The sequence below is a fragment of the Burkholderia anthina genome (assembly GCF_001547525.1).
In the GTDB taxonomy this organism is placed as follows: Bacteria; Pseudomonadota; Gammaproteobacteria; order Burkholderiales; family Burkholderiaceae; genus Burkholderia; species Burkholderia semiarida.
Genome location: NZ_LNJP01000003.1, coordinates 344,372 through 399,576 on the forward strand (window position 1 = coordinate 344,372; position 55,205 = coordinate 399,576).

Annotated in this window: 54 protein-coding genes and 4 pseudogenes (2 of these 58 running past the window's edge); 23 read left to right on the top strand and 35 right to left on the bottom strand. The window is 67.6% G+C overall.

Annotated elements, in window-relative coordinates; genetic code table 11:
• From WS64_RS21870 to WS64_RS21880, 3 genes are all read right to left on the bottom strand, one after another.
• Nucleotides 1-641, bottom strand: the 5' portion of a protein-coding gene (locus WS64_RS21870) for an iron-containing alcohol dehydrogenase (RefSeq protein ID WP_060967693.1). 517 nt of this gene lie to the left of the window's left edge; only the first 641 of its 1,158 coding nucleotides appear in the window; the start codon lies at nt 639-641; the stop codon falls past the left edge of the window.
• A complete protein-coding gene (locus WS64_RS21875) occupies nt 638-973 on the bottom strand; it encodes a putative quinol monooxygenase (protein ID WP_059582584.1) in 336 nt (111 codons plus the stop codon). Before WS64_RS21875 ends, WS64_RS21870 begins: the two co-directional genes overlap by 4 nt.
• Nucleotides 974-1,213: 240 nt before the next feature.
• Complete coding sequence (locus WS64_RS21880) at nt 1,214-1,933, bottom strand: SDR family oxidoreductase (protein WP_060967694.1); 720 nt, start codon at nt 1,931-1,933, stop codon at nt 1,214-1,216.
• A 132-nt stretch (nt 1,934-2,065) separates the two neighbouring features.
• Between WS64_RS21880 and WS64_RS21885 the strand changes: the two genes are divergently transcribed.
• The 3 genes from WS64_RS21885 to WS64_RS21895 all read left to right on the top strand — a co-directional run bounded on the left by WS64_RS21885 (nt 2,066) and on the right by WS64_RS21895 (nt 5,182).
• Nucleotides 2,066-3,043: a LysR family transcriptional regulator gene (locus WS64_RS21885; RefSeq protein ID WP_060967695.1), complete on the top strand. Its 978-nt coding sequence runs from the start codon at nt 2,066-2,068 to the stop codon at nt 3,041-3,043.
• Between the two features lie 155 nt (nt 3,044-3,198).
• Entirely contained in the window at nt 3,199-4,587 is a 1,389-nt protein-coding gene (locus WS64_RS21890) for a nucleobase:cation symporter-2 family protein (protein WP_059639225.1), read from the top strand.
• Between the two features lie 169 nt (nt 4,588-4,756).
• On the top strand, nt 4,757-5,182 hold the full coding sequence (locus tag WS64_RS21895; RefSeq protein ID WP_060967696.1) for an NUDIX hydrolase: 426 nt from the start codon (nt 4,757-4,759) through the stop codon (nt 5,180-5,182).
• A gap of 75 nt (nt 5,183-5,257) precedes the next feature.
• Here WS64_RS21895 and WS64_RS21900 read toward each other — a convergent pair whose 3' ends face one another.
• The 3 genes and pseudogenes from WS64_RS21900 to WS64_RS21905 form a co-directional block, all read right to left on the bottom strand.
• Nucleotides 5,258-5,470: a hypothetical protein gene (locus WS64_RS21900; protein ID WP_059583102.1), complete on the bottom strand. Its 213-nt coding sequence runs from the start codon at nt 5,468-5,470 to the stop codon at nt 5,258-5,260.
• A 361-nt stretch (nt 5,471-5,831) separates the two neighbouring features.
• Nucleotides 5,832-6,137, bottom strand: a pseudogene (locus tag WS64_RS33260) (LysR substrate-binding domain-containing protein); the annotation flags it as partial.
• 195 nt (nt 6,138-6,332) lie between these two features.
• A pseudogene (locus WS64_RS21905) lies at nt 6,333-7,058 on the bottom strand (LysR family transcriptional regulator); the annotation flags it as partial.
• A gap of 83 nt (nt 7,059-7,141) precedes the next feature.
• On the opposite strand from WS64_RS21905, the gene WS64_RS21910 reads away from it, so the two are divergent.
• Nucleotides 7,142-7,540, top strand: coding sequence for a nuclear transport factor 2 family protein (locus tag WS64_RS21910; RefSeq protein ID WP_059639222.1), 399 nt, complete (start codon nt 7,142-7,144; stop codon nt 7,538-7,540).
• Nucleotides 7,541-7,643: 103 nt separating this feature from the next.
• Here the strand turns inward: WS64_RS21910 and WS64_RS21915 are convergent, their stop codons facing one another.
• From WS64_RS21915 to WS64_RS21955, 9 genes are all read right to left on the bottom strand, one after another.
• On the bottom strand, nt 7,644-8,045 hold the full coding sequence (locus WS64_RS21915; protein ID WP_244166626.1) for an HrpB1 family type III secretion system apparatus protein: 402 nt from the start codon (nt 8,043-8,045) through the stop codon (nt 7,644-7,646).
• Nucleotides 8,046-8,108: 63 nt separating this feature from the next.
• On the bottom strand, nt 8,109-8,915 hold the full coding sequence (gene sctT, locus WS64_RS21920; RefSeq protein WP_059582601.1) for a type III secretion system export apparatus subunit SctT: 807 nt from the start codon (nt 8,913-8,915) through the stop codon (nt 8,109-8,111).
• A 51-nt stretch (nt 8,916-8,966) separates the two neighbouring features.
• On the bottom strand, nt 8,967-9,452 hold the full coding sequence (locus WS64_RS21925) for a type III secretion system protein (protein ID WP_059639221.1): 486 nt from the start codon (nt 9,450-9,452) through the stop codon (nt 8,967-8,969).
• A gap of 15 nt (nt 9,453-9,467) precedes the next feature.
• Nucleotides 9,468-10,859: a type III secretion system ATPase SctN gene (gene sctN, locus WS64_RS21930; RefSeq protein ID WP_060967697.1), complete on the bottom strand. Its 1,392-nt coding sequence runs from the start codon at nt 10,857-10,859 to the stop codon at nt 9,468-9,470.
• A 51-nt stretch (nt 10,860-10,910) separates the two neighbouring features.
• Complete coding sequence (gene sctL / locus WS64_RS21935) at nt 10,911-11,924, bottom strand: type III secretion system stator protein SctL (protein WP_060967698.1); 1,014 nt, start codon at nt 11,922-11,924, stop codon at nt 10,911-10,913.
• Nucleotides 11,918-12,592 (bottom strand): type III secretion protein HrpB4, encoded by a 675-nt coding sequence (locus WS64_RS21940; RefSeq protein ID WP_244166627.1) that lies wholly within the window; start codon nt 12,590-12,592, stop codon nt 11,918-11,920. The genes sctL and WS64_RS21940 overlap by 7 nt, the downstream gene beginning before the upstream one ends.
• A gap of 133 nt (nt 12,593-12,725) precedes the next feature.
• The gene (gene sctJ, locus WS64_RS21945) at nt 12,726-13,520 is read right to left on the bottom strand and encodes a type III secretion system inner membrane ring lipoprotein SctJ (protein WP_060967700.1); all 795 of its coding nucleotides are present in this window, start codon (nt 13,518-13,520) and stop codon (nt 12,726-12,728) included.
• A 1-nt stretch (nt 13,521) separates the two neighbouring features.
• Entirely contained in the window at nt 13,522-13,920 is a 399-nt protein-coding gene (locus tag WS64_RS21950) for a serine kinase (RefSeq protein ID WP_059582617.1), read from the bottom strand.
• A 28-nt stretch (nt 13,921-13,948) separates the two neighbouring features.
• On the bottom strand, nt 13,949-14,518 hold the full coding sequence (locus WS64_RS21955; protein WP_059582619.1) for an HrpB1 family type III secretion system apparatus protein: 570 nt from the start codon (nt 14,516-14,518) through the stop codon (nt 13,949-13,951).
• Between the two features lie 376 nt (nt 14,519-14,894).
• Between WS64_RS21955 and sctU the strand changes: the two genes are divergently transcribed.
• From sctU to sctS, 6 genes are read left to right on the top strand one after another with little or no spacing between them, the layout of a single operon-like run.
• A complete protein-coding gene (gene sctU, locus WS64_RS21965; protein WP_060967702.1) occupies nt 14,895-15,953 on the top strand; it encodes a type III secretion system export apparatus subunit SctU in 1,059 nt (352 codons plus the stop codon).
• Between the two features lie 5 nt (nt 15,954-15,958).
• Nucleotides 15,959-17,935 carry an FHIPEP family type III secretion protein gene (locus WS64_RS21970; protein ID WP_060968545.1) on the top strand — a complete coding sequence of 659 codons (1,977 nt, stop codon included), beginning with the start codon at nt 15,959-15,961 and terminating at the stop codon, nt 17,933-17,935.
• 16 nt (nt 17,936-17,951) lie between these two features.
• A complete protein-coding gene (sctP, locus tag WS64_RS21975) occupies nt 17,952-18,881 on the top strand; it encodes a type III secretion system protein SctP (RefSeq protein ID WP_060967703.1) in 930 nt (309 codons plus the stop codon).
• A gap of 7 nt (nt 18,882-18,888) precedes the next feature.
• Nucleotides 18,889-20,013 carry a type III secretion system cytoplasmic ring protein SctQ gene (gene sctQ, locus WS64_RS21980; protein WP_060967704.1) on the top strand — a complete coding sequence of 375 codons (1,125 nt, stop codon included), beginning with the start codon at nt 18,889-18,891 and terminating at the stop codon, nt 20,011-20,013.
• Nucleotides 20,000-20,656, top strand: a complete 657-nt coding sequence (gene sctR, locus WS64_RS21985) for a type III secretion system export apparatus subunit SctR (protein ID WP_059582633.1) — start codon at nt 20,000-20,002, stop codon at nt 20,654-20,656. Before sctQ ends, sctR begins: the two co-directional genes overlap by 14 nt.
• A gap of 10 nt (nt 20,657-20,666) precedes the next feature.
• Nucleotides 20,667-20,930, top strand: coding sequence for a type III secretion system export apparatus subunit SctS (gene sctS, locus WS64_RS21990; protein ID WP_027782683.1), 264 nt, complete (start codon nt 20,667-20,669; stop codon nt 20,928-20,930).
• Here the strand turns inward: sctS and WS64_RS35320 are convergent.
• On the bottom strand, nt 20,900-21,622 hold the full coding sequence (locus WS64_RS35320) for a hypothetical protein (RefSeq protein WP_230943781.1): 723 nt from the start codon (nt 21,620-21,622) through the stop codon (nt 20,900-20,902). The two genes, sctS and WS64_RS35320, sit on opposite strands and share 31 nt — an antisense overlap.
• An 18-nt stretch (nt 21,623-21,640) precedes the next feature.
• Between WS64_RS35320 and WS64_RS35325 the strand changes: the two genes are divergently transcribed.
• The 5 genes from WS64_RS35325 to WS64_RS22015 all read left to right on the top strand — a co-directional run bounded on the left by WS64_RS35325 (nt 21,641) and on the right by WS64_RS22015 (nt 24,536).
• Nucleotides 21,641-22,129 carry a hypothetical protein gene (locus tag WS64_RS35325; RefSeq protein WP_244166628.1) on the top strand — a complete coding sequence of 163 codons (489 nt, stop codon included), beginning with the start codon at nt 21,641-21,643 and terminating at the stop codon, nt 22,127-22,129.
• Between the two features lie 87 nt (nt 22,130-22,216).
• The gene (gene hrpD5 / locus WS64_RS22000) at nt 22,217-23,290 is read left to right on the top strand and encodes an HrpD5 family protein (RefSeq protein ID WP_081059124.1); all 1,074 of its coding nucleotides are present in this window, start codon (nt 22,217-22,219) and stop codon (nt 23,288-23,290) included.
• On the top strand, nt 23,287-23,574 hold the full coding sequence (locus WS64_RS22005) for a type III secretion system protein (RefSeq protein WP_226224821.1): 288 nt from the start codon (nt 23,287-23,289) through the stop codon (nt 23,572-23,574). The genes hrpD5 and WS64_RS22005 overlap by 4 nt, the downstream gene beginning before the upstream one ends.
• Nucleotides 23,575-23,747: 173 nt before the next feature.
• Nucleotides 23,748-23,957, top strand: coding sequence for a hypothetical protein (locus WS64_RS22010; RefSeq protein ID WP_006765597.1), 210 nt, complete (start codon nt 23,748-23,750; stop codon nt 23,955-23,957).
• 123 nt (nt 23,958-24,080) lie between these two features.
• Nucleotides 24,081-24,536 carry a type III secretion system chaperone family protein gene (locus tag WS64_RS22015; RefSeq protein ID WP_059582641.1) on the top strand — a complete coding sequence of 152 codons (456 nt, stop codon included), beginning with the start codon at nt 24,081-24,083 and terminating at the stop codon, nt 24,534-24,536.
• Nucleotides 24,537-24,676: 140 nt separating this feature from the next.
• Here the strand turns inward: WS64_RS22015 and WS64_RS22020 are convergent, their stop codons facing one another.
• The 4 genes from WS64_RS22020 to sctC all read right to left on the bottom strand — a co-directional run bounded on the left by WS64_RS22020 (nt 24,677) and on the right by sctC (nt 29,977).
• Nucleotides 24,677-25,978, bottom strand: coding sequence for a secretin N-terminal domain-containing protein (locus WS64_RS22020; protein WP_244166629.1), 1,302 nt, complete (start codon nt 25,976-25,978; stop codon nt 24,677-24,679).
• Nucleotides 25,979-26,100: 122 nt separating this feature from the next.
• Nucleotides 26,101-26,871: a response regulator transcription factor gene (locus WS64_RS22025; RefSeq protein WP_060967707.1), complete on the bottom strand. Its 771-nt coding sequence runs from the start codon at nt 26,869-26,871 to the stop codon at nt 26,101-26,103.
• Between the two features lie 87 nt (nt 26,872-26,958).
• Nucleotides 26,959-28,167, bottom strand: coding sequence for a sensor histidine kinase (locus WS64_RS22030; RefSeq protein ID WP_060967708.1), 1,209 nt, complete (start codon nt 28,165-28,167; stop codon nt 26,959-26,961).
• A gap of 40 nt (nt 28,168-28,207) precedes the next feature.
• On the bottom strand, nt 28,208-29,977 hold the full coding sequence (gene sctC / locus WS64_RS22035; protein ID WP_059583120.1) for a type III secretion system outer membrane ring subunit SctC: 1,770 nt from the start codon (nt 29,975-29,977) through the stop codon (nt 28,208-28,210).
• Nucleotides 29,978-30,080: 103 nt separating this feature from the next.
• Here sctC and WS64_RS22040 point away from each other — a divergent pair, with 103 nt between their 5' ends.
• Entirely contained in the window at nt 30,081-31,187 is a 1,107-nt protein-coding gene (locus WS64_RS22040; protein ID WP_373453020.1) for a type IV pilus twitching motility protein PilT, read from the top strand.
• 97 nt (nt 31,188-31,284) lie between these two features.
• On the opposite strand, the gene pilV is transcribed toward WS64_RS22040, so the two are convergent.
• From pilV to WS64_RS33265, 10 genes and pseudogenes are all read right to left on the bottom strand, one after another.
• Nucleotides 31,285-32,982, bottom strand: a complete 1,698-nt coding sequence (pilV, locus tag WS64_RS22045; RefSeq protein ID WP_060967710.1) for a shufflon system plasmid conjugative transfer pilus tip adhesin PilV — start codon at nt 32,980-32,982, stop codon at nt 31,285-31,287.
• Complete coding sequence (pilM, locus tag WS64_RS22050; protein WP_060967711.1) at nt 32,975-33,454, bottom strand: type IV pilus biogenesis protein PilM; 480 nt, start codon at nt 33,452-33,454, stop codon at nt 32,975-32,977. The genes pilV and pilM overlap by 8 nt, the downstream gene beginning before the upstream one ends.
• 52 nt (nt 33,455-33,506) lie before the next feature.
• The gene (locus WS64_RS22055) at nt 33,507-34,061 is read right to left on the bottom strand and encodes a type 4 pilus major pilin (RefSeq protein WP_060967712.1); all 555 of its coding nucleotides are present in this window, start codon (nt 34,059-34,061) and stop codon (nt 33,507-33,509) included.
• Nucleotides 34,062-34,163: 102 nt separating this feature from the next.
• Nucleotides 34,164-35,240, bottom strand: coding sequence for a type II secretion system F family protein (locus WS64_RS22060; RefSeq protein WP_060967713.1), 1,077 nt, complete (start codon nt 35,238-35,240; stop codon nt 34,164-34,166).
• Entirely contained in the window at nt 35,230-37,014 is a 1,785-nt protein-coding gene (locus WS64_RS22065; RefSeq protein ID WP_060967714.1) for a GspE/PulE family protein, read from the bottom strand. The genes WS64_RS22060 and WS64_RS22065 overlap by 11 nt, the downstream gene beginning before the upstream one ends.
• Nucleotides 37,015-37,018: 4 nt before the next feature.
• Nucleotides 37,019-37,549: a type IV pilus biogenesis protein PilP gene (gene pilP / locus WS64_RS22070; RefSeq protein ID WP_244166631.1), complete on the bottom strand. Its 531-nt coding sequence runs from the start codon at nt 37,547-37,549 to the stop codon at nt 37,019-37,021.
• A gap of 46 nt (nt 37,550-37,595) precedes the next feature.
• Nucleotides 37,596-38,912, bottom strand: coding sequence for a type 4b pilus protein PilO2 (gene pilO2, locus WS64_RS22075; protein WP_060967716.1), 1,317 nt, complete (start codon nt 38,910-38,912; stop codon nt 37,596-37,598).
• Nucleotides 38,913-38,937: 25 nt separating this feature from the next.
• Nucleotides 38,938-40,671, bottom strand: a complete 1,734-nt coding sequence (locus WS64_RS22080; RefSeq protein ID WP_059639198.1) for a PilN family type IVB pilus formation outer membrane protein — start codon at nt 40,669-40,671, stop codon at nt 38,938-38,940.
• Nucleotides 40,671-41,813 carry a toxin co-regulated pilus biosynthesis Q family protein gene (locus WS64_RS22085; protein ID WP_244166632.1) on the bottom strand — a complete coding sequence of 381 codons (1,143 nt, stop codon included), beginning with the start codon at nt 41,811-41,813 and terminating at the stop codon, nt 40,671-40,673. Before WS64_RS22085 ends, WS64_RS22080 begins: the two co-directional genes overlap by 1 nt.
• 477 nt (nt 41,814-42,290) lie before the next feature.
• Nucleotides 42,291-42,485: pseudogene (locus WS64_RS33265) on the bottom strand (IS256 family transposase); the annotation flags it as partial.
• Between the two features lie 323 nt (nt 42,486-42,808).
• Here WS64_RS33265 and WS64_RS22090 point away from each other — a divergent pair.
• Together WS64_RS22090 and WS64_RS22095 are read left to right on the top strand one after the other, a co-directional pair.
• Nucleotides 42,809-44,242, top strand: a complete 1,434-nt coding sequence (locus tag WS64_RS22090) for a helix-turn-helix transcriptional regulator (RefSeq protein ID WP_060967718.1) — start codon at nt 42,809-42,811, stop codon at nt 44,240-44,242.
• A 175-nt stretch (nt 44,243-44,417) separates the two neighbouring features.
• Nucleotides 44,418-44,885 (top strand): lytic transglycosylase domain-containing protein, encoded by a 468-nt coding sequence (locus tag WS64_RS22095; protein WP_060311204.1) that lies wholly within the window; start codon nt 44,418-44,420, stop codon nt 44,883-44,885.
• A gap of 207 nt (nt 44,886-45,092) precedes the next feature.
• On the opposite strand, the gene WS64_RS22100 is transcribed toward WS64_RS22095, so the two are convergent.
• Nucleotides 45,093-45,644: a hypothetical protein gene (locus WS64_RS22100; RefSeq protein WP_244166633.1), complete on the bottom strand. Its 552-nt coding sequence runs from the start codon at nt 45,642-45,644 to the stop codon at nt 45,093-45,095.
• A gap of 99 nt (nt 45,645-45,743) precedes the next feature.
• On the opposite strand from WS64_RS22100, the gene WS64_RS22105 reads away from it, so the two are divergent.
• The 3 genes and pseudogenes from WS64_RS22105 to WS64_RS34465 all read left to right on the top strand — a co-directional run.
• Entirely contained in the window at nt 45,744-48,314 is a 2,571-nt protein-coding gene (locus tag WS64_RS22105) for a hypothetical protein (RefSeq protein WP_244166634.1), read from the top strand.
• Nucleotides 48,315-48,566: 252 nt separating this feature from the next.
• Entirely contained in the window at nt 48,567-49,382 is an 816-nt protein-coding gene (locus WS64_RS34460) for a phage tail tip lysozyme (protein ID WP_059639195.1), read from the top strand.
• 125 nt (nt 49,383-49,507) lie between these two features.
• Nucleotides 49,508-49,773, top strand: a pseudogene (locus tag WS64_RS34465) (IS3 family transposase); the annotation flags it as partial.
• Between the two features lie 11 nt (nt 49,774-49,784).
• On the opposite strand, the gene WS64_RS22115 reads toward WS64_RS34465, so the two are convergent.
• Together WS64_RS22115 and WS64_RS22120 are read right to left on the bottom strand one after the other, a co-directional pair.
• Nucleotides 49,785-50,144: an HrpB1 family type III secretion system apparatus protein gene (locus WS64_RS22115; protein WP_059582684.1), complete on the bottom strand. Its 360-nt coding sequence runs from the start codon at nt 50,142-50,144 to the stop codon at nt 49,785-49,787.
• Nucleotides 50,145-50,163: 19 nt separating this feature from the next.
• Nucleotides 50,164-50,469 (bottom strand): hypothetical protein, encoded by a 306-nt coding sequence (locus tag WS64_RS22120; RefSeq protein WP_059582687.1) that lies wholly within the window; start codon nt 50,467-50,469, stop codon nt 50,164-50,166.
• Nucleotides 50,470-50,702: 233 nt separating this feature from the next.
• Between WS64_RS22120 and WS64_RS22125 the strand changes: the two genes are divergently transcribed.
• Together WS64_RS22125 and WS64_RS22130 are read left to right on the top strand one after the other, a co-directional pair.
• Nucleotides 50,703-52,454: a hypothetical protein gene (locus WS64_RS22125; RefSeq protein ID WP_060967719.1), complete on the top strand. Its 1,752-nt coding sequence runs from the start codon at nt 50,703-50,705 to the stop codon at nt 52,452-52,454.
• 204 nt (nt 52,455-52,658) lie between these two features.
• Nucleotides 52,659-53,513, top strand: a complete 855-nt coding sequence (locus WS64_RS22130) for a methionyl-tRNA formyltransferase (protein ID WP_060967720.1) — start codon at nt 52,659-52,661, stop codon at nt 53,511-53,513.
• A 167-nt stretch (nt 53,514-53,680) separates the two neighbouring features.
• Here WS64_RS22130 and WS64_RS35520 read toward each other — a convergent pair whose 3' ends face one another.
• Nucleotides 53,681-54,799: a hypothetical protein gene (locus tag WS64_RS35520; protein ID WP_060967721.1), complete on the bottom strand. Its 1,119-nt coding sequence runs from the start codon at nt 54,797-54,799 to the stop codon at nt 53,681-53,683.
• Between the two features lie 153 nt (nt 54,800-54,952).
• Nucleotides 54,953-55,205, bottom strand: the 3' portion of a protein-coding gene (locus WS64_RS22140; RefSeq protein ID WP_059582696.1) for an HrpB1 family type III secretion system apparatus protein. The gene runs 236 nt beyond the window's last position; only the last 253 of its 489 coding nucleotides appear in the window; its start codon lies off the right edge, out of view; the stop codon is at nt 54,953-54,955.

The window sequence follows — 55,205 nt, forward strand, 5'->3', positions numbered from 1 at the left end:
GACACCGGATTCTTCAGCCGCGCGGACGTGTACGCCTCGATCGCATGCACCATCGCGTCGATGCCGGTGGCGGCCGTCGCCGCGCGCGGCAGGCCGAGCGTGAGCTCCGCGTCGAGGATCGCGACGTCCGCGAACAGGTGCGGCGACACGACGCCCATCTTGCGCGCCTCGCCGACCGTGACGATCGACACGGCCGTGACCTCGGAGCCCGTGCCGGCCGTGGTCGGCATCTGCACGAGCGGCAGCCGCGCGCTCGCGACCTTGTCGACGCCGTACATGTCGGCCAGCGCCTGCTGCCCCGGCACGAGCACCGCGATCAGCTTCGCGACGTCCATCGACGAGCCGCCGCCGAGGCCGAGCACGATCTCGGCATCGGCCGCGACGGCCCGCGCGGTCGCGTCGAGCACCACGTGCTCGGGCGGATCGGCGATCACGTCGTCGATCACGGTGACCTGCCAGCCGTGCGCGGCGAGGCTCGCCAGCGCGGGCGCGAGCACGCCGCTGCGATGCAGGAACGCATCGGTGACGACGCACAGCCGCGCGAGCGCCGGAAAGCGTTCGCGCAACAGCGCGCCGAGCCGGCGCGCGGCGCCGAATTCGACGATCTGCGTCGGAACGGTACGGAATTGAAACGGGTTCATCGGGCGCCTCCCGGGGCCGTCGCCGTGCCGGTGTCCGGCTGCACCATGTAGCGGATCACCTCGCGACGATCGAGCAACGGCATGATCGCGCCGACACCGATCCGCTGGAAATGCGGCGTTTCCCGATGCACGTCGAGGCCGTCGGCCTCGCTGTAACGCTCGAGGATCACGATGTGGTCGGGGTTCTCCGGCGACCGGAAGTACGCGTAGTCGAGGTTTTTCGGCTCGGTACGCGTGGCCGGGGCGAGTTCGGCCAGCAATTCGACCACGCGGTCGCCGTTGCCGGGTTTCGCGAAGAAATGCGCGATGACCTGCAGATAGGGTTCGTTCATGCTGCGCTCCATGTTCGACACAAGCCCGTCGCGACGGGAGCGCCCCCGATCCGCCATGAGCCGGATGGATTCAAACGCGATGAGGCGGCACCGTATCACTGACGCGTCGTCGCATTGTATTGAATCGGCGCGGCCTTCGCAGAGCCGCGACAGGCCGCGAACCACAGGCCGAATCCCGCGGCACGCTCACGACGAGCCGGAACCTGGCCGGCCGCCGCGCGCTTGCGCCGCCTCCGTCGTTCACCACGGCACCGTCCGCCCCAGATAGTCGAGATATTCGAGCCCGGGCCGCGCCCGCTTCGCCAGCAGCACGTCGACGAGGCTCGGCACGCTCTCGTCGATAGTCAGGCGCGCGTCGGGCCCGCCGAGTTCGGTACGGACCCAGCCGGGCGCCATCAGCGCCAGCGCGCGGCGCGTATCGGCCTGACGCGCCGCGAAGCTGCGCATGAACTGGTTCAGCGCGGCCTTGCTGCCGCGATACACCTCGCGCATCCCGCTGACGTTGTTCGCGACGCTGCCCTGCCCCGACGACATCGCGCCGATCAGCCCGTCGTCGGTCACGAGATCCTGCAGCGTCTCGATCGCACGCATCGGCGCCAGCGCATTCGTGATCATCACGCGCACGAATTCGTCGGTCGTCACTTCGCCGATCGTTTCGTTCGGATCGTTGGTCGTGCCCGCGTTCACGAACAGCATGTCGAAGCGCCGGCCCGACAGGCGCTCGCGCAGCGCGGCCAGTTGCGCGGGCTCGCAGATGTCGAGCGTGCCGATCTCGAGCCGGCCGTCGAACCGGTCGGCCAGGTCATGCAGCTTGGTGCGCCCCGATCCTGCGCGCACGGTGCCCGTCACGTTCCAGCCCTTGTTCAGGAATGCCTCCGCCATCGCCAGCCCGAGGCCGCGCGACGCCGCGACGAGGAGGATCGCGGGCGCGTGTCGTCGATTCGATTCAGTCGATTGCATGGTTTTCGCCTTTGCCGTGTTTCGTCATGCGCCCACTATAGGCGCGCGCCACGACAGGCGCCAGACGCATCCAATGCAATCGATAGTTGCATTCAACGCCATGTTGTCGGCACAAAAGCGTATCCTGTCCGTATGGACGACATCGACCTGAACCTCGTCACCGCGCTCGACGTGCTGCTGTCGGAAGCCAGCGTGACCGCCGCCGCGCGCCGGCTGGGCCTGAGCACGTCCGCGATGAGCCGCACGCTCACGCGGCTGCGTATCGCCACCGGCGATCCACTGCTCGTGCGCGCCGGGCGCAGGCTCGTGCCGACGCCGCACGCAGCCGCGCTGCGCGACCGCGTGCATGCGGTCGCGAGCGACGCGCGCGCCGTGCTCCGGCCGGCGACGGCCGACGTCGATCTCGCGACGCTCACGGCCACGTTCACGATCCGGGCCGCCGCGTCGTTCATGGAAATGCTGTCCGGCCCGGTCGTCGCCGCGCTGGCCGACGTCGCGCCGCACGTCCGTATCCGCTTCGTCCCGAAGCTCGACCGCGATCCGCAAGCGCTGCGCGACGGCACGGTCGACCTGGAAATCGGCAAGCGCGGCGACGACGCGCCCGAGCTGCACACGCGCATGCTCTTTCACGACTGGCACGTCGCGGTGGCGCGCGCCGGGCATCCGGTGTTCGCGTCGGCCCGGATCACGCCCGCGCGCTATGCCGCGTGCCGCCACGTCATGGCGGCCCAGCTCGGCGATTTCTCCGGGCCGGCCGACGACACGACCGGCAACGCCGGCCCCGGCCCCGCCGTGCACGTCGTCGTGCCGGGCTACCCCGACGCGATGCGTGTCGCCGCCAGCACCGACCTGATCGCGCTGGTGCCGCGTTCGAGCCTCGGCAATGCGTGCTCGCCGGGGCTCACCGAAGTCCTCGGGCTGCGCAGTTTCGAGATTCCGGTCCGTCTGCCGGCGATCCTCGTGTCCGCGCTGTGGCATCCGCGCATGCACGGCGACCCCGTGCACCGCCGCTTGCGCGATACGGTCATCGCCGTCTGCCAGCGCGCGTATCCGGATTCCCGTCCGCCGCGCACCACGACGCGCGGCAACGGAGCACGCGTCGCGGGCTGACCGTTGGCCACATCCCGCAGCTCGAACCAGCCGGCCGCCGATCGGGCGCCTTTTGCGCGATCCACCGGCTCGTCACCATTGCGGCCCGGCCCGGCGGCGCCGGCAGGCCCTTCGGCTAAAATGCCGCACTTTCCACCTCGTCCGGCCCGCTCGCCATGCAACCCGCCTCCTCCGCCCAATCCGCCTCCCGCGGCGCCGACGCCGCAGAATCGGCCCGCGACCTCGTCTACGGCCCGAACGACCGGCCGGCGCCGATGGTCGCCTTCGTCGCGGCGCTCCAGCACCTGCTGGCGATCATCGTGCCGATCGTCACGCCCGGCCTGCTGATCTGCCAGGCGCTCGGCGTGTCCAGCCGCGATACGACCCTGATCGTGTCGATGTCGCTGGTGATTTCCGGCATCGCCACCTTCGTCCAGTGCAAGCGCTTCGGCCCGCTGGGCGCCGGCCTGCTGATCGTCCAGGGCACCAGCTTCAACTTCGTCGGCCCGCTGATCGCCGGCGGCAGCCTGATGGTCAAGCAGGGCACGCCGGTCGAGACCGTGATGGCCGCGATCTTCGGCGTCGTGATCGCCGGGTCGTTCGTCGAGATGGGCGTGTCGCGCATCCTGCCGTTCGTGAAGCGCCTGATCACGCCGCTCGTCACCGGCATTGTCGTGCTGCTGATCGGCCTCACGCTGATCAAGGTCGGCCTGATCAGCATGGGCGGCGGCTACGGCGCGATGGCCAAGGGCACGTTCGCGAGCGCCGAGAACCTGACGCTGTCGGGCCTCGTGCTCGGCACGATCATCCTGCTGAACCGCGTGCCGGTCGTGTGGGTGCGCAGCACCGCGCTCGTCATCGCGCTCGCGATCGGCTATCTCGCCGCCGCGTTCCTGGGCCGCCTCGACTTCACCGGCATGCATCAGGCCGCGCTGTTCCAGGTGCCGACGCCGCTGCACTTCGGCATCGGCTTCTCGTGGGCGCTGTTCGTGCCGATGCTGATCATCTACCTCGTGACGTCGCTCGAGGCGATCGGCGACGTGACGGCCACCAGCAAGATCTCGAACGAGCCGGTCGAAGGGCCGGTGTGGATGCAGCGGATCAAGGGCGGCGTGCTCGTGAACGGCGCGAACTCTCTGCTGGCCGGCGTGTTCAATACGTTCCCGAGCTCGGTATTCGCGCAGAACAACGGCGTGATCCAGATCACCGGCGTCGCGAGCCGTCACGTCGGCATCTGGATCGCGGGGATGCTGGTGGTGCTCGGCCTGTTCCCGGTCGTTGCCGGCGTGCTGCAAGCCGTGCCCGAGCCCGTGCTCGGCGGTGCGGCGATGGTGATGTTCGGCGCCGTGGCCGCATCGGGCATCAACATCCTCGCGGGCATCCACCTCGACCGTCGCGCGCTGCTGATCATCGCGGTGTCGCTGGCGCTCGGCCTCGGCGTATCGCAGGTGCCGGACATCCTGAACAGCCTGCCGCATGCGCTGAAGAACGTGCTGGAATCGGGCGTGGCGACGGGCGGTATCTGCGCGCTCGTGATGAACTGGTTCCTGCCGGAAAAGAAGTAACCGAACGCACCGTGCGGCGGCGCGGTGCGCGTGGCGGGCCGCCCCGCGCCGACGCGGCGTCCCGCGCGCCCGGCCCCGTCGCGCAGCCGTCGGCCACGCGACGAAGACCGTTCATCCAGCCCGATCGGCGCCGCTTGGCCGAACGATCGACGCTGGTTAGAATGGCGCCATGCCCCGAACGCCAGCGCCCAACACTGCCGCCGAAGCGAGCGCCGTCCCGATCAAGGAGCGCGCGACGGTCGTCTGCTACCGCGGCGAGCACGTCTTGCTCGTCGCGCGTGCGTCGTCGCGCTGGGCGCTGCCCGGCGGCACGATCAAGCGCGGGGAGACGCCGCTCGAAGCCGCGCATCGCGAGTTGCGCGAAGAAACCGGCATGACGGGCCACGATCTCGTGTACGCGATGCAGTTCACCGGGCTCGCGAAAATCCATCACGTGTTCTTCGCGGAAGTCGGCCCGGACCATACGCCGCAAGCGAACAACGAGATCGAGAAATGCAGGTGGTTTCCGATCGAAGGCGTCGAGGCACTGCGCGCGAGCATCCCGACGAAACGCATCGTCGAACTCGTCTACAACCACGAAATCCGCAACGCATAGCACGTCGAAGGCGCGGGCACGCGCGAGCCGCCGGCCCGCCGGAATCGATTTTTTCGCGGATCGATGCGCGAACGCTCAGTGCAAGCGCTTTCTGCGCAATTCGTGCGTGGAATAGACGACGAGGAAGATGCCCAGCATCGCGACGCCGAACGCCATGAAGTCGTTTGCGCTTCCCGAGCCATGCAAGGACTTCGGGAGGATGCCGAGACTCAACCCCGCCACCGCGAGAAGCAATCCTGCCGCCATACCCCACATCGGTCCGGCGGTCTTTTCGATTTTATTTTTCATACAGCACCCGTCTACGGTCAAGACCTGGTCGGTATCGGCAAAAAGCGCCGTATCTACCTTCAGTCATTCCACTATAGCCGGGAAATAATTCCCGTACGTCTAGTGCTTTTCCCGATCAAGTTTGCATGGACGCGGCCGTTGTACGGCGTCGGTGCGCGACGCGGGCGCGGCATGATCCTGCCCGGGAGCGCGAGTATCGATGGACCGCATCGAATTCGGCGCGGCATCCGTGGAGTCGAAGCGTCGCCGCGGTGGCAAGCGCGGCATTTTCGACGGACGCAGACGCGCCGGCGGCGTTCCGTCTCTGCGTCGGCGGGCCGCAGGATCGGGAGGAATGCCGAAACGGCCGCTCGCCGTTCAATCAGTCTTCTCGCGCAAGTCGCAGCAAGACGTCGGCAAGGGCCCGAATTTTCGGTTGTTCCGCACGTTGCGGCGGATAGACGAGGAAGTACGACAGGCCGTCTTCAACCACCTCCTCGAACGGTGTCACCAGCGATCCGGCTCGGAGCCGGTCTCTTGCCATTCGTGGGTCGCCGATTGCAATGCCGTGCCCTTCCGTCGATGCCGCGAGCGTCAATTCGAGGGTATCGAATACGAGCCCGCGTCCCGCATCGATCTGGCGCGCGCCAACGTGATCGAGCCAGCATCGCCACTCCGCATGGCCAGGGTCTGTTTACATATGGAACGCACATGCGAATGCCCGAAATCGCTCGTAGGGCAAGGAGTGAGAAGCGCCGTTTGGCCGCGCCAAACAAGCGACGAGCGACGCCGCCATACGGGCGATTTCGGGCATTCCCCTGACATGATTTTTTTAATTTGGGGTTGCCACGAGAACGGCCGCTCGCCGCGTTGTGCTCCTTGCGAATACGTCAGTATTCGCGGCGTCGCACGCCTCGCGAGCGGCCGTTCTCGTGGCAACGCATGCGCGTTCCATATGTAAACAGACCCTAGGCCCCGGATGGAGCAAATCGACCTGCGCAAGATCGGCAACGGATCGCAGCGATGTTGCCAATGCGGGCGCGCACATCGGCGTGAGCCTCTCGGGAAATAGCGCTACCGCCTCCATGCCGGTCCATTGCCCCGTGCCGCGCACGATGACGACGTCGACGTCGGACGTCGTGAAATCCGGCGTATCGTCCGCGGATGTCGAAATACGCAGCTCCGTCCCGCTCATCGCACGATGAATGTCCGGCAGCCGCGGGAGCAACCAGCGAACGGCGAACGTGGACGGCAACTTCAACGTGAGCACCGCGGTCGCCCGTGCTCGGGAATCCGCGTGCTGGACCAATTGCGTGAGCACGTCGACCGCGACCGTCAGCAGTGCATTTCCTTCCGCGGTCAACGTCAGCCCCGATACATGGCGCACGAACAGTGCGCATCGATAATGCGTTTCCAACTGCTGTATCTGGCGGCTCACCGCGCCTTGCGTACGGCACAGATGATCCGCCGCCTTGCTGACGCTGCCGAGCTGCGCCGCGGCGACGAACGACTGAATCGCCGCCAACGGCGGGAGCGGCCGCGTCAGGTCGGCCAGCGGATATGCATGCGCCGCATACCCGGATTGCAAATTTTTCGATTGTTCGGTCATCGGTGCGTCGTTATCGTGCGTCTACCGGATACCCCGCTCCTACGCATAAAACGGGGGCATCAACGAATGATCGGAGGATAATTTTGGGCTCAACGTCGGCATCACTCTATACGGAACAGGTTCGCACTTACCTTCGCGAGCTGGAGCGAGGCGATGTGGGCGCCATCTGCGCGCTATTCACGCCGGACGCGCGGATTTTTTCGCCGTTTCTCGGCTGGATGCACGCGGAACCCTTCTTTTCGAAGGTCGCTGCCGCATCGGGAGAAAGCAAGATTACACCGATCGATATCTGTGTCAGCACGACAGGCGCTCGACGTGCGACCGGTTACTTCATCTACGACTGGGCCCTGAAAGACGGTTCGGTGGCGCGCTTCGAGTGCGTCGACGTGTTCGAGTTCGACATCGCGGGGCTGATCGAACGGATGATCATCGTCTACGACACCCATCCGATTCGCAGTACGGTCGGCGACAAGTACGCGTGAACGAATCGATGTCGCGCGACACCGAATGCTGCATTTGCGTGGCGCTGCTCCGCCGACGGGCGATGTCGACTCGTCACACGTGGTCTGACGCAGCCGCGCGCGGCTATCCACGCCCGATCGCGGGTGCTGCGAGCAGCGCCTGGGCGGTGCGCGTCGCCATCGGGTCATCGGACTTGTACGCCGCCGCGTACGCATAGGTACGCCACGACGCATCGCCAAGCGCGTAAAGACATACCGCCGCGAGCGCCATGCCACGCGACGACAGCGTGCCGTCGCGCTCCACCCGGCGCAATTCGGTCAGCGCCTCGCCCCAGGCGCGTGCACGCACATGCCACCAGGCCAGCACCTCGCGCATTTCGCCGTTCCCGGGACGCAGCACCGCCATCGCATCGAGCAGGTCCTGAACGTCCGAAAACGTATCCAGCGCCGCACCGGCCCACAGCACGTGCATCATCCCCGTGACGATCGCGTTGTCGCTCAACGCCTCGATCATGTTCTTCTCCAAGCTTTTTCGGCCAATCGCCATCGGCGAACGCATACTTGCGCGCGCTCGCGCATTCACCGCGTTTCACTTGCCGCCCGCGAGCGCCCTCGCCTCGGCCGCGATGCCCACGAGCGACAGTTGATCGCGTACCTGATCGATGAAGATCGCCGCCATCAGCGCGAGCATCAGAATCGTGAGCGCGCCTTTCACGGGCTGCGCCAGCGACGGCAGATCGAGCTTTTGCGACACCTTCCCGGTAAAGCCGAAGCCGATGTCGATCAGCAGCAGCATCAGCATCATCGGCGTGGCCAGTTTCGCCACCGTTTCCATCAGCGAGTCGGTCTTCCCCAGCACGAACGATTCGAGTACGGCCCCCCCGGCCGGCGTGAGGTTCGCAAGCGGCCACCAGGTATACGATTCGTAGATCGCGCCGAGCAGAAACGTCATGCCGCCCAGACACCAGAACGCCGCGATCGCGAACTGGCTCAGGAGCGTGGAAGTCAGCGACGTCTGCTGCCCCTGGCTCGGGTTCTGCATCTGCAGTTGATTGAAACCGGTCAGATCGTCGACGTACGTGCCGACGCTTTCGGCGGCCCAGAACACCGTCGACGCCGCGAAGCCGAGGCCGACGCCGATCAGCGCCTCCTTCAACCCGATGCCCACGAGCATCGTCGCATCGCCCTGCTCGAGCAGGCCGCGTTGCCCGTACGCGATGAAGCTGCCCCACAGCAGCGCCAGCGCGGTGCGCACGCGGCCTTGCACGACGTTGTCGGACGTCGGCGGAAAAATCATCATCAGGACCATCAATCGTTCACTGCAAAGGCCGAGCACGATCAAAAACCTGACCAGCTGATGGCTCGATTCGATCGATGCGAATGTAATCTCGCTCATGTCAGTCACCTGTCGCTCAATGGATGCCGGCTGGCGAGCGCGCTCGCCGCTTCAGAACGCCGGGCCGGGCCGGCGGCTCTCCGATGTTTCCTCGTCCTGCGCGTCCTCGATCGCGAGCTCGATACCCTTGACGAGCGTGTCGCGCCGCTTGCCGTAGATGTCGATGCGGGCACGGTTGCGCAGGATCTCCGTGCGCAGCGCCCCGATCTGCGCCTCCTTCGCCGCCAGCGCCTGCCCGGCCTGCGCCGCCCGGGCCTCGAGCATCGCGTGCTGCTCGGCCGCGTGCGAGCGAAATTCGCGCAGCTTCAGATACTCGTCTGCCCGGAAGGAAACGCCGCCCAGCATCGCGTCGATCTTGCCGTCGTGCGCGACGAGCTCGGCCGCATGCGCGCGCACCGCCGCGCGGCTTTCGTCCAAGGCGTCCATGAGCGGCTGCAGCTCGCCGCGCAAACCGCCGAGCGCCGCATTGAGCTTGCGATCGAGCTGGCGGCGACGCGAGAGCACGCGCTCGAACGCGGCAACGCGGCGGTCCTTCATCGCTCGCCTCCGGCATCAGGACTGCACGATCTCGCCGAGGGCCGCGAGCGTGTCGCTCGGGTCGACGAGCAGATCGGTCGGTTGGCCGAGGAAAGCCCGAATCGCATCGATCTTCGCAATGGCTTCGTCGGCAAGCGCATCGGTGCCGCTCTGATACTCGCCCACCTGCAGCAGCAGTTCGACCTCCTTGTGCTTGGCCATCAGCCGCCGCACGTGCCCCGCCGCCGCCACGTGCTCGCGCGGCACCACCTGCGTCATCACGCGCGAAAGACTGCCGAGCACGTCGATCGCCGGATAGCGGTTCTGTGCCGCGATCTCGCGCGAAAGAATCATGTGGCCGTCGAGAATGCCCCGCACTTCCTCGGCGATCGGGTCGCCGCCCGATTCGTCCTCGGCCAGCACGGTGTAAAGGGCGGTGATCGAGCCGAGCTCCGAACGGCCCGCGCGCTCCAGCAGCCGCGGCAGCTCGGCGAAGATCGACGGCGGAAAGCCGCGCCGCGTCGGCGGCTCGCCCATCGCCAGGCCGATTTCGCGCTGCGCGCGCGCAAAGCGCGTCAGCGAATCCATCATCAGCAGCACCCGCATGCCGCGGTCGCGGAAGTATTCGGCCACCGCCGTTGCCGCATAAGCGGCCTTCGCGCGCTCGATCGACGAGCGGTCCGATGTCGCGCAGACGACGACCGAGCGGGCCATTCCCTCCGGCCCGAGAATGTGCTCGCAGAATTCGCGCACTTCGCGGCCGCGCTCCCCGATCAACGCGATGACGTTGACGTCGCAGCGCGCCCCGCGCGCGAACATGCCCATCAACGTGCTCTTGCCGACGCCGGCCGGCGCGAAGATGCCCATGCGCTGGCCCTCGGCCAGCGTCATCATGCCGTCGACGACGCGCACGCCCGTCGGCATCGGGGTATCGATGACGGGCCGCGACATCGGATCGGGCGGATCGGCGATGACGGGCTGCCACTCGTCGCATTCGAGCGGCCCCTTGCCGTCGATCGGCTCGCCCAGGCTGTCGATCACGCGGCCGAGCAGGCGGGGGCCGATGCGCAGCGAAAGCGGACGCCGGAGTCCCACCACGCGTGTCGCCCGGGACACGCTGCCGAGCCGGCCGAACGGCGAGAGCAGCGCGACGTCGCGCGAGAAGCCGACCACCTCGGCACGCTGCAGCAACGCGCCTTCGGGCGAACGCAGCTCGCATAGCTCGCCGAGCGTCGCGTCGAGCCCCGATACGCGTACGAGCGTGCCGATCACTTCCTGCACCTTGCCGCACGCCGCGGGTTGCGCGCGGGCGCGCAGTTCGCGCTCCATCGCCTCCATCAGCGCCGAGAAGCCGCGTACGGCCCGCGGCTGCGCGATGTGCGCCCCGCTCGCTTCGCCGGTTCCGATACTGTCCGCGCTGTCGATCATGGCGCTCCCTTCCTTGTCATGTGTTCTTCCACGTGCCGCGCGAAGGCCGATTCAGACGGACATCGCGTCGGCGTCGGCATGCGCGGCATCGGTCCAACCCTCGTCGTGCAGGTCCCCCGCCGTTTGCAGGGCCGCGGCATCGTCCTGCCAACCTTCTTCGTCGCCGAGGTTGCCGTCGCCGCCATCGCCGCCGTCGCCGCCGTCGTCCGCGCGCGCATCCGGGTCCGCCAGGTCCTCGCCGGCGCCGACGGCGTACTCGCCGATCGGCACCTCGGCGTTGCCCGCGAAACCGGCCTGCGCGTCGACCGCTTGTGCGTCATCCCCGGGCCGCGCGTTCGGCGCCTCGCGCGATGGCTCCTCCGCCACGCTTCGCACCGCGCGCGCCAGGGCGTCGCGCATCGCCGCCAGGTGCAACGACAGGCTCGCGTCGATCGCGCCCAGGTCGGTTTCGGCGACGCATGCGCCGGGCGCCAGCGTCGCGTCGGCCGCCACGCACAGCCGCACGGCGCGCCCGGCCTCGCGCCATGCCGCGGCCGCTTCGTCGAAGGCCGCGCTCGCCGCGGCCAGATCCGACGGATGAACACGCAGATGAACGGGGCTGCCGTCGGCGACGATCCGCTCGACCGTCGCGGCCGCGCGCGCGAAAAGCGCCTTGGGACCCACCGACGCAACGATCTGCTCGACCGCCAGCGCAACCAGTTCGGCCAGCCGGTCCTGCTGCCCGGGCGCGAGCCGGCAGGCTTCGGCGTGCGCGGCCGCCGCGCGTTCGTGCCAATCGGTCAGCCCCCGCCGCAAACCGTCGTCGTAGCCCCGCTCGGCCGCTTGCGCGAACTCGCGCATCGCACGCTCGACGAGCTCGTCCGCGCGCGCGTGGGCTTCGTCGAGCAGCACGCGGGCCTGGGCGCGCGCCGCGTCCAGCGCCTCGTCGCATTGCCGGCGCATCTCGGCGTACGCCGCATCGATCTCGACGATCGCCGCGAGGCGTTCATGACGCAGGACGTCGCCTTCGACGCCCACGCCGAGGTCCGTGCCTTCGGCCTGCGGATTACGTAACCAGATCACCATGACCACTCCGGAAACAAGTCGGGCAGTTGCGAAACAATCGAAAGGCTCGGGCTCGAGCCTTCCGAAGACGGTAGTGACGGCGGCAACGAAGGAGACGGCAACGTCCCCTCCTCGTCGCGCGCCGGCATGGCCCACCGCATGATCGCGAGCGGGCCGCCCGGCGCCCATTGGCAGTCGCGCTCGAAAAGCCGAAAGCCGAGCCACGCGAGGACGTCGCCATCGGCCGCGTCGAGCGGCACTGGCATGACCGATGCCGCGTGGTGCGCGCGCGCGGCAAGCGAGCGCGCATCGCCCGCAAGCTCGCGCCCGCGCGCGAAGAGCAGATTGACGCCGCGCGCCCCGATCCAGCCCGTCAACTTCTCGCGACGCGGCCGGTCGATCCAGGTGCGCAATGGCTCCGCCTGCTCCACGAGCGCGCGCAGGCGGAACACGGTCAGACAATCGTGCGCCGGCAGCAAGGCAAGCGCCGTTTCCGGCGCGTCGAATGCGGCAAGCGGCGGCACGGGCATGCCCCATTCGACGAGCAGCGCATCGGCAAGCGCCTCCGCCTGCGCGGGGCTGCATGCGCCGAGCCGGTCCGCACAGGGCACGCGTGCAAGGCGCGCCGGATGCATCCAGTCGAACAGCGTACGCCGGCGCCGATGGTAGGCGGCCAGCCTCGCCGCCACGGCCGCCGGCGTCTCGCCGTTCGGCGCGGCAACGCTGTCGGCGGCTGCGTCGTCTGCATCGGCTGCGTCGTATGCGCTCATCGTGTGCTCCCCCTGCTTGCCCTGCCGGCCATGCGATCGTTCGGATCGAAGCTCATGCCGGCGCTTTCGCCGCGCGCCCCGCCCGGCGCGCGAGCAGGCCCGCCAGTCCGCCGCCGCCCTTGAGCAGGTTGCCGCGCAAGAGCGCGAAGCCGCCGGCGATCATCAACAGCAGCACGCCGAGCGCGCCGCCCGCATAGACGATCCAGCCGTCCTGGCGGCGCGGGCGGGCCGGCGGATCGAGCGCATCGGCCGGCACGCTCGTCACGCTGACCTGATCGTAGGTCAGCCCTTCAATGCTGTGCACGACCAGGTTCTTGATCGCCGGCGTCAGCCGCTCGAGATTCGCGTCCGGCCGGTACTTGATGAAGACCGATGCGGACGACGGCTTGACCGACTGTGCGAGCGGATCGTTGTTCGGCAGCACGATCTGCACGCGCGCCACGACCACGCCGTCGATCTTCGACAACGTGTCGTCGAGCTCCTGCGACAAACCGTAAATGAAGCGCACGCGCTCCTCGGTCGGCGTGGAAACGAGCCCGTCCTTCTTGAACAGCGCGCCGAGGTCGTCGAATTTCTTGCGCGGCAGGCCGCGCGCGCGCAGCACTTCCACGGCATGCACGATCTGCTTTTCGTCGACGCCGACCGACCAGGTCTTGCCGCCATCGGGCGTGCTCTTTTGCGCGTCGACGCCGGACATCAGCAGCGCCGCCACCATTTCGTTGCAGTCGCTTTCGGTCAGTTGCCCGTAGAGCTCCTGCTTGCAGGCCGCAAGCGACAGCACGAGCGCCGCCACCGCGACGAGCCGCCATGCGGAGGGCGGCCTCGAAGGCACGAGGTTCGGTTTCATTTCACTGGTTCTTCATGAGCGTCTGCATGGCGTCCTTCGACGATTGCACGGTTGCCATCTTCACCTGCAGATCGGCGTTCAGGCTTGCGATCTCGAGCTGGATGGTCATGTCGGCGGCGGCAAGGCGCTCCATCGACAGCGCGCTCATGTGCTGAGTCATATAGAGCACGTCGTTCGGCACTTGCCGGTAATAGTCCGCCTGCTCCTCGACCGCTTTCGTCACGAGGTCCGCGCGCTCGGTCGGGTGGAGGGCCGCCGCATGCTGGCGCCCCGAAGCCATCATCGCCTGGAACTTGTCGACGAGCGGCTGCGATACCGCGTCCGCGGTCGGCGCCGCGGGCGTCGTGCCGGTGACGCGGGCCAGTTCGTACTGGAGTTGCGATGCAGTCGTGATGCTCATTTCGTTTCTCCTGGTAGGGGCAACAGGCTCAGACACGCATGTACTGCATCGTCAGCAGCATGTCGCTGGATGAGGACGACGGCGTCGCGACCGCTTCGCCGTCTTCGGCATGCGCTCCGTTCTCGAACGCGAGCGCGGAATCCGGTGCAACGAAGCGGCCCGTGCGCTTCGCGGTCGCGACCGCCTGCTTCAGCTCCTCGCTCGCAAGCAGAACCTTCGCGAGCCGTTCAACCTCTTCGTTGCCGCCTTCCTCCAGGAGGCGCCGGGCCTCCTCCTGCCAACCGAACTCCTGGCGGGCCTTCAGGCACTGCAGCAACATTCCCTTGCTGGCCGGCACGCAGACCGAGCGCTCGACCAGATTGCGAAAGAGCCGTTCGGCCTCGCTCCATTCCTCGCGCACCATATGCAGCCAGCCGTCGAAAAACGCGAATTCGGCGGAATCCGGGCGCAGCAGATGCAGCACTTCGACGAGGTGCTCGAGATCGTCGATATCGACTTGCTCCGGCGTGCCTGCGCGGGCCAATGCCACCCTGACCAGGTCGACGACCGCGCCGACGACTCCCGATGGGCACTGCGGCCGATCCTTCAGAACGTCCATCCTTTCCCCCAAGGAAATCAGATTCGATCCGATGGGCCGCACCCGATGAGGCGTGGCCTTCCGTTGACGCTAAGTTACGCAACACGATGGGTGCGCCACGTGCCGCGCACGAAGTCGCACAACGAATTGCGAAGCGCCGCGTGCGATGGGCGGCGGCGCGTGCCGCGTTCGCGGACGTCTTCGCGCGTGCCCGCCGCCGCGCGGGTCGCGTGGCTCACGTGGCCCGCGCCCGAACGACGCGCCGCCGCGCCGCCTTGCTTCGCAGCCCTCGTCCTTGCTTCGCATCGCCATCGCGCCGGATACAGCGGCGCCGCTAACGTTGCATCGGGGCGCCCCATCCCGGGTGCGTGCCAGCGACAAGCGAAGGACCGCGGTCATGAGCGACGAAAAAACCGAAGAGCCCACAGACAAGAAACTGGACAAAGTCCGCGAGGAAGGCCAGGTCGCGAAGAGTTCCGACCTCGTCGAAGTCGCGTCGCTCGGCTCGATCGTGCTCGTGCTGACGGCGGGCCAGCACTATCTGGCCGATACGCTGCGCGCGATCGTCAAGGAGGCGATCGATTTCACTCACGGCGAGCGCGAGTTGCAGGACCTCTGGACCGTCCTCGTTCATGTCGGCCTGCAGGCGCTCGGCCTGCTGTGCGGGATCGCGGCCGTCGCGCTCGTCGCCGCCATCATCGCGCTCGCCCCGCAGACGGGGCTCAAGTTTTCGCTGAAAGCCGTCATGCCGAAGCTTGCGTCGGTCAGCCCCGGGTCCGGCTTTCAGCGCATCTTCTCGATGAACTCCGCCATCGACCTCGCGAAGATGGTCGGCAAGGCCGCGATTCTCGTCGCCGTCATGTGGCAGACGATCAAAAGCGCGATGCCCGTGGTGGCAAGCGCGCTCGATCACTCGGTACCGCAGTTGATCGGCGTGCTGTGGTCCGTGCTCATGCACGTGGTCACGGTCGCGCTCGGCGTGTTCGTCGTCATCGGCGCGTTCGACTACAAGCTGCAGAAGTGGCTCTTCATCCGCAAGAACCGGATGTCGAAGGACGAGGTGAAGCGCGAACACAAGGAGAGCGAAGGCAACCCCGAACTCAAGGGCGAGCGCAAGCGCATGGCCAGGGAGATGTCGCAGGAAGGCCCGAAAGGCGGCGTCGCGCGCGCGAACGTCGTCGTGGTCAACCCGGTTCACTACGCGGTCGCGCTGCGCTACGACCCGGCGGAGTTTCCGCTGCCCGTCGTCCTCGCCAAGGGCCTCGACGAGCAGGCGCTGCGGCTGCGCCAGCAGGCGATGCACGCGCGCGTGCCCATCGTCGCGAACCCGCCCGTCGCGCGCATGCTGCACAAGGTGCCGCTCAATCAGCCGATTCCCGAAGAACTGTTCGAAGTCGTCGCCGCGATTCTTCGCTGGGTGGACGGCCTCGCGCCTCAAACCGCCACCACGGAGTAGTGGACATGTTCAAGACCATGAAACTGCCCGGCCTCGGCGAGGCCGGCATCGCCGTCCTGCTGATCGCGATCGTCTCGCTGATGATCCTGCCGCTGCCTCCCGCGATCATCGACGGGCTGCTCGCGATCAACATCACGATCAGCATCACGCTGCTCATGGTGACGATGTATGTGGGCCATATCGCCACGCTCTCGGCGTTCCCGTCCGTGCTGCTCTTCACGACGCTTTTCCGGCTCTCGCTGAATATCGCGTCGACGAAGTCGATCCTGCTGCATGCCGATGCCGGCGAAATCATCGAAAGCTTCGGCCAGCTCGTCGTGGGCGGCAATCTCGTCGTCGGCCTCGTCGTGTTCGTCATCATCTCCGTCGTGCAGTTCATCGTGATCGCCAAGGGCTCGGAGCGCGTCGCCGAAGTGGGGGCCCGCTTCACGCTCGACGCGCTGCCCGGCAAACAGATGAGCATCGACGCCGACCTGCGCGCGAACATCCTGACGCCGGACGAGGCGCGCAGGAAACGCGCAAGGCTCGCCATCGAAAGCCAATTGCATGGCGGCATGGACGGCGCGATGAAGTTCGTGAAAGGCGATGCGATCGCCGGCCTCATGATCACGATGATCAACATCGTCGCGGGCATCGCCGTGGGCGTCGCCTATCACGGCATGTCGGCCGGCGAGGCGGCCAACCGCTTCTCGGTCCTGTCGATCGGCGACGCCATGGTCTCGCAGATTCCCTCGCTGCTGATCTCGGTGGCCGCGGGCGTCATGATCACGCGCGTGGACGAAGGCGGCGACCATGGAAATTCCTCCCTCGGCGAAGACATCAGGCGCCAGTTCACGAGCAGCGCGCGCGCGCTGTTCTTCGCCGCGCTGCTGCTGCTCGGCTTCGCCGCCGTGCCCGGTTTTCCGGCGGCGCTCTTCGCGCTGCTCGCCGGGCTGCTCGGCTTCGTCGGCTACCGTCTGCAGAAAAAGCAGGATGGTCCGGCCAAAGGCGCCGGCAAGCCCGTCGGGGCACTGCAGCGCGCCGGCGCCAAGGGCGACGCGCCCTCCATCCTGCCACGCCCGCCGCAGTTCACCTGCCCGCTCGGCGTGCGCCTCGCAGCCGATGTCAGCGCGCGTCTCGCGGCCGATGCCCTCGACCGCGCGTTCGACGCCCAGCGCCATGCGCTGCAATCGGCAGTCGGCCTGCCGTTCCCCGGCATCATGATGTGGACCGACGGCACGCTGCCCGAAGACAGTTACGAGGTACTCCTCTTCGACGTGCCGCAAGGGCGCACGACGCTCGCCGAAACGCGCGCGGTACACGCGGCGGCCGACGGCGGCGCCGCGGACGCGCCTGCCGCCGCGGCGACACCGGAAGCACTGATTGCGCGCCACACGATCGACCTGCTGCGGCGCAACGCCCATCTCTTTCTCGGCATTCAGGAAGCGCAATGGATGCTCGATCAGCTCAACGAGGACTACCCGGGCCTCGTCGCGGAGGTACAAAAGGCATTGCCGCTGCAGAAGATGGCGGACGTGCTGCGCCGGCTGCTGGAGGAAGAGGTGCCGGTGCGCAATATCCGCAGCATCACCGAAAGCCTGATCGTCTGGGGACCGAAGGAGAAGGACATGCTGATGTTGACCGAATACATCCGCATGGAGCTCGGCCGGCTCATCGCCTATCGCGCGACGGGTGGCGTGCGGGATCTGCCCGTCGTACTCGTCGACGTTCAGGTCGAGCAGCACATCCGGCAGTCGATCAAACAGACTCCCACGGGCAACTTCCTCGCGCTGCCGCCCGACGAAATCGCCCAGCTCGTCGGCAAGATCGCCGACATCGTCGGCGATACGCCGCGGCAGCCGCTGGCGCTCGTCGCGTCGATGGATATCCGGCGCTACATCAAGCGCATGATCGAGGCGCGGCTGCCCTGGCTGCCCGTGTATTCGTACCAGGAGCTCGGCTCGCACGTCGATCTCCAGCCCGTCGGCCGCCTGGCGATGTGATCGAGCGAGCCGCGCCATGCATTCCTCCGCCCCTCATCGCGCCCGCGTCATCGCGGCACCGGCCACGCACACCGACCCCGCACCCGAGATGCCGGCCGCGCAGTTGAGCCGCCAGGCCGCCCTTTTTCAGCGCCTGCGCGAAGGCGTGCACGCCGGCGCGTCGGAAACGCCCGGCGACGAGCAGCCATGCGCCGCGCCGGCCGAGCCTCCATTCGGCGAGCAAGCCGATCCGCGCTATCCGGTCGCCGGGTTCGCCGCGGACGAACATCGCGACGATGCCGGCAGCGGCGAGCGCGACGACGACGCGCCGGCCGGCTCCGGCGACGAACGCGACGACGCTGCCACGCATGCTCGATCGGCAGCGCCGATTCATTCGCCCATGCATTCGACGATGCGCCTGGCGGTGCATTCGGCCATGCATGGGTTCATGCACGTGCCGGCATATTCGACGATGCCCGCACCGATGCCGATGCCGGCGCGCGGCGCGGCGCCGCTTTCATCGCAGCGGCCGCCCAACGCACCGCCCTCGACGGCCGCGCCGGACATGCCGCACATGCCGCGCGTACACGCCGCGGGCGAGCCGCAGCGCCCCACAGCGGGCGGCCCGCACGCCGTGGCCGCCGTGCGGGCACCGGCGCGCACGGGCCAGGACATGAACCGGTTCGTCGATTCGATCGTCGCCGAGGTGTCGGACTTCTGCGCGAATCCGATCGTGTTCGAAAGCGGCGACTGGCAGATCACGATTCCCATCGATCCGGCGCTGCTGCCTGGCTGCACGTTGAGCCTCGCGCTTTCGCATTTCCAATTGACGCTTCGCTTCGACACCACGGACGCACGCTCGCGCGAACTAATCTCACAGCATGCGGCGACGTTGCGCACGAGCCTCGAGGAAGTGATGCAAAACCGCTTCGACGGCGCGCGCAGCGTCGAGATCATCGTCACGTAAAACCAATATGGATACCACACGAACGCTACTGACAGACCACGCCGAGGCAGGCGCCCAAGCGCCGGCGGCGGCCGTCTTGCTCGATCCCGCGCGGCTGCCCGCGCTTGCGGCCGCCACCGCGCGCCTGCATCGGCTCGCCGTCGACGAGCGCCTGAGCGCACTGCTCGCTCACACGCTGGGCGTGTCGGCCTTCGGCGTCGGTACGCACGATTTCGTGGAGCCGGAGCGCGCCGCCGTCGTGCGCGTGCGCTGGGGCATGGAGACGGCCGCGGTGCGCATCGACGTCGGACAGCACGCGGGGCTCGCGAGCGTCGTCGCGTCGGACGAGCCCGTCAACGAGCGCTTGCGCCATGCCGTGTGCGCCATCCTGCTCGATCCGCTGCGGCGCGCGCTGCAAGCGCTCGGCTTCGACGGCGTGGAAATCGTCTCGCTCGAGCGGGCCGCGCGTGCGCCGTTGAACGCGCCCTGCTGCGCGCTCTCGCTGCGCGTGGGCGGTACCCGCTTCGATGCGGTGATCGAGCACATCGACGGCGGCTGGCTCGACGCGCTCGAAACGCTCGTGGCCCGGCAATGCACGCCGTTCGCCACGCACGTAAGCGAGATCGCCGTACCGGGCCGGCTGCGGATCGGCGAGAAAACGATGAGCGTGACGACGCTCGATTCGCTGCGCGCGGGGGACGTCATCTTGCGCGCCGTACCCGAAGCCACCCGCGCGCTCTTCGCGAGCGAGCGTTCATCCGCCCCGATGCAAGTCGTCTGGGGCCGCTACGGGACGCGGCAACTGCGCGCCGTGGCAGACGTCACCCACCATCTGATGACCTTGAGCGAGGACCCCACCATGAGCCATGAGACGCAGTTCAACGCGCCGCTTACCGATTCGATCGACACGCCCGTCGACATCAGCCAGCTGGACCTGCCGCTGAAGCTCGAGATCGACACGGTGTCGATGCCGGTCGCGCAGCTCTCGGCGCTGCGCGCGGGCTACGTGCTCGAGCTTCCCACCGCGCTGCCCGATGCGCGCGTGCGGCTCGTCACCTACGGGCAGACGATCGGCTTCGGCGAACTCGTGAGCGTCGGCGATCATCTCGGCGTGCGTCTCGTTCAGCTGTCGCGCGGCCATGGTTCAGTTTAGCGATCTCACCGGGCTGCTGATCACCGTCGTCGCGATCAGCCTGATCCCGTTCGTCGCCATGGTCGCGACCTCGTACGCGAAGATCGTGGTCGTGCTCGGGCTGTTGCGCAACGCGCTCGGCGTGCAACAGGTGCCGCCGAACATGGTGCTCAACGGCATCGCGGTCCTCGTGTCCGCTTACGTGATGGCGCCGATCGGCATGCAGGCCATGCAAACCATGCAGACGATGCACCGTACCCCCGGCAGCGACACGTCGCTCGTCGTGCTCGATGCGTTCGATGCGGCAAAGGAGCCGTTTCGCGCCTTTCTGAAGAAGCACGCGCACGAGCGCGAAAAGCGGTTCTTCGTGCGCTCGGCAGCCGTGGTCTGGCCGAAGGACATGGCGGCGAAGATCCGCGAGGACGACCTCATCGTCCTCGCCCCGGCCTTCACGCTGACCGAGATGGCCGACGCCTTCAAGATCGGCTTCCTGCTGTACATCGCATTCATCGTCGTCGATCTCGTCATCGCCAACGTACTGATGGCGATGGGCCTGAATCAGGTCCAGCCGACGAACGTCGCGATTCCGTTCAAGCTGCTCCTGTTCGTCGTCATGAGCGGCTGGTCCACATTGATTCACGGTCTTGTCATGACCTATCGCTGAGGCACGCGCCATGGAAACCGATACGCTCGTTCGCATCACCTCGCAGGGCCTGCTGCTCTGCCTGTCCGTCTCGATGCCGGTGGTGGCCGTCGCCGCCCTCTCCGGCCTCGCGATCTCGTTCGTGCAGGCCATCACGTCGATGCAGGATCAAAGCATCTCGTACGCGGTGAAGCTCGTGGCCGTCGTGGCCACCGTGCTCATGATCGGCGCCTGGGGCGCCGCCGCGATCCTGCGCTTCGCCAATCAGATCATCACGCTCGCGGTGCCGTCGTGAATTCGCCGATCCGCAACAACCACGGCCATCACGCCGCCGATCTCGCGCAGCAGGCGCAGGCCGGCGCCGAGCACATGGGGCAGATGACCCAGGCGCGCGGCTTCACGGGCGTGAAGGTGCAGCACACGAAGATGCAGCGCGCGCGCATGCAGCACAACAAGATGCTCGCCGCCGCTTTCTACCGCGGCAAGCGTTTTGCCGAAGGCACGCACAAGCCGCCGCCCCCTTCCGCGCAAAAGCTGATGCGCCAGCTCGGCCAACGGCCGCGGCCGCCGGGCTCGGCGAAGGCGCAGGGCAAAGAAGCATCGGCTCACGAACGGCCGGACGATCAGCACGCGCTCGAGCCCCGGCACGAGCATGAACACCCGCACGAGCGCGAACGCAAGCACGAGCAGGGGCAGCAGCAAAAGCACGGACAGCAGCAAAAGCGCGAGCGCGATCAGCAACACGGCGACGGGCAGCAACAGCATCGCAACGGCCATGGCCACGATCGCGGCTCGAATCCGCAGGGCGAGGAGCATGGGCAGCCGCAGCAGAGTGGGCCGCGCGACGGGCAGCCTCGGCGCGACGGCCGTCAGTCCGGCGAAGGCCGCGACAAACCGCGCAAGTTCGCGATCGGCAAGGCGGGCCGGGCCAAGGCCGCCGCGCGCAGCCAGCCGCTCGCGGCCACGATGCAACTGCTCGCGGCGCAAAAGCTCGGTGCGCCGGACTTGCCGGCCGAACTCGCGGCGGCGTGCGCGAAGGAGGTGCTGCGGCTTGCCGCGCAGATCGAGCTGGGGCCCTTGCTGGCGGTGCCGATGCTGCTCGCGATGCGTTCGCCGATGGCGCTCCGGCGCAATGCCGCCCGGCTTCACGCGCACCGCGACGCGGCACTGATGCAAGGCGCGGCGGCCCCGGGCAAGGCCGCCGCGGTAGCGGGGCTTCTCGGCGTCGCGCTCGACAACACGCTCGCACGCCAGCGCGCGGGCATCGAATACACGTACGACGATCAATCGATCGCGGCAGTGAAGCAACGCATTCTCGACACGCAAGCCGCGCTGCCGGCCCGCGGGGCGCCAGCCGGTGCCGCCGTCACGGGCGGCGCGATCGGCGGTCAAGCCGGCGCCGCGCGGCAAGGAGCGGCCAAGGCCGCGGCCGGCGCTTCGGATAAGACGTTCGAAGTTCGCATGGCGCCGGCTGCGACAGCGGCAAAACCCTAAACTGATTCTGACGGTCGAGGCCCGGCGGCCCGATGCGCGAAGCAGCGCAACGCCGGAGCGGCGACCCGCAAGAGCAACAGCAACCGCATGACCCACGTCGGATACACGGATACCACGATCATGAAAGCGCTTCGAGTACTGACCGGCACCCACGCCGGAGCCCAGGTCCGGCTCACGAGCGGCGCCTACCGGATCGGCGCCACCGAGCACGCCGATGTCTGCATCAGCGACTGGACGGTCGAGGACATCGAGCTTTGCGTGGGCGAGGACGATGTGGCGCGGATCCGCTCGGCGAACGGCGATGAGGTGCTCGTGGCGGACTTCGTGGCCGTGCCGTTCGGCGACGTCGTGCTTTGCGTGGGCCCCGATGGCGAAGCCTGGCCGCGCGATCTCGATTTGCTGGCGGGCCTCTGGAAGACGGCCGAGCCGCCTGCCGCCGACACCGCGGCGCAGGCCGACGCGGATAGCGGCGCGCCGGATCGGGACCCGGCCCATGCGGACGAACCCGGCGCCGGCCATGCGCCGGCCGCTTCGCCGAAGGTTCCCTGGCGCACGGCCGTGCTGGCGCTCGCCTGCACCGCCGCGATCGGCGGCATCGCCGTGGCCGGTGTGATGTTCGCGGGCACGCAGTCGAGCGAGGCGGCGAGCGTGAGGTTCGACGCCGATGCGCTCGCACGGCAGTTGCAGGAGGCCCTGCACCGCGAAGGCCTCGGCGATCTTCAGGCCATGGCACGCAAGGACAGTGTGGCGGTGCGCGGCATCGTGACGAGCAGCGACGAAAGCGCGAAGGCGCAGCGGATCATGGACAGCCTCGCGCGCGGCAAGGTGCGGCGCGAATACGACGTCGCGCAGCAGGATGTGGACAACATCCAGCAGTCGCTCGCCGGCACGGGCGCGGCAGTGAGTTACCAGGGCCACGGCATCTTCCGCGTGAGCGGCAGCGTGCAGTCGATGACGACCTTCCGCACGCTGATCGCAGGTATCAGGGCCGACCTCGGCGACAACGTCAAGCGCGTCGACGTCGATGTCAAGGAAGCGCAGGCGCTCGCGCCCGATGTCGAGTACACGGCCGTGATCGCCACGGGCGGGCTGCGTTACATCGAGACGCCCGACGGCACGAAGCATCTGTTCGCGAGCAGCAAGGACGAAGCAAACAATTGACCTCGACCACCAAAGGAACCGACATGTACGACGCATTGCTTCCCATCGCGCAGGATCTGAACGCGCTGGACGCCACGCTCTCGGCGCCCGACGGCGCGCAACGGGTCGCGCGCATCGCGGCGGCCTTCGACGAAACCGCGCGCCGGATCAGTACGGCCACGCAGTCCGCGGCCGACGAGCGCGAGCGGCTCGATCTGCAAAAGCTCTATCGCGGGATGATCGCGGCGCGCCGCATCGTGCTCACGCTGCAGGAGCGCCACGGCGCCCGCGGCGCGGCGCTTTGACCGCATTCGCGGCGATACGCAAGACAGTTGAACAGTTTGCAGTTGCAGCATCCGGCTGCGCATCAGCCGGTCCGGACCGGCGGCCATCACGGCCAAGGGTCTTTTACCGAAGCATCAGGCATCAACCCACAGCAGTGCTTTTTCCATCACTTTCTTGATAAGGGGAATACATCATGTCTTCATCGATCGGAAGCTCGGGCGTCTCGCAGGCCGGTTCGCAAAACGCCGACATGGTCGGCCAGATGCAGGCCATGGCCAACCAGAACAACGCGATGACGATGGCCGCGATGCAGATCAACATGCAGCAGCAGGAAACGTCGGCGCTCGCCTCCGTGGGCAACAACGGCGCGAAGAACATCGCCGACGCCGCGAAGGGCCAGTAAGCCACTCGCCTTGCCGCAGTCCGTTCGCGCGAGGGGCACGAAAGCGGAAAGCCCTGCTTTCCGGCTACGTGCCCCCGCGTTTTTGCAGCCGGGCCGCCCTATTTTCGCCGGAGATTGCCGCCCATGAGCAGGGAACGTTTCGTCGAGTTGATTCACGAGGTTTGCGCGGTGGTCGGGCTGCCCGACGCCGAGTATGTCGTCGAGACGCAAACGCTCGAGATCGAAGGGTTCGACGTCCATCTCAATCACCACGAGACCGACCCCGATTCGGTCTATGTCAGCTTTCATTACGGCGCCGTCACGCCCGGCCGGTCGCTCGTCGTTTTCCGGCTCATGCTCGAGGCCAACCTGCTCATCTACGCGCAGGACCAGGCGCAACTGTGCCTCGAATCCGATACGGGCAACGTCGTGCTGCTCGTCCATCTGCCGATGGGCCCGACCATCACCGGCGATTATCTCGCCGATCTCTTCTCGCACTACGCCGAACACGGCCGCTACTGGCAGAACAACATCCTCGAATCGCCCGACGAAATGTTCGAGGGCATCGCGTCGGGCAATTTCATGTGGCTGCGGGCGTAACCCCGGCGAGCGCCAGCGCGCCTCGGGCAAGGGGCGCGTCCGCGCGCGCATCGATGCCTGACTGACCAGCCGTCGCATCCGTTCGGACACGGCACGCGGCCTCACCCTCACGCCATCGCCGGCGCTCATCCGAGCGGCGGCTATGCTGCCACGCGCGGTATCAGCAAGACGAGGCGGCGGCGCACACCACCCTCTCCCGCACTGCCGGAATCGGTATCGTCCGCGCGACGCGCGACATCGCCCCTGTACGGCGCCGGTCCCTCGATGACGAGGCACTCGCCCGGCGCCAGGCTTTCGTCGACGGCCCGATAGCGGCGTGCATCGCCGCGGCGCCCCAGTTCCACGCGCAAGCCGATACGCGGCATCGACGCGGCGCCTTCGACCGTCGGTGCAATCGAGAGCCAGAGATCGCGGGCGCCATCATCGGGCAGGTCATCCTCATCGCGGCGCGCGAGACGTGCCTCGTGGCGATCGATGACGGCCGGCGAGCGGTCGTGCGTGAGCGCCGTTTGCGACACCTCGATTTCGGCGCGGCCGCTCCTGGCCAATGCCTTGAGCTGCGCGAGCAGCGCGCGGCCGCCGTCGGGCGCGATACCGGCATCGCGGTGCTCGCGCGCGTCCGCCGTCGCCTCCTGCGCACCTGCCCCGCCGGCCACGGCCGGCGGCAGTGCGGGCCGCAACGCGTCGAGCGCGTCGCCATCGACGTCCACCACCCACGTCTGGACCGATACGAGCTGCGCACGCACGTCCAGGCTGGCGACGAGCGCGCCGTCGGCGTCGATGCGCTCGGCCCGATCGCGTATCAGGATGGAATTCGTGGTCGCATCCGCTTCGATCGCCGGCAGCGCCGCATCGAACTCGACGATCCGCGGTGCATCGGAAACGGCGGGCCCGCTCGCAACGGCCGGGCGCTCGAAACGGCGCCGCAACAGCGTGGCCACACCCGGCACGACGAGCGTGCGGCCATCGACCACGCGCGTTTCGTCGGCGGCATTCGCGGCACTCAGGCGAAACACCCGCACGGACAAACGCACGCGCTTTCGCGCGTCGCGCTCGAAGCGCTCGGCCGCGGCACGAATACGCTCCACGTAGGTCGCCGGCCCGCGCACGTTCACGGTTTGCGCGCCGGCATCCACCGCCAACGGGAAGTGCGTATCGGCAAGACCCGCCTGCTCGAGCGACGCACGCAGCGCTTTCGCGGAAAGGAAGTGAGGCCGGATGGCGACATGCGCCTGCTCGTTCGCGGGCGACACGTGCAGAACCGCGCCGTCGTAGTACCAGACGAATCCGTACGAGCGGCTCATGACGTCGAGAAAACGCTGCGGCGGCATCGCGAAACGGCCGCTCACGACGCCCTCCACTTGACCGTCGATGCGCAGGGCAACGTGCTGCCCCGCCGCGAACGCATTCAGGACCTCCGCGAGGCCCGCGCCGTTCGTCACGTAGACGAAGCGCGCGCCGGGGCCGCCGGCCCACGCCATGCTCGCCGCCTGCGCGTGCACGGCGGCCGCGCAGACGAAGGCCGCGACGGCGCCGCGTGCGAGCGTCCGCGTGCGGGCCGCGCTCATGCGGCGCCTTCCGGGGACGCACCGGCGCCCGACGCACCGGCGCCCGACTGATCCACATCCGGCTTGAGGGTCAGGCGGTAACCCGTCGCATAGACCGATTGCACGGTCCAGCCGACGCCGGCCGCCTTCAGGCTCGCGCGCAGGCGGCTCACGTACATGTCGACGGAGCGGCTTTGCACGGCCGCATCCCAGCCCCAGACCACGCTCATCAGATCCTGCCTCAGCACGACGGCGCCCGTGTGCCGGGCGAGATGCCAGAGAATGTCGAACTCCTTGGTGCCGAGCTTGTGCGCCACGCCCGCCACCACGAGCGAGCGCGCCTGCTGATCGAGCGCGCATTCGCCGTCGACGAACATCTTGCGGCCCTGCACGTTCATCGGCGCGAAGCGCCGCAGCAGCGCGCGCATGCGCGCGAGCAGCACCTGCCTGTCGTAGGGCTTCACGAGATAGTCGTCGGCACCTGCATCCAGTATGCGCACGATGTCGGACTCCGCCGAGTGCACGGTCTGAAAAATCACGGGCATGATCGATTGCGAACGGCTGCGGATCTTTTGCAGCAGCTTGTCGCCGGAAACGCCCGGCAGGTCCCAGTCGAGAATCGCGAGATCGGCCCACTGCTCCGACAGAAACTGCTGCGCGTCGAGCCCGCTGTGAAAAGCGTCGATGTGGTAGCCCTCGCTCTTGAGCCAGGAATGGACGAGCGCGTGATGCGCGACGTCGTCCTCGACGAACAGAATGCGTACGGGTTTGCCTGCAAGCGATTTCATATGGACCTTAGGTTCCGACGGCCGCGCGGGAGCGGCGCCCAGTCCGCGCGACGCGTGCCAAACGAATACGGGCCGCGCTCCGGCGCCTCACTCGCCGCGCGCCGCGCGCAACGCGCGGTCGGCATCGACGAGCGATGTCGCGTGCGGCTTCGCGGCGACAGGATTCAGGCACGGCAGACGCAGCACGAACATGGTACCGCCTTGCCCGTTGAGCTCCGCGTAAAGTGCGCCGCCGTGCATGCCGACGATCTGCACGGCGAGCTTGAGCCCGAGGCCGAAGCCCGTTGCCGTCCGCTTGCCGAGCTTCTCGAAGTCGGCCAGCCGATCGCCCTCGACGAGACCCGGCAGCCCGCCTGCGCGATCGTCGACGACCACCTCGGCGAAACCGTCGGCCTGCCGGATCGACACGGTCACTGCCTCGCCGCGCGGCGACGCGCGAACGGCATTGTCGATGACGTTCTGGACGGCGCGCGCCACGAAGTTGCGCATGCCGCTCACCCACAGCGGTGCGCTGTCGGGCAGCCACAAGTGTAGCGCGACGCCGCAATAGACGGCGGTGACCTCCAGCTGCGAGATGATCTGGCGCAGCGTCGCGCGCAGATCGAACCGTTTGAAGTCGCGCGCCTGCAAATGCTCAGTCACCGACGAGAAGATGAACTGCTCGCCGAGCGAGAGCACGTACTGCGCGAGCGAGGTGATCTGCTGCATGCCGCCGCAGCGCTCGAACGCCTCGGGGTCGCTCGCGTCGAGCTGCGTGAGCGCGCTGATCGAATTGAGCGGCGAGCGCAGATCGTGCAGCAAGAAGCGCAGCGACATGGCCCGCTCGTCGAGCGAGCGCGCGAACGGCGTCACGTCGGTCACGGCGATGACGGATTCGCCCGCCCCCGCACCGCCGCACGCACCAGCGGGGCCCGCCTGAATCCAGAAGGTCGAATCGTCCACGCGCACCTCGCGGCCCGCTTCGAGATCGCGCAGCCGCGGCACGTCCGTCATCTCGAAGCGCTCGCTCAGCGCCACGCTGAAATCGACGCCCGCGGGCAACGCCATCGCCAGCATCTCGAGCGCGCGCGCATTCGCGTGAACGACCGCGCCCGCGCGATCGAGCACGATCACCCCGCACGGCAGCCCGCGCAGCGTGCCGCGCACGCGGCGCGCCTCGTCGTCGGACAGGCGGCGATCGGCGGCGCCGTCGGCGCATCCCTCGGCGGGCAAGCCCGATTGGGCGGGCCGCGGCTCGGACGGCTTGCCGGGCTGCCCGCCGGGCAGCGAATGCGGCTGAGTATCGGATTCGTTCACATGGCCTCCTGCATTCCCCGGTGCGGGCGGTTGCGGTGAATCACGGCGAGATGACGCGCGGCGACAGCAGGAAGAGCCGCTCCATGTGGCTCTTCTGGCGGCTGTCGGTCCGGAAGAGCGCGCCGATCAACGGAATCTTCGAGAGTCCGGGCACCCCGGTCACGCCCATCGTCGCGCTGTCCGCGCGATAGCCGGCGATGAGCAGCGCCTGCCCCTCCTCGATGAACGCCTGCGTGTTGATCGTGCTGTTCTGGATCACCGGCAGGTTGCTGACCGTCCGATCGGTGAGCTGGCCGTCCTGAATCGCCACGTCGAGCTTGATGCGCGTGCGCCCGTCCTCCTCCACGACCATCGGCAGCACACGCAGCGAGATGCCCGTCGACACGCTGTAGAGGTCGCCCGACGTGTATCCCGACACCGGCACGAAAAACTGCGTCTGGTTGTCCATCACGGCCTCGATGTTGTTGAGCGTGACGACCTTCGGGCTCGCGTCGATCTTGGCGGCGTTCGTCTGCTGCAGCGCCGAGATGCGCGCCATCAGATAGCGGCCGGCGTCGCCGAGCACGGCGGCCACCGATGCGCCCACGGGCGTCGCCGCCGCGAGCAAGTTGCCCGGCAGCGCCGTCTGGCCGAAGTTCTGCGAGAGCGTGCCGTTGTAGGTGCTCTGTGCGAGCGTGCCGGTGCCGGTCTGCACGTCGACGTGGCTGTTGTGCGCGGTCCAGTCGACGCCGAGCTGATGCAGCGCGTCGTCGTCGATCTCGATGATGTGCGCCTCGATCTCGATCAGTTGCGGTTTGACGTCGAGGCGATCGATCAGCTTGCCGTACTGATCCATCCGGTCGGCCGTATCGCGAATCACGACGGAGTTCGTGCGCTGGTCCGCGACGATGACGGGCAGTTGATCGTCGCTCGCCGGCGCCGTGCTCGTGTTCTGCGGCGGCGGCGGCTCGCCCACCGCCGCGGCCACGGCCGGCGAAGGCTGCCCGGTGAGCCCGGCGAACATGCCCTTGCCGGCCGCGCCCGACGGCACCGGCGGCGGAATGTACGGGCCGTTGTAGGCATTGCCGTTCACGTCGTTGATCGGCGTGGTGCGCTTCACGCCGCTCGCCGGGCGGCCGCCCTCGCCGTCGCCGCGCTTGTCGGCGGCCTTGGCCGTGCGCGGGTGGTAGATGCCGTTGAGCACGGCCACCACGCCCTGCAGCGTGACCTGCTGGCCGTCGATGGGCACCGTGCGGTCGTGCGCCCACGCGTGATAGAGCGGAAAGACGCGTACCTGCGTGCCGCTTCGATGCGCGGCGTTGTTGTCGAGCCGCGACGCCACGTTCGTCACCATCTGCACGTAGCGAGGCGGCCCGCTCACGAGCGCCGTGCCCTGCGCGCTGTCGTAGACGATCGGAAAGCGCTCGTCGGAGATGCGCAGCCGGTCGAGCGCCTCGCGCAGCGCGCCCGTATCGGCCGAATCGAGCTTCACGAGCGTGCTCTGCAGTTCGGCGGCCGTCGTGATGTCGAGCACTTCGCCGTCGTAGTACCACACGAAGCCGAACGACGCCGCGAGCGTATCGAGAAAGCGCCGCGGCGGCAGATGGAACTTGCCGCTCACGGTGCCGCCCACATCGGCGGCGATGCGCGTGGGGACGCCCTGGCTCGCGCCGAAGTCGCGCAGCACATCCTTGATGTCCTTGCCCTGCGCTTCGTAATCGACGATCGACGACTTCCAGCGCACGGCCGCCGCCTCGGCAACGGGGGCCGTCGCCCCGAATGCGAGCGCGGCGGCGAGGGCCACGGTGCCCAGTCGGCAAGCCCAGTTCATGACGCGCCGCCCGCGATGAAACGTACGCGGCGCCGCCCGATGCTTCGCCGACACATAGACAAAGTTTTCATGTAAGTTCCGACTATCTTTCATAGGAAGGGCACTGACGATGAACGCTCCGAGTCACGAACGTCGCGACCTGACGCGCGAGATTCTCGAATTGATCGACCTGCGGCAGACTTTCACCGACATTCACATCGAGCAGGACCGGCCGATCATGATCAAGGCGCCGCGCGGCTGGCTCGCCGTCGGCGAGGAGCCCGTGCTCCACGACGAAATGCTGCCCACGCTGGCCGCGATCGAACCGGACTGGGAGGCGCAGCTTCAGCACGGCGCGATCGATCGCCCGTTCGTGCTCACGCGCTGCCGCCTTCGCTGCAACATCTACCGCACCAATGGCGGCCGCAAGCTCGTCATCTCGATCCGACGCCTGCCGCTGCAGCCGCTCGCGCTCGACAAGCTCGGCCTGCCCGCCTACGTGCGCTCGATGATCGACAGCGCCAAGGGGCTGATCCTCGTGACGGGCCCGACCGGCTCGGGAAAGACGACGACGATCGCGTCGCTGCTCGAGCACATCAACCGCACGCGCAACAGCCACATCGTCACGATCGAGGAGCCGATCGAATACGAACTCGAGGGCCGCACGTCGATCGTGTCGCAGCGGCAAGTGCCCACCGACACGCCGAGCTTCTCGGCCGGCCTGCGCGAGGCGCTGCGGCAAAAGCCCGACGTCATCATGGTGGGCGAGGTGCGCGACCCCGAGACGGCGGAGACGGCGCTGCAGGCCGGCGAATCGGGCCACCTCGTGCTCGCGACGATGCACACGGGCAGCGCGATCGGCACGCTCACGCGGCTGCTGTCGTTCTTTCCGGCCGAGCAGCGCGAGCGCTATGCGGCCGCGCTCGCGAACTGCCTGATCGGCGTGATCTGCCAGTGCCTCGTGCCGACGGAGGATGGCGAGAACCTCGTGCTCGCGAGCGAGCTGCTGTTCAACAACAATCAGCAGATCAGCGGCCTGCTGACCGATCCGGGCAAGCTGCCCTACCTTGCCGAATTCATGAAGCGCAAGGAAGACAACATGTCGCGCATGCTCAACGATCACCTCTTCAGCCTCGTATCGAAGCGGCAATGCCTGCCGCGCGACGTGCTGCGCGCGACCTACAATCGGCTCGAGCTGCACGAAATGCTGCAGACGCTCGCGCCGCACTGAGCCCGCGCGAAGGCCGCGCCGGCGCAATGGCGCCGGTCGCACCGTGCGTGGCGGTGCTGCGAAGGTGTGCGGTGTCGACGGGCTCACGGTTGGGCGCTCAGTAGTAGGAGTTGATCGTCCAGCCCGCCGCGACGGGCGTGTTCCAGACCGTCTGGCCAGACTCCCCGCAAAAGCTGCTGACCCACGGCGTCGTGATACCGGCGTACGTCGCCCAGTTCGTCGTCACGATGATCGTGTAGGTGCCAGGCGTGCCCGCCTGGGACAGCGCGTTGTTGATCCCGCCCGAATCGTCCTGGAGCGTCGGCGTCTGGCTTTCCGTATGCCCGAGGTTGTGGTTGCCGCCGTCGGTGATGTCGATGCTCTGCGAGAGCTGCCCGCGGTTGCCGGAGGGGCCGTTGCACATGCCGTCGTTCAGATGCGCCCACGTGGACGCGACGATGATTCCCGGCTTGGTGAGGTTGACGGTCGTCCTGAACGTATACGAGTACGTCCCGTTGCTGCCGTTGTACGAATAGGCGCCCGACTGGAAGTTCGTCGCCGGCTGGCTCGTGCAGGCCGAGTAATCGCCCGCGCCGTTCGGGTTGGCCATCACGAGCTGACAGCCCGTGAGCGATGACGCCGGCTCGATTTCGCTTTGCGTTTGCCACCTGCCGCCGCGGCACGACAGCACGCGCCCGCTCGCATCGGTGGAGACGAGCGTCGTGCTCGCCGACGCGGGGGCGATGGCCGCATTCTGCGGTGCGGGCGGGCATGGGTCGCCGACGTTGTTCGCGTTGCCGAGCGCGAGATTGCCCGCTTCGTCCACCGCCAGCGCTTGCCATGCGGCGCCGTCGTACGCATAGGCCCGATTCGTCGCGGCGGTGAGCCGCACGTCGCCCTGATGCGCGGCGACGCCCGCGAGCGCCGCTTCGTCGGCCACCGGTTCGCGCCAGTGATAGGCCGCCTGCGGCACCCACATGTGCTGCGTTCCATCGCAATTCAGGACGTTGCCCGAAGAGTCGGCCGCGATGGCGCCGGGCTGCGTGCAGGCGGCGTAGTCGATCTGCTGCGCGAGCACGATCGGCACTTGCATCGTGTTCGCCTGCGGGTTGCCCGGCACGGCCACGCGGTACAGATAATCGACGTTCTGCGCCTGCGTGCCGTCGTAGAAGATAAGGCTCGCCAGATGTCCCGTGCCCGTTTTCGTGCTTGTGCAGGATCTATTCGCCGGGTTGGGCGTATCGACCTTCCAGGTGCCGAAGGCGCCGGTGGCCGCGCCGATCGTATTGTTCGTCGCCTGAATCGAGCCACCGCCCGGGCCGGCGTTCGCCGCGATGTAGCCGAGTTCGGGATCGGGAATGGTTCGGCCGCCCTCCGTGACGAGCAGCGCCTGCAACGCCACCGGGCTGGCGCCGCCCGGGGCCGCGTAGACGAGCAGGCACGGCGTCTGACCATACGGGTTCGTGCCGCTCAACGCATTCGACAGGTAGGTCGACAGCTGATACGGCGAGCCGGTCATTTTCACGATCACCGGCGAGGTGGTCGTGGCCTGGGCCGCGAGCGCCGTGTAGTTCTGCCGAATGAGCCGCGTGGCGGCCGCCGTCAGCTGCGACTGATAAAGCGCGGCCTGCTGCGCGCGCGTATCGTCGAGCGACGAGTTCGTGAGCGTGACGAGGCCCGCCATCATCAATGCCGCGAGCGCAAGTACCGCCAGCATCTCCACCATCGTGAAGCCGGACATGCGGCGCGCTGGCCGCGCACGGAGGCCGGCGCGCCGCATGCCGATGCGAGCGAGGGTACGGGTGTGCTCAGTCATACGCTTGCGCCATCCATACCGGCATGCCGTTGGGGATCGCGTTCGCCAGTGCGGCCGGCAGCGGCACGGCCGGGTTGCCGGGGGACACGAGGTTGGCGCCGAGCGCCACGCCGGCCAGCGCCGAGCCCTGCGCAATCTGCTCGATGCCGTCGACCGCGGCCGCGGCGGCCGCCGACGCCGCATAGACCACGACCAGGCTGCCCGCATAGCCGGTATTGGGCTGGACGTAGTTCCGCCACATCGGATCGGGTACGGTCGCCCCGAGGTAGGGCGCGACGCTCGCCGCCGGCACGCTGCCGGCGAACGACGGGTTGGCGCGCGCGAAGGCCACCACGGCCTGCCGGTAGGCGCTCATGTTCGCCGCGAGCGCCATCGCCGACGGCGCGAGCGGTGCCGGCGCCGCCTCGGCGCCGAGCAGCGCGTAGGCACCGGTCAGCATCGCGAAGGCGGCGACGATCCAGATCAGGAACATGGCAGGCGGCTCGTGGCGTCAATCGGAGTGAAGGCCGATACTCTGGCCTCGATCAGGCGGAGGTCCAGATGATGTTCTTCGCACCACCGGCACAAGCGGCCTGAGCGGCGGCGGGCGTGACCGGCACGGTTTGCGTCGCACCGCCGATAGAGACGGCCGTCCAGGTTCCGCCGGCAGACGCCGCGTTGATGCATACGTCCGTCGGTACGGAATCGAATTCGATCGTGAATGTACCGCTGGTAGCGCTCGTAACGGTGACTGCGCCACCCCAGGCATCGGTGACGGTATTTGCCGCGGTGTCGATGACGAGCGTCGTCGGGATGATGCCGGCGGCAATGGCGACGGTCGTCGTCAGCCCGTTGTAGCCGTTGGTCTGCCCCATATACAGCTTCTTGACGCCGGTCTGGATGGCCGTCACCTGCTCGGCCGTCTGATTCGACGAAGCACTGCCGAATGCGCCGCGCAGCAGCGCAATCGCGCCGATGACGACGATTGCGGCGATCCCGAGATAGGCGATCGCTTCGAGCAGGGTGGCGCCACGCTGCATGTGCCGCGCCCCACGGCTGCCCACCCGGGCGCGAATCGATGCGACGGTCTTGACATTCATGTTGCTCTCCTTGGTTTCCTCAATCGGCACGCGAGAAAGACGTGCCCCTACCTTCAACACCCGTTCGTTTGCACTGCGCTTGCACGTCATTACACGGCAGGCTCAATGCACACTCCGGGCCAAAGCCGCAATTTCCTGCTGAATTCCGAAGAAGCCGCTGATGAGCCACGACAGCACGAGCGCGAGCACGACGATCGCCGCGCCGTTGACCACGCGCATCTGCGCCTCGATCGTCTCCACGCCGTCGGTCATCCATTCGTTGGCGATCGCGTGCAGCGCCTCGGCGAAGCCCTTGTATTCGGCATACACACACAGATCGTCGACGATCTCCTCCGAAGGAAACCGGTAGCCGGCGTTCTTCATCGCCTCGCCGACGTTGAGCCCCGACTTCACGCCGAACAGCATGTCGTCGATTCGCTGCCTGAGCCACGGCGTCGCATCGGCGGCCAGCCGCGCGAGCGAGCGTTCGACCGTGAAGCCCGCCGCCTGCAGCGACGAAAGCGCGACGAGAAAACCGCAGCCCGTAATGAGCCGATAGATCGAGTAAGGCGGGTAGCGGTCGAGCCAGGCCCGCACGTTGCCGGACCAGCGCGGCATCGAGTACAAGAGCGCCGCGACGAGGATCGCGAGCACCAGGAGGCAGTAGATCATGCCGCCCTGCACGAACCGGGACAGCTCGTAGAGCGACTTCGCGACGCCGTGCCAGCGCTCCGGGCTCACGATCGACGCGAAGCGCGGAATCACGAGCTTGCCGAAGAGGTACACGTACCCGATCGTCATCGCCACGATCACGCACGGGTAGGTCAACCCGCCGACGATGGCCGTCCGGATCCGGCGGCCGTACTGCACGACGTTGCACACGTTCAGCAGCGCGGCCTCGAGGCGCCCGGACTGCTCGCCGGCCATGACGATCATCTGCTCGGTATGCGGCACCCACCACGCCATTGCCTCGGCCAGCATGCCGCCGTTTTGCACGACGCCGCGCCAGTCCGCGAGCGTCAATGCCAGCGGCTCGTTCGGCTTGCGGCCCTCGTGCGACGCACGCAACTCGAGCTCCTCGAGAATCTTGAGCAACGGCAAACCGTTCGCGAGCATTTTCGCGATCTTGCGATAGAGCCGCAGGCGCGCCTGCGTCGTGAGTTGCAGGCGCGCCCAGCGCCGGTTGAGCTCAAGTGCCATAGCCGCTTCCGAGCGGCTGCGGCCGCCCCCCGCTGCCCTGCATGAACGGCCCGACCACGCGCTCCGCCATGCGCGGATCGACGAGGCCTGCCGCCACTTTTTCGAGCGCGTGCTGCGCGACCGTCTGCCCCGCGAGCTCGCCGAGCCAGTACGCGTGCGCATCGGGCTTGCGCCCGGCGCGCAGCAATTCGCAAAACGTCGCGTCGGTGCGCACGACCTCGGCCACCACGGTCCGGCCGACCGTGCCGTTCTTGCAATGCGGGCAGCCCGGCCCGGCCACGCGCACCGCGTCGAACCGCGCGCCGACGGCCCGCTTCAAGCGCGCGACGAGCCCCATGTCGAGCTGCGCCATCGACTCGGCCAGCGGGCGCGAGCAGTGCGGACACAGCAGCTTGACGAGCCGCTGGCTGATGAGCCCCGTGACGAGCGATTCGTCCGTCACCATCGCGATCGGCAAGCCGAGATCGACGAGACGGTCCACGATCGCGAGCGCGCCGTTCGCGTGCACCGTCGTCCAGACCTGATGGCCCGTCATCGCGGCGCGCAACGCGCTTTGCGCCGATGCACGGTCGCGCACTTCGCCGATCATGATCGTATCGGGATCGAGCCGCATCGCGTTCGCGATCGCGGCGGCGAACGCGAGCGAGCGCGCCTCTTCCGTCGGCGCGTTGACGACGGGCGTCTGCACGGCGCCCTCGATCGGGTACTCCACCGGGTCTTCCACGGTGATGACGTGGATCGAGCCGGCCATCTCGCGCAGTTGCCTCGTCAGCACGCGCTGCAACGTCGTGGATTTGCCCGAGCCGGTCGGGCCGCTGATGATGTTCATGCCGTGCGGCTGCTGCGCGAGCAGCTCGAACGCGTTCGCCTGCGCCACCGTGAAGCCGAGCTCGGTCAGGGCCGTCGCCTCGCCCGCATCGTTGTAGAGCAGCCGCAGCACCATGACGCTGCCGACGCTCGTGGGCGCCGTCGCGATCCGCACGCCGAAAAGCCGGTCCGGCAGCTTGTCGCGATCGCCGATGGCCGCGTCCTGGCGTTCGTTCGGCTTGTAGGTGTTGTCCGATACGCTCGACATCGCCGCGTAAAGCGTGGCGAGCAGCCGCTCGCCGTACTCGCGCGTCTGCTCCGACATGCGCACGAGTTCGTTGTGGATGCGAAAAAGAATCTCCGTGCTGAAGCGGTTCACACGGATATGGATATCCGACGCACGCTCGTCGCACGCCCGCGCGATCAGGTTCTTCGCGACGGCCTGCATCTGCGTGTGATCGATGCGCTCGGCACTACCGTCGCGGCGCGGGCCCTGATAGCTGCGCCTGATCGCATCGAGCGTCACCAGCCGCGTCGTATAGCGGCAATTGAGCCGTTCGAGCCTCGCGCAGTACGACAGCACGAACGGATTCATTTCGTGCCCTTCGGCAACGAGCAGCGTGCCGTCGTCGAGCAGACAGAGAAACTTGCGCTCCTCGTCGCTCGCGGCGAACTCGCCGCTGTCCGAAAGCGGGCGCGCCACCGCGGCGAGCGGCAGCGCCTGCCCCGGCGGCTGGCTTTGCGACGCCGTTTGCGCGGGCCGCACCGACGCGGCGGCGGCCGCGGCCACGGCGCTCAGCACCGGCTCGCGTGGCCGCGCGACGGGCGCGAGAGCCGGCGCGGCTGGAGCCGCGGGCTGAACCTGCGCAAGAGACGGATCGGTTTCGATCGGCTTCACGGCGCGCGAGAGAATCAGCGGCGTCACGCTCGTGGGCGTCTTGCCCGGAGGTGTGGCAGACGAACTCATCGCGTCACCTCGCAGGCATCGGCAACGCAGGCAGCGTCGGTATCGGCGGCACGCCGGGCGAGCCTGTCGACGCGACGTTGCGCGCGGGCTGCTGCCGCGCGCTCGCGGAGACGGTCAGCGTCGTGCGCCGTCCGTCCTGCGATGCGAGGACGATCGCGCCCGGGCGAATGGCCGCCACGCGCATGCCGTTGGGCAGCGTATCGCCGGGCCCGACGTCGAACTCCGCGCCATCGCTCGTCGCCACGGTTGCGCCGAGCTTCTTGCCGAGCCCTTGTGTCGCCACGAGCGACACGTCCGAATACGACGAGACGGTACTGCCCATCCGGTGCAGCGCTTCTTGCCGCTCCGCCACCTGCGCCTGCGCATCGAGCTTTTTCAGCTGCGCCTTGAGGATCATCGTTTCCTCCTGTAGCCGCATCAGTTCGTTGGCTGCCTGCACGGCGGCCGGTGTCGGAACGACGTTCATGCGCGGCGCCGCTTCAGCGGGCGCGGCGGCCGTGGCGGCTGCGGCGCTGGCCTCGCCGAACGCGGCCAACGGCCACGCGCAGCAGCAGGCGAGCACCAGCACAGTCAATGCATCGTCATTTCTCATAGAGCACTCCGTCGAGCGTCCACTGCCCGGATTTGTATGAAAGCGTCTCGACGCGCACGCCCGGCTCGTCGAGGTACCTGATGAGGCTGTCGGGCCGCACGTCGCCCAGTTGCGCCGACATGCGCCAGGTCTGCCAGCTCGGCGCCGGGGGCGGGCCGCCGCCCGGCTGCAGCCGGTCCAGCGTTTGCGAAGCGAAGCCGCGCTGCGGCGCGCTTGCCGGTTGCAGCGTGAACGTCAGGCCGATGCCCAGCAACTGGAAGGCGGAAAGCATGCGCAAGCGCACGCCGTGCACGCCATCGAGCACTTCGTCTCCCCCTGCGGGCAAGGCCAGCGGCTCCACGTAGCTCGCATGCTCGCCGTTGCCGTCGATCGTCGCGCGCGGCTCCGCCGCCATCAGCATCGCCACGTTCGATCCGCCCCGCGACCAGCTGTAGCTGACGTTCGACGCGCGGCAAACGTAGTCGTCGAGTTCCCAGCCGCCCGGCGCGATGTGCGTGAAGTGATCGAGGCACCCGCGAACGAACGCATCGGGCCGCGGCGCGCCGGCCCATGGGTGCGCGGCTTCGGGCGGCGCCGCGGGCTTGGGCGGATGCAGCGCGAGTTCCGCGCGCATCCGCTCGAACGCCTGCTGCCGCTCGAGTTCCATACGGTGGTGCCGGTACGCGACGATGCCGGCCGCCACCGCGGCCGCCACCACGATCGCGCCGGCGACCAGCAGCACCTCGCGCCGCGGTGCGCGCCGCGAGACCCGCGACAGATTGAGCCAGCGCGGCAAATGCGGCTTGCCGCCCCGGCGCGGGATCATGTCCTCGATGCGCCGCGCGTAGAAGTTGTGGAACCCCTGCACTTCCAGCTGCGGATCGCCGATGACGACGTTCCAGCCGCCGAGGCTGTAATCGCCGTGCAGCCGCTCGAACACGTCTTCGCTGGAACCGATCCAGTCGCCGTTCGGCAGGAACGCGCCGTCGCGCACGGCGAAGTAGGCCCAGCGCCCGTCGGGCAGATGAAACGCACCGAGCCAGTTGGGCGCCGGCTGCTGGCGTCCGTCGTAGAACGCGCCTTCGGCCGCGATCGTCTTCGACACGAGCGCGCCGAGCGACGGCAAGCCCAGTTGCGCGCCCTCGCGCGTGCTCGCGAAACCCACGCCCGCGAAGGTGCGGTCGATACGCAGCACCATCGCATCGAAATTCAGGCGCGCGGCGAGTTCCACGGCCTCCGCGCGCAGCGCGTGCCGGCGCGAGAGCGATTGCCAGAAAAGGCCGCATATGAAACGCTGGCGGCCGATCTGGATGACTTGCGTCGCCATGACGGATCCTGTGCCCGAGCGCGCGTCAAGCGCCGTTGATCGCGATCGGCGACAGCAGGATGACGATCACCTCGCGCGTGCCGGACGCGTTGAACCCGCCCATCGCGTAGTTCGACGGATGGCCGACGCCTTGCCGGTTATCCTGATCGGTGATGCCCTCGTAGCCGCTGATGACGAGCGTCTGCCCCGACTTCACGGCGATGCGCTGCAGGAAGTTGCGCGTATCGACGGTCGGCAGCTGGATCTGCTGGTTCGCCGGGCCGAACGGCGCAAGGTTCACGAGCGACGAAATGTTGCTGTAGAACTGCATCATGATCGTGCCGTCGTCGAGGATGTGCGGCAGCACCGTGAGGTTGAAGCCTGTCGTGATCGTGCCCGGCGTGAGCGACGTCTGGCTGCCGATGTTGACGGTGTTGGTCGTCGAGATCTGCGCGAGATAGCCTTGCTGCTCGGCCACCTGCACGGGAACGGGCTGATCGTTGAGCGTCGTGATCGAGGCCGAGGTCTTGCGGTGCACCGTGCCCTGCGTCGAAAGCGCATCGATGATGGCCGTCGTGCTCGAGGCGCGGCTCGACGGTGTGATCACCGTGGCCGAGAGCTCGCTCGGGTTCTGGATCATGCTCGTGAACGCGGTGGTGATGCCGAACTGCGTGCCGAGCGCCTGATAAACCGCGTGCCAGTTGATGCCGTAGCTGTCCTGCGCGGAAAGCGTGACCGACAGCACCGTCACGTTGACGAGCACCTGCCGCGCGAGCACGCGGTTCTGCTGCTCCATGAACTCGCCCACGCGTTCGAGCACGTCGGGCGTATCGGTGACCGAGATCGAGCCTGTGGCGGGCGAGGTGATGACCGAGCCTGCCGGAGAGAGCATCGCCTTGATCGCCGTCTGCAAGCCGTTGTACACCGAGAGCTGCGCGTTCATCGTGATGTTCGCGGTGTTGTCCGACGACACCGACGGCGAACCGGACGCCCCGCCGCCTCCGCCGCCGATGCCCGCGCCACCGGCGCCCGATCCGCCCGCGGCCCCCGCGCCGTTGCCCGACGCGCCGCCGCTGTTGCTCGCACCGCTCACGACGTTCGTATCCAGCCTCGAGTCGCCCGGAATGGCGACCACCTGGTAGACGCGCGTGGCCGTGTAGAAGAAGACGATCGCGCCGTCCTCGTACTTCCAGTAGACGCCGAAGCGGGCCGACGCCGTGTCGAGCAGCCCGCGCAGCGTGCCGCGCGAATACGCGATGCGCACGGGCGACGATACGTTCGGCACCCGCGCGGCCACCGTCGCGGCGCTCGTGCTCGGCGCGGGCCCCTGCAGCAGGCCCGGTGGCAGCGGCGGCACGCCGGGATAGGCCCCGGCGCCGCCCGTATCGACCGCGGTCTGCGTCGCGCGCGCGGCCGCTTCGCTCGTGCCCGGCGCGACCTTGGCCGGCAGGTGCGCGAGGCGCGAAATGCGATCGGCGAACATGCGCAGCGAATCGACCGTGCCGTCGAAGCTCGCCGGCTCGTCGAAGAGCTTCGGCAGCGTCGATTTCGCGGCGATCTTGATCGTCTTGCCCGACAGCCAGAGTTCGTCCTTGACGATGACGTCGTCACTGCCCGGCACCGCGCGGTTGTCGCCGTTCGACAGCTTGCCGAGCAATTGCCCCGCACGCGCGGTATCGGCCTGGGAGCTGCGCTCGATCTTGTCCAGGAGGCCGGTGCACCCCGCGAGCAGCGAGAGGCAGGCGGCAAGGATGACGAAAGGACGACGGAGGACGCTCATCAACTTGCTCCTTTGGGAACGACGCGCATGACGCGGTTGCGCTGGTACAAGACCACCTGAATCGGCACCTGCGCGCCGGCGAGCGCATTGGTCACCTGACGCAGCGCTTCGGCGAGCGTGCCGTGTATCGTGGCCGTCGCGTCGACCTGAAAATCGGTCGGCACGTCCCAAATGAATTGCCAGCCGGCTTCGCTCGCCCAGCGCGCGAGCGCATTGCGCACGGAGCCGTCCGACAGGCGCATCTGCCACTCCGTGCGCTCGGGCGCCACCGCGGGCGCGAACGCCGGCGTCGCGGCGGGCGCCCACGATGGGGCCGGCGACTCCGGGCCGGACGCCGGCTGCATGGCGGCGAGCAGCGGGGGCTCGATGGCGTCACGCTTTGCCGGCGCCGGTACCTGCGCTCGCGGCGGTGCTGAAACAAGTGCCGGTACCGATGCCGGCATCGCCGGCCCGGCTGCCGGTGCGGGCGTCGTCACCGGAGCGGGTGCCGGTGCCGGTGCCGGTGCCGCCACGGGCAGGACCGCCGGTGCTGCCGCCGGTATGCGAGCCGATGCCGGTGCTGCGGGCGTCGACGTCGAAACGCGCGCCTGCGCCACGGCCTGCGCCTGTGCAATGGCAGGCCCCGCCGCGGGCGCCATCGCCGCCGCGCCCGTGGGCAACGTGGAAGACGCATTCGTGGCGGCACCGTTCATGCGTGACGCCGCGCCGGCCGCCTGCGAGGCAGGCCGCGGCGCGTCAACGTTTGCGCGCCGCGCATGCGCAGTCACCGTGAGCAAACGCATATCCGTATCGACGCGCGCCTGCAGCGCGGGATCGACCGACAGCACGTCGCCGAGCGCGTGCGCGACCGACGAGCCGGCGCGCCAGCTCACCGGCGCGTCGGCCCATGCGCCTGCGTTCGGCACATTGATGCTGTAACTCGTCGGCATGATCTGCTCGAGCGCGCGCAGCAACGGCACGTCGTGGCCGCCCGTGCGCACGACGCCGCCCAGGCGCTGCCCGCCGTCGACGATCACTTGCTGATCGGAAGCGTGCGCGACCGTGCAGGCGAACCAGACGCCGCACAGCAGCGCCCGAATTGCCAGCGGCATCGCCGCTATCCAGACATTCGCCCTCGCCCGGTTCCGCCTCTTGTCGCTCATGCACCTCGGATGCACCGGAAGCTCTATTTTTCTTGTTGCCACGTTCTTTTCAATCTACTTGAACCATGCCAATAGCCGCCCTAAAAGCAGTACCGAAAGGCGTCAGGAATTCGAAAGAAATTATGTAAGAAAACAGTAACGCCGCGTAAGGATAGCACTACAGCTCAATGGGTGTTTACGGCAACGTACAACGCACCTTTAAGTAAAAAAATAATCCTGGAAAATCATCCTGTCTCGGCCGGCATGGATGATACAGGCACTGGCGCGAGAACGTCGCCTTCGCGACGCAAGCCCCGCCCAGCATGGCTCTGTGGCAGCCGCCATGTTTTTTTTGGACGCTTCTGCGCGAATCGCGGAATGGCCACCCTGGAAATATGGCAGATACAAACGTGTGCTATGGCGCCGTTCGCGGGCAAGCCGCCAATTGGGTGCCGTACAGGTGGTATCCGGAAATCCGTGTGTCAGGCGGATTGATATTCAGATTCGATTGTTTAATCTTTCTGAATAAACAAGCGCGAACTGATTCACGGCGCGCTCCAATCGTGCCGGGAACCGGTCCACTTGACCAAGACGCTGCGCAGCGCCAGCCAGATCAGCTTGAGCGCCGCCTCATCCGACTGGAAGTGGCCGCGCCGTGATCATCTTCCGAAGCTGCATGTGCAGCGACTCGAGTTTCCGTGGCATGAAGCGGCTCCCTGGCCGTCGGTTCATGCGTCACACACGAAGATTCGGACAGGCTCGCCGTGCACCGCGCCAAACGGCGCACGGCGGCGGCAAACGTAACAAATCATCAAAAAGCCGCGACGCAGGCCTCCCGCTCGTGCGTGAAAGTCCACCGCGGCACCGCCCTATCCGGCACATGCCGATGCCGAACCGAAGGTAACAAACCATCACAAACACGCGCCTGAATCGGCCCGCGATGAAAACATGCGCTCACGGCTTCACGAATCGTTTCACGCCGCTTAACGCATCGCTCATTGAGTCAGGAGCACGACATGTTCTCAACGATCTACTTCGCCGCCGCCTCGGCCCTCGCTTTCGACGACACCCCCGCGGACGTCGCCTCGAAAATGCTCCACGGCCAGTTTCTCGACGCTGTCCGCCACGCCGCACGCCATGCCGATACCGACACGGCGCAAGCTCAGCCCGGCTACGCACAGCTGCAAGTCTGCGCCGACCTCGAGCTGATGCTCGGCCGCCATGAAGAAGCGGAGGAAACGTATCGCCGCGCGCAAAAAGCCATTCGCGCCCATCGCGACGGTCTGCGTATCGCGTCGTGCCGCAATACCGGCTGGCAAGCCTTGTTCCGCAACCAGTTCAACGTCGCGCTCAGTTGCTTCAAGCGCGTCGGCGAGGAAAAGGCGGCCACGCCGCGCCAACGTCTCGACAGCCTCCTCGGTGCGACGCTCGTTTCGTTTCATCTGGGCTTGATCCAGGCGGCGTGCCATCGCCTCGGCGAGCTGGCCGCGCTGGCGGCAACGCATGGCGATCGCCGCTGGAGCTACCTCGTGGACGCGCTGCGGCGGGACCTCTTCGCGCAGCACGAACTGCACGGTGCCGAGCGACTCGCCGACCACATCTACTGGCGCTCGGCCATCGCGGAGTTCGAGCCGAGCGAGGCACCGGCACCCGGCTCGCAGCCCGCCGGGACCGTGCTGCCGCTGCTGGCCGAACGACTCTCGCACCTGAGCCGGCTCGTTTCGCTCGCCGACGGCCGGACGAGCGCGGGCGAAACGCTCAAGCAATACGTGAGCTGGAGCCGCCAGGCCGGCCTCAACGATTACCACCGCAGCCTGTGCCTGGAAATCACGCTGGCCGCGATCGCCGGCCACGCGACGCCGTTGGCCGAAGCGATGCTCGATGCGTCCGGCGCGGCGAATTCGCAAGGCAGCCAGCATGCGCGCTGGTACCTCGACTACCTCTACTGCCGCGCGAAGATCATGCAGCAGCAGATGCGCACGCAGGAATTCGCGCAGTTCTACGGCCGCTACGCGCTCGCGTCGATTCAGCACGTGCGCGCGGACAGCATGTCGATGCCCGCCGCCGCCGACCACATGCAGGCGTCGCGCACGGCGCAGCGCTCCGACGACGTGAGCGCCCGCCTGCCGGCGAAATACCGCCGCGCCTATCGCTACCTGATGGACAACCTCGACCAAAAGGACCTTTCGGTGCGCGAAGTGGCATCGCACGTGGGCGTGACCGAGCGCGCGATGCAGGCAGCGTTCAAGAACCACCTCGGGCTGTCGCCGAGCGAGCTGATCCGGCGCCAGCGGATGGAGCGCATTCGCGGCGATCTGCTCGACGACGGCGCACCGGCCACGCGCGTGCTCGACGTCGCGAACAAGTGGGGCGTGCGCCATCGTTCGACGCTGGTCAACGGCTACCGGCGCGTGTTCCAGGAAGCACCGTCGGAGACGATGGGCCGCTGAGGGCAGCGGTGTGCGGCGCCCAAGCGCCTGCACCGCCGATCGCCAACACGGCCGGCCCGCGGCTTTTTTTCCGCCAACGCCGTCCGACGAAACGCAAACGCGTGGGTCGGACGGCGTTTTCATTCGCACGTCGGTGCGAAGCGATTCCCGCACCGCTTCTCTTACCGGATGATCCATGATGCGACCATTCCCCCCCAAGCCGGCGCTCGTGCTGGCGCTTGCCATTCTGTCCGCGCGGCCCGCCGAAGTGCGCGCGCAGACTCCCGACTGCTTTGCGGCGGCCGCAGCCTATCAGCAGGTGAGCCCCGTCGTGCTGCGCGCGATCGCGTGGCAAGAATCGCATGGCAACGCGAACGCGCTCCATCGCAACCGGAACGGTTCGACCGATTACGGCATGATGCAGATCAACTCGATTCACCTTCCGCTGCTGTCGCGCTACGGCGTCTCGGCGGACGACCTCATGAACCCATGCCTGAGCGTCTACGTGGCTGCGTGGCACCTGCACAAGATGATGGTCAAGTACGGGAATACCTGGGCGGCGATCGGTGCCTACCATTCGGAGACACCTGCCGAGCGCGACCGCTACGCGCGTTCGGTGGAACGCATCGTCGAGCGCATGAAGCTGACGGATGACGGGCAGTAAGACGAGGGGGTAGCCGGGGAGACCCGGCTGCCGGCGAACGTCGTCAAGCGAGAATGCGACGTTGCATGAAGAAATCGTCCCGCATGGCGAGCGCCAGGGCAAGCACGAAGCGCAGACGAAGCAGGAACAAGGCAGGCAGGACGTGTGGACGATCAGAACGGGGCGTTCGCGAGCCGCGCGCGAAAACGCAGCGGCCCGCCGCAGCCGTTACTGCCCCTTGGCGGCGTTCGAAATGTTGCTGGCGCCCTTGTTACCCACCGACGCCAGCGCCGATGTGAGCTCCTGCGACTGCTGGTTGACGGCGGCCGCCAACGTGTTCGCGTTGTTGAGCCGCGTCATCTCGCTTTGCTGCCTCATGAAGTCGTTTTGCATCGCGGCCATTTGCGTCACGGGGTCCCCTGCGCCGAGGGCCGATGGACGCACGATGTCACCCGCCGCATGCATCGCGGTGGACGCGATACCAGGCGGCAGAAAGTGGCTTCCGGCATGCAGCGCCGAACTCAGCACCTGTGCACCGACGTTCCCCGCGCGCCCCGGCAGGCTCGCGAAGTTGCGCGGCGGCGGAGGCGGCGGCGGCGCGCCGTCGGCCCCCTTGAAGCTGGACAGCCCGTCCAGTTGGCCTTTGCTGCGCGCGGGCGCTTGCTTTTGCGCGCCGTCGGTCGCACCGTTCTTCGTCCCTTTCTCGAATTTCGCGATAGTGGACTGGACGAGCCCCGGTCGAATTCCTAAGCTGCTCATGGAGAACTCCTTGAGTGACATGACGATTTCCGTCGCCGGCAACATCGCTCGATGTCGGTGCGGCACGGTCCCCGCATCCCACTCACGCGGAGCGATATCGAGGAATGCAAGCCCAAGCTTATGCTCCACGGCATTGCGCCACGCAAGCGACGCGACGCGGCGAGCGAAATTGCGAAGCGCGCATGCGGCAAATGCGACGAAGTGCGCAAATGGATCCGCACGCGCAGCACCGCGCCGGCATCGACGTGCGCTTTTTTGCACGCCACTTCGGAATCGGCAGGCTGCCACCGTTATGTCGTTTTACCTTTCCAACACGAGAACCCACGTTCGCAAAGCGCGAAGACGGAATCGACGCGCGAAGGCACGTCGACCGCCTGGACGCGACGAGGCAGCGCGAAAGTCCATCAGGGCCTTTGTCGCGAGGCGACGTCGAACGATCGAAATCAACCGAAAGGAAACGTCATGACGATCAGAAACAGCACGCAAGTACGGTCATCATCGCTCGACCTCCCGCGCGACAACACGCAGCCCGCGCCGGCCCCGCGCCAACGAAGCGCATCGATGACCGGCCCGCGCCCCTCCGGCGGCGCATTGCTCGGCGCTCTGGGCAATGCGCCTGCCCTTCCGGCACACACCGGCAACCATGCACCGGCGCAGGCGAGCCCGCTTTCGACGACATCGCAACCGGCCGGGACGGCGCAGCAGCTCCCATCGCCGCCGCTGCCGGCGCCGATGCCGGTCAGGCGCAGTTCGCTGCCTACGCACGCATCGTCGTCGGGCTCCGCGATCGGCCGCCAAGGCGGCTCACGGTCGCTGCCCGGTTCGGGCAAGCTGGGCGCTCAACGTGCAGCCTTGGAAGACGGGACGATACCGGTGCTCAACTTGTCGGGCGGCGGGGAGTCGAGCAAAGAAGTGCCCGTACACGAGGAACCGCAGCCACACACGCCTGCATCGCAGCACGACAGTGCGGCGTCCGTTCGAAATCAGGAGACCGTGGAAACGAAAGCTGCCGACACGCAATCGGCCACGTCGCGTTCAGGCAGCCCGTTGCCGCACGAGAAGGCGGCCACGGGGCTGACAGCCGCGACGACGAGCGAGGCCGAATCGACACCCAACACGTCGCGCGCGGCCAGCCCGGTGCCGCTCCCGAAAGAGGCGCCCGCGCCCGAAGAAAAGGCAACGACGAGCGCCGTGCCACCGCAAGACGAACCGGTGCCGACAAAAAACACTTTCACGACGCCTTCCCACGCGGAAGCCTCATCGTCGCGCCTGCCCGACACACCGTCGTTGCCCAAGGGGCACGACACGGCGTCCCGGAGCGCCCTCTCCCCGAAGCCGGCCAGCTTCTCGGCGCCTCACGTCGTCGCGCACGACATCGACAGTCAGGATTCCGAAAGCCCGCCCGAAGCAACCGTTCCGAGCGCGTCGTCCCGGGTAGCGCCGGAAACCCGCACGCTGGCCGCCGCCGCGACATCGGTGCCCGCGGAGATCTCGGTCGCGCAGACCGAGGGCACACGTCCGGCATCGGCCGCCTCGATCACCAACAACCTGTCGGCCGCGCTGTCCCGGCCGGGACAGATCCAGTCGTTCATCTCGAACGTCGGCGACATGCTGACCCGGAATCCCTACGGCGCCGCGCAACCGCTCAAAGGGTGGACGGCCAACCTCGTCAACGCGTTCAGTCATGAATTCGTCGCAACCGGCGGCGCCACGCTCTTCCGGGAGTTGTGCTCGATGGCTGCCGAAGCAGTCCTCGACAAGACCGGTGCCGGGCCCGAAACACGCGGCGCAATTACGGCCACGCTGTTCACGGCGGCCGCGATGGGCAACCTGGCCGCGATGTTGCACAAGTATCACACTGGCACCGCGGACAACAAGACCTACGCGGGCCACGGTGCGCAGATCTTCGCGCTGATAGCAACAGTGGCCACCGCAGCCTATACCGGCAAGAACGACGAGGGCAACGGGCACCTTGGGCAGCTCTCCAGCATACTGCCTAGCGCGATCAAATCGTACGCATACCTGGCGCGCGACGTGATCAACGTGTTCCGCCCGCTCGAAGGCAATCACGACGCAGGCTACGAGCACCCCGTCAGAGGTCAGCTGCTCAACGGCGCTCCGTACGGCGTCAACCAGTTCGCCGTGAACACCGCGCAGGGCAGCTCGCAATGGTCGGCCCCGTCCTACGTCGACAGCCTCATTCACCACACGAAGAGCCATGCGGCGATCAAAGGCCTGTTCGGCTATTCGGCAGCGAATGCCGCCGGCGAGGGACTGGATGCGATCGGGGGACGCGTGGCCTCGGAAATCTCGACGCACGGCTTCACGGGCAAGGCGCTCGATGAACTGAAGACGCTGCGCCTGAGCTGGGGCAAGATCGACACCTCCGCAACCAGCACGGCCAGGCAGCTCGGGGACAAGGCGGCCGGCGCGGGAATCGCGCGTCTCAGCCTGTTCCTCTCCCTTTATGCCGCCACCGCCGTGGTCAATCACGCCGTGGAGGGTAAAGGCGATTGGTCCGCCGGCGGCAAGAGCGTCGCGGAGAACGCGTTCGGCGCACTGCTCATCATCGCGGGATGCCTGCCGTTTGCCGCGAGCACGTCGGGACCGTCGAACCGGTCGAACGAGGGGCGAACGATCGGCGCCGACAACGCGGTGGAACTGGGCGTGATGCATCGCACGACCGCTTGAGCAACCGGGGTGCGCCGAGCAAGCGAAACGACGCAGGTTCGCGCAGGTGGCCGCATCGGTGGCGCGGCGGCTCGCCTGCCGCGAGCCGCTCGCAACGGCATCGCGGTCGCCACCCGGTTCGGCAATCCGACGACGACTTCGCATCCGTCAACGCACTGTAAGCGCCGGGCAATAAATTAGGTTTCGCGGGCGGCCGCTATCGGCCCTCCATCAGCAGCTGATGAATACCGTCATTCTCACGCGGAGAAAATCATGTCCACTACAGCAGTACAAGGCTATAACGCCGGCTATCTGAACGGCATCGATGATGTCGGCGGCATCGGCGGCACGAACGAATCGCAGCTCGCACAACTGCTCGAGTTGCTCATCGAAGAAATCAAGCAGATTCTCGATCCCTCCAGCCAGAATTCAGGCGATGCGGGTGGCGTGGGCGGCATCGGCGGCGGTACGCCTTCGTACTCCGCGCCGCCCGCCTATGCCGGCGGCGGCGGCACCGCACCCGCTGGCGTGAGTGGCGGCGGTGGCGGCCAGGGCGGTGGCGGCGCGTCGTCGGGCATAGGCGGCGGTGGAAGCGGTGGCGGCGGCAGCCACGGCAACACGCTGCCCACTGTATCGGGCGGCGACGCCGCGCACGCCATCGCACAGGATCTCAAATCGCGCTACGGCCTCACCGACGCGCAGGTAGCCGGCGTGCTCGGCAACCTGCAGCAGGAAAGCGGGCTGCAAGGCAACGTCAATCAAGGCGGCGCGAAGGGCGCGCCCTCCGGCAACTTCGCGGACGACAACGCCAACGGCTGGGGTCTTGCGCAATGGGGCGGCACACGCAAACAAGGCGAAATCAACTATGCGAAGGAGCACGGGCTCGACCCGGGCAGCCTCGAAGCCAACATCGGCTTCATGAATCAGGAACTCGACACCACGTACAGCAAGACGATCACGGACATCAAGCAGACGACGACGGCGGAACAAGCGGCCCTGGTCTGGGACAAGGACTACGAACAGGCCACCGATCCGCAAATGGAAAACCGCAACAAGTACGCCGAGCAATTCCTCGCGCAAGGTTTCTGAACGCGAACGCGTCCGCCCCCGGGGCGTTTGAAGTTCGCACGATCCCGCCCGATGTCCGGGCGGGATTTTCTTGCCCGGCATTTTCCGCCGCGAGAACACCGCTCGCCGGCAGTACACGGACTACCCGGTCGCGCCCACGCAGATCAAATCTGCGACGCGATGGCGCTGGCGGCGGTGCGCCGTATTCCTGAGGAGGCTCGTCGAAGCGACGGCAGCGGGAGGATGTCGCAAGCGTTGCGCTTGCTCGGACACGACGTCGGCCTTGTCGAGCTCGATCGTTGATGCGTCAGGCGCGGCTGGTGCGGTCCAGGCGCGTACCCCGTTATCGGGTGGCAGGCTGAGAGCCCGATTGCGCCGAATCGGCTTGCACGACGATTCGATCCGGCGCGGTGCAATCGGGCATCAGTCTCTTTCGAGCAGGCGCCGCATGGCAAGGCGCACGTAGGGATCGGCACTGTCCTCGTGTGCCGTCGCATAGCCATGCCACGACGGATCGTCGAGGACTTTCAGGCAGATTGCCTTCAGTTCGGGCGCGCGATCGTCGGGCAATCCGTTCACGATCTGCCACGCATCGTGCGGACGCCCGCGCACCAACGCGATCGTCACGGCAAACACGTGCACCTCGCGCGTTTCGGGGTAGACATCGTGCATGCGCGCCAGCAGCGCCTCGGCCTCGTCCAGCTCGTTGGCCTCGATATGCTCGATGATCGCCTGCGCCATGGCCGGCGCATCGGCCGGCAGTTCGGTAAGAAGCTCCATCATGCTCGTCACCGTCCGTGCATCAGGCTGCGCCCGTGCCCGAGGTCAGCGTTCGCACCGCCTCCTTGCCGCCCGCCAATGCGAGTGCGGTAGCGGCGCCCTCCGGCGTCAGGTTTTCCGCGAGCGCCGTGCCGCCCTCGAGCGCCTCGAGCCCACCCGTCGCGATGGCCCCCGCCCCCGCAAGGGCTTCCTTCGGGTTGCCGCTCAGCAGCCCCTTGCCGAACGTCGCCGCGCCGTGCAGCGCGTTGCCGACACCATGGAGGACATCCCCGGCAGCCTTGGTGACATCCCCGACCACGCTTTTCACAATATTGCCGATGAAGCTCATTCGTTTTCTCCTTGATCGTGAAAGAAACGCGCGTTCGATGGAACGCGCGAAACCGGACCGCGCGAAGCCGGCCCTCGTTCCAATCTAATGAATGCGGATGCGAACGCGTTCGCGCGCGCGAAGCCGCACCGCGAAAGCCGAATGAGCGACACCCGCGAGACGGCTCGGCGACAGGCCGCCGCGAACCTGCTTCGCCAATCCGGACGATGCTTCGCGCGGTTCACGGGAGTGTCATGACCGGCCTGCACAGTCCAGTCCATCCTGTCTCCTGGTCCGAGAACATCATGGCTGCTCCACCGAAGATCGAGTTCCGGTCGCGTGCGATCGAATCCGCCGCCCTCGCCCGCACGCCGAGCGACCCCGGCCCGTCCACGGGAGCGAAGCCCGCGCCGGTGCCAACCCGGCGCGCGAGTGCCGGCGCGCTCATCGACGAGCTCGGCGGCCTCGGCAAGCGCCCGCGCGCGGAAGGTCCGCCCGCTGCGCCCAAGCCCGCCGCGGCTATCGCACCGCAGAAGCCCGGTGTGGACGACATCGGCGCATTCGTGCCGGGTGCCGGCGGCAAAGGCCGGCGCTTCGCCGATTTCGCGCACGCGATGGGCGTCAACCGCAAAGGCATGACGTTGACGGCCTTCGCCGCCAAGCGGCCCGCGAAAGACGGCCTGAACGGCGTATCGACGGCGGCGCACGGGCAGTTCGGCTACGACGCGGCGCCCGCCACCGACCTCGTGAACGCGCTGGCCTCGGGCTCGACCGCCGCCGCCGCGCATTCGATCCATCGCCGTTACGAAAACAAGGTCAAGGCGATGCTCGCCGCCGACGTCGAACGCTTCGAGCACCCCGAAAAACGCCCGCCGGGCGCGCCGATGCCCAACCAGGTCGACAACCTGCTGCTGACGAAAAACGGCAACGGACAATGGCAATACGACACCGGCAAGCTCTCGCGCATCGCGCGAGACGACGCGCATCCGCTCACGCAGCATGCCCGCGACGTATTGACCGCCATGAGCATCGCCGAGAACAAGGGCAAGCAACGTAACGGCGCGCTCTACCAGTCGGTCACGTCCGCCATCGGCCTGACGGCAAGCGGGCTGCTCGTGGGCGGCTCGCACGGCGCGCTGGCGCCGCTCGCGGCATCCGGGCACCTGACCAACGCGGTCAAGGAAGCGCTCGATTTGAAGAAGCCGTTTGTCGAAGGACGGCAAAACCTGCGCAATGCGAAGGCCGCCACGATTCAACGCTACGTCGACACGGTATTGGCCCCGCACGACTACACGGGCCAGACGCAGGACGAGCGCCTGCGCGCGGCGCTGCAAACGAGCCGCGCGAAGATCGACGATCTGCGCGCCATGGACGCGCGGCCGGCGGACGAAGGCCTGCCCGCGGACTTGCGCAGCCCGCAGGCGCAGGCCGGTATCTATGCGTCGCTCTATGACGATGCACGCCGCTACGCCAACAGCACGACGTCGTTCGGCAAGCGCTTGATCTCGGGCATGCACGCCGAAGACAAGGCGAAGGTACACAAGGATGCCGAGCGCGACATCGTGGTCAAGCACATTCTGTCGATGGTCGCCAGGAGCATCGGGCGCCTCGATCCGGCCACGCTCGCGGCGCTCGCGGGTGCCGACATGGCAGTCGATGCATCAGGCTCGCAGCGCGCCAGCCACGCGCTCGCGATCGTGGCCAACCATCCGCGCGCGAGCCGCAATCAGGATCTGATCGCCGCGCACACGCTGCTGACGGACAGCGGCATTCCGAAGGGCGAAGCGGCACTGCTGCTTTCGCAGCTTGCACGCGCGCGGCGCGAAAAACCGCAAGAGGCGCCGGCGCCGCGCGATACATCGGCTTCCGGCCTGAGTGCCGCACCGCTGACCGAAAGCGAGCGGCTCAAACAGATCGCCAACATCATCGGGCAGCCCGGCCTCACGGCAACCGCCGCGAAGACGGCGGAGGACCTCATCAAGAAAAACCTCGCGCTGAGGTCTTGACGCGCGGCGCGGCGTCGCGCGCAATCGCGACGCCCTCGCCGCCGCGCGCAGCCGGCGATGATTCGCCGGTTCGCGGCACTCGACGAAACTTCGGGATACGCGGGCTATCCGCCACCGTGCGCGCTTACCGTGAAGCGGGGTGGCCGTCGGCCGTCATCGCCGTCCATGCCGCCCTGACCTTCAATGCGAAAGGGAGATCCGATCATGCGATTCGCGTTCGCCGGCTTCGATCGCTGGCGTGTCGTCTTCGACGCGTTCGTCGCCGCCGGCTGGGAGCCTGTGGCGCTCTACTCGATTCCGGTCGACAACCGGCTCGACTTCAATAGCGAACTCGTCGAGCGCGCGGACAAGCTGCGCATTCCGGTGCAGCTGTCACGCATGAACGAAGACGATCTGCGCCGGCTCGCCGAACGGCAATGCGACGCACTGATCGTGGCCGGCTACAACTGGAAGATTCCGGCGTGGCAGCCCTATCTGCGCCATGCGGCCAACTTCCATCCGTCGCCGCTGCCCGACGGGCGCGGCCCGTACCCGGCCATGCGCGCGATCCTCGAGGGGCGGCGCGAGTGGGGCGTCAGTTGCCATCGCATCGATGCCGATTTCGATACCGGGGAGATCGTCGATGCCGAATGCTTTCCGCTCGATGCCGACGAATGGCACGAGACGCTGCAGCTGAAGCTGCAGATGGCCGCCCATCGGCTGGCCACGCGCGTGGCCCGCGACTTCGATCAGCTTTGGAACGAACGGCGTCCGCAAGGTGCGGGCAGCTACTGGCCGCGCGTTGCCGATGCCGAGCGCACGATCGATTTCGCGCGGCCCGTGGCCGAGGTGATGCGCGTCGTGCGGGCCTGCGGGAACGTCGAATCGATCGCGCCGCTCTTCGGCACGACCGTCCACGTAAGGCGCGCCACTGGCTGGCAGGAAGCACACACGTACGAGCCCGGGCAGATCGTGCATCAGTACCGGCGCTGGGTCGTGGTCGCCGCGCAGGACGGCTTCGTCGCCTTGCTCGAATGGAGCCCGCTGAACGCGTCCCTTCGTCGGCAGATGGACGGCTGAATCGGGACATCGGTTGCGCCGGTAAACGACGAAGCGGCCGCGCTACGGTGTTTTGCAGCGCGGCCGCCGATTGTGGTCGCTTGTCCCCGATCGTCGTTTCCTGCAGCCCCCCGATCGGCGGCCGCTCGGGTCGCCGATCGGGATGATCGCCGGAACGGCCGGCGACGTTACTTCGTGCTGACGCCGGCGATCGTACCCGTGTGAATGCCGGTGATGTTCTCGAAGGCAATCGCGGCGCGCGTCTTGCCCGGCGTCAGCACGTTCGCGCCGCCCAGCGCATCCGAAAGCGCCTTGCTCGCGTCGTGGCTGATCTTGCCACCGCCATGCGCGTTCGCCGTCTGCTGCAGCTGTGCGCCGATCGCCGCCGCATCCGACTGGCTCAGCTTGCCCGACTTCACCGCATTGGCAAGCGTCTTCGCCGCGGCATTGCCGTCGCCGTGCGACAACGCGCTTTCCATGGCCTGGAAGTCGGCGCCATCCTGCGCGTTGAAATTGGCCAGCGCCTTGCCCTCGTCGGCCATCTGCAGCGGCTTGCCGTCCTTCAAGAGGTCGCCCGTACCGGGTGTGAAGCCTGCCGTCGCGCCCGTCGTCGGCAAGCCACCCGTCGTCGGCAGCGTACCGGTGTTCGCCGGGAAACCGCCCGTGCCCGGCAAGCCGCCCGTCGCCCCCGACTGCCCCGCCGCGCCGCCCGCGCCACCCGTTGCGTTACCCGCCGCGCCGAGTCCGCCTTGAGCCGCCCATTGGAAATTGCCAACCGCGGACTTGCCGTCGGTGCCCGCCACGTCGTGCGTGTCGATCTGCTGGTAGGCAGCCGGGTTCGCGAGCATGGTCTGCGCCGCTTGCTGCACCGTGGGTGGCGTGCCGCCGTCGGCGTTCGTCGCGAGTTTGTACATCGTGTTCGGATCCGACGCGTTGATGCCGTGCTGCCCCATGTACGAGGCCAGCACGCCCGCCGCGTTTTGCACCGTCATCCCGCCGGTGCCGCCCGGCATGGCGCCCGCGCCCCCCATGCCGCCGGGCGTGGCGCCCACACCGCCGGGCATCGCGCCCGCGCCGCCACCCGGCACGCCACCGGGCATGCCGCCAGCACCGCCGGCGCCGCCCGGCATGCCGCCGGGCTGCCCGTTCTGCCCGGTCTGCATCTGCTTGAGCAACTGGCTGATGAGGCCGATGAGATCCTTGAGCACGTCCTGCGTCGAGCTCGTCGAGGCACCGTTGGTCAGCCGTTGCAGGTAGCTCGCCGGATCGGTGGGGTAAGTGGTCATACTCGGAACGTTCAGATTCATGATGTTTCCTTCCTGTCGGGTAAGTGTTGCGTGACCGTGGGTACTACGAAGCAAAGTCAGTCTAGGTTGCTGTCGCTGCTACAAGCGCACCGATGCGAAGGCTGCGATTGAAATGCGAATCGCCCGGCGCGCGGAAAACATCAAAACGGATACTCATGCGCGGACCCACGTCATCGACGCGGAGAATCCGCCGTTGTCGGCCGGCCCGCCGTGCGTGCTCGCCGGCGCGTCGGTGGACGCAGGCGCCTGAACGCTGGCGTCGAGCTTGGCGGCACGCTCGAGCAGACGCGCGCCGATCTTCGCGCCCTCGATGCTTTCGCGCTGCTCGGCCGCGCTGAGCGCATAGCTGTGCCACAGCGGGTCTTCGAGGCCGAACAGACACACCGCCATCAGCGCGGTATGAAGC

What these genes read in the sequence shown, in the direction of transcription:
- WS64_RS21875 (WP_059582584.1), bottom strand. Translation starts at nt 973, where the DNA reads ATGAACGAACCCTATCTGCAGGTCATCGCGCATTTCTTCGCGAAACCC.
- WS64_RS21880 (WP_060967694.1), bottom strand. Translation starts at nt 1,933, where the DNA reads ATGCAATCGACTGAATCGAATCGACGACACGCGCCCGCGATCCTCCTC.
- WS64_RS21885 (WP_060967695.1), top strand. Translation starts at nt 2,066, where the DNA reads ATGGACGACATCGACCTGAACCTCGTCACCGCGCTCGACGTGCTGCTG.
- WS64_RS21890 (WP_059639225.1), top strand. Translation starts at nt 3,199, where the DNA reads ATGCAACCCGCCTCCTCCGCCCAATCCGCCTCCCGCGGCGCCGACGCC.
- WS64_RS21895 (WP_060967696.1), top strand. Translation starts at nt 4,757, where the DNA reads ATGCCCCGAACGCCAGCGCCCAACACTGCCGCCGAAGCGAGCGCCGTC.
- WS64_RS21900 (WP_059583102.1), bottom strand. Translation starts at nt 5,470, where the DNA reads ATGAAAAATAAAATCGAAAAGACCGCCGGACCGATGTGGGGTATGGCG.
- sctT (WP_059582601.1), bottom strand. Translation starts at nt 8,915, where the DNA reads ATGAGCGAGATTACATTCGCATCGATCGAATCGAGCCATCAGCTGGTC.
- WS64_RS21925 (WP_059639221.1), bottom strand. Translation starts at nt 9,452, where the DNA reads ATGAAGGACCGCCGCGTTGCCGCGTTCGAGCGCGTGCTCTCGCGTCGC.
- sctN (WP_060967697.1), bottom strand. Translation starts at nt 10,859, where the DNA reads ATGATCGACAGCGCGGACAGTATCGGAACCGGCGAAGCGAGCGGGGCG.
- sctL (WP_060967698.1), bottom strand. Translation starts at nt 11,924, where the DNA reads ATGGTGATCTGGTTACGTAATCCGCAGGCCGAAGGCACGGACCTCGGC.
- sctJ (WP_060967700.1), bottom strand. Translation starts at nt 13,520, where the DNA reads ATGAAACCGAACCTCGTGCCTTCGAGGCCGCCCTCCGCATGGCGGCTC.
- WS64_RS21950 (WP_059582617.1), bottom strand. Translation starts at nt 13,920, where the DNA reads ATGAGCATCACGACTGCATCGCAACTCCAGTACGAACTGGCCCGCGTC.
- WS64_RS21955 (WP_059582619.1), bottom strand. Translation starts at nt 14,518, where the DNA reads ATGGACGTTCTGAAGGATCGGCCGCAGTGCCCATCGGGAGTCGTCGGC.
- sctU (WP_060967702.1), top strand. Translation starts at nt 14,895, where the DNA reads ATGAGCGACGAAAAAACCGAAGAGCCCACAGACAAGAAACTGGACAAA.
- WS64_RS21970 (WP_060968545.1), top strand. Translation starts at nt 15,959, where the DNA reads ATGTTCAAGACCATGAAACTGCCCGGCCTCGGCGAGGCCGGCATCGCC.
- sctP (WP_060967703.1), top strand. Translation starts at nt 17,952, where the DNA reads ATGCATTCCTCCGCCCCTCATCGCGCCCGCGTCATCGCGGCACCGGCC.
- sctQ (WP_060967704.1), top strand. Translation starts at nt 18,889, where the DNA reads ATGGATACCACACGAACGCTACTGACAGACCACGCCGAGGCAGGCGCC.
- sctR (WP_059582633.1), top strand. Translation starts at nt 20,000, where the DNA reads ATGGTTCAGTTTAGCGATCTCACCGGGCTGCTGATCACCGTCGTCGCG.
- sctS (WP_027782683.1), top strand. Translation starts at nt 20,667, where the DNA reads ATGGAAACCGATACGCTCGTTCGCATCACCTCGCAGGGCCTGCTGCTC.
- hrpD5 (WP_081059124.1), top strand. Translation starts at nt 22,217, where the DNA reads ATGACCCACGTCGGATACACGGATACCACGATCATGAAAGCGCTTCGA.
- WS64_RS22010 (WP_006765597.1), top strand. Translation starts at nt 23,748, where the DNA reads ATGTCTTCATCGATCGGAAGCTCGGGCGTCTCGCAGGCCGGTTCGCAA.
- WS64_RS22015 (WP_059582641.1), top strand. Translation starts at nt 24,081, where the DNA reads ATGAGCAGGGAACGTTTCGTCGAGTTGATTCACGAGGTTTGCGCGGTG.
- WS64_RS22025 (WP_060967707.1), bottom strand. Translation starts at nt 26,871, where the DNA reads ATGAAATCGCTTGCAGGCAAACCCGTACGCATTCTGTTCGTCGAGGAC.
- sctC (WP_059583120.1), bottom strand. Translation starts at nt 29,977, where the DNA reads ATGAACTGGGCTTGCCGACTGGGCACCGTGGCCCTCGCCGCCGCGCTC.
- pilV (WP_060967710.1), bottom strand. Translation starts at nt 32,982, where the DNA reads ATGACTGAGCACACCCGTACCCTCGCTCGCATCGGCATGCGGCGCGCC.
- pilM (WP_060967711.1), bottom strand. Translation starts at nt 33,454, where the DNA reads ATGTTCCTGATCTGGATCGTCGCCGCCTTCGCGATGCTGACCGGTGCC.
- WS64_RS22055 (WP_060967712.1), bottom strand. Translation starts at nt 34,061, where the DNA reads ATGAATGTCAAGACCGTCGCATCGATTCGCGCCCGGGTGGGCAGCCGT.
- WS64_RS22060 (WP_060967713.1), bottom strand. Translation starts at nt 35,240, where the DNA reads ATGGCACTTGAGCTCAACCGGCGCTGGGCGCGCCTGCAACTCACGACG.
- WS64_RS22065 (WP_060967714.1), bottom strand. Translation starts at nt 37,014, where the DNA reads ATGAGTTCGTCTGCCACACCTCCGGGCAAGACGCCCACGAGCGTGACG.
- pilO2 (WP_060967716.1), bottom strand. Translation starts at nt 38,912, where the DNA reads ATGGCGACGCAAGTCATCCAGATCGGCCGCCAGCGTTTCATATGCGGC.
- WS64_RS22080 (WP_059639198.1), bottom strand. Translation starts at nt 40,671, where the DNA reads ATGAGCGTCCTCCGTCGTCCTTTCGTCATCCTTGCCGCCTGCCTCTCG.
- WS64_RS22085 (WP_244166632.1), bottom strand. Translation starts at nt 41,813, where the DNA reads ATGAGCGACAAGAGGCGGAACCGGGCGAGGGCGAATGTCTGGATAGCG.
- WS64_RS22090 (WP_060967718.1), top strand. Translation starts at nt 42,809, where the DNA reads ATGTTCTCAACGATCTACTTCGCCGCCGCCTCGGCCCTCGCTTTCGAC.
- WS64_RS22095 (WP_060311204.1), top strand. Translation starts at nt 44,418, where the DNA reads ATGATGCGACCATTCCCCCCCAAGCCGGCGCTCGTGCTGGCGCTTGCC.
- WS64_RS22100 (WP_244166633.1), bottom strand. Translation starts at nt 45,644, where the DNA reads ATGTCACTCAAGGAGTTCTCCATGAGCAGCTTAGGAATTCGACCGGGG.
- WS64_RS22105 (WP_244166634.1), top strand. Translation starts at nt 45,744, where the DNA reads ATGCTCCACGGCATTGCGCCACGCAAGCGACGCGACGCGGCGAGCGAA.
- WS64_RS34460 (WP_059639195.1), top strand. Translation starts at nt 48,567, where the DNA reads ATGTCCACTACAGCAGTACAAGGCTATAACGCCGGCTATCTGAACGGC.
- WS64_RS22115 (WP_059582684.1), bottom strand. Translation starts at nt 50,144, where the DNA reads ATGATGGAGCTTCTTACCGAACTGCCGGCCGATGCGCCGGCCATGGCG.
- WS64_RS22120 (WP_059582687.1), bottom strand. Translation starts at nt 50,469, where the DNA reads ATGAGCTTCATCGGCAATATTGTGAAAAGCGTGGTCGGGGATGTCACC.
- WS64_RS22125 (WP_060967719.1), top strand. Translation starts at nt 50,703, where the DNA reads ATGACCGGCCTGCACAGTCCAGTCCATCCTGTCTCCTGGTCCGAGAAC.
- WS64_RS22130 (WP_060967720.1), top strand. Translation starts at nt 52,659, where the DNA reads ATGCGATTCGCGTTCGCCGGCTTCGATCGCTGGCGTGTCGTCTTCGAC.
- WS64_RS35520 (WP_060967721.1), bottom strand. Translation starts at nt 54,799, where the DNA reads ATGAATCTGAACGTTCCGAGTATGACCACTTACCCCACCGATCCGGCG.